Origin of the sequence: Halomonas ventosae (assembly GCF_004363555.1) — a bacterium.
In the GTDB taxonomy this organism is placed as follows: Bacteria; Pseudomonadota; Gammaproteobacteria; order Pseudomonadales; family Halomonadaceae; genus Halomonas; species Halomonas ventosae.
This window is the reverse complement of the sequence record NZ_SNZJ01000013.1, coordinates 1-54,722: the sequence shown is the minus strand read 5'-3', so window position 1 is coordinate 54,722 and position 54,722 is coordinate 1. Positions and strand designations below refer to the sequence as shown.

54 protein-coding genes (1 of these 54 running past the window's edge) are annotated in these 54,722 nt (G+C 69.0%); 32 read left to right on the top strand and 22 right to left on the bottom strand.

Annotation, left to right across the window (positions count from 1 at the left end):
- From DFP85_RS12025 to DFP85_RS12005, 5 genes are all read left to right on the top strand, one after another.
- Positions 1–1,195 carry the 3' portion of an NAD-dependent succinate-semialdehyde dehydrogenase gene (locus DFP85_RS12025; RefSeq protein ID WP_133636505.1) on the top strand. It extends 287 nt beyond the left edge of the window, so only the last 1,195 of its 1,482 coding nucleotides appear in the window; the start codon falls outside the window, past its left edge; it ends in the stop codon at positions 1,193–1,195.
- Positions 1,196–1,300: 105 nt separating this feature from the next.
- A complete protein-coding gene (locus DFP85_RS12020; protein ID WP_133636504.1) occupies positions 1,301–2,728 on the top strand; it encodes an aspartate aminotransferase family protein in 1,428 nt (475 codons plus the stop codon).
- Positions 2,729–2,821: 93 nt separating this feature from the next.
- Positions 2,822–3,814: a hydroxyectoine utilization dehydratase EutB gene (gene eutB / locus DFP85_RS12015; RefSeq protein WP_133636503.1), complete on the top strand. Its 993-nt coding sequence runs from the start codon at positions 2,822–2,824 to the stop codon at positions 3,812–3,814.
- A 132-nt stretch (positions 3,815–3,946) separates the two neighbouring features.
- Positions 3,947–4,894 carry a cyclodeaminase gene (locus DFP85_RS12010; protein ID WP_133636502.1) on the top strand — a complete coding sequence of 316 codons (948 nt, stop codon included), beginning with the start codon at positions 3,947–3,949 and terminating at the stop codon, positions 4,892–4,894.
- An 81-nt stretch (positions 4,895–4,975) separates the two neighbouring features.
- Positions 4,976–5,659 carry a haloacid dehalogenase type II gene (locus tag DFP85_RS12005; RefSeq protein ID WP_133636501.1) on the top strand — a complete coding sequence of 228 codons (684 nt, stop codon included), beginning with the start codon at positions 4,976–4,978 and terminating at the stop codon, positions 5,657–5,659.
- Positions 5,660–5,739: 80 nt separating this feature from the next.
- Here DFP85_RS12005 and DFP85_RS12000 read toward each other — a convergent pair whose 3' ends face one another.
- The 3 genes from DFP85_RS12000 to DFP85_RS11990 form a co-directional block, all read right to left on the bottom strand.
- Positions 5,740–6,699 (bottom strand): sulfurtransferase, encoded by a 960-nt coding sequence (locus DFP85_RS12000; protein WP_133636500.1) that lies wholly within the window; start codon positions 6,697–6,699, stop codon positions 5,740–5,742.
- Between the two features lie 152 nt (positions 6,700–6,851).
- Positions 6,852–7,421, bottom strand: a complete 570-nt coding sequence (locus DFP85_RS11995) for a carboxymuconolactone decarboxylase family protein (RefSeq protein ID WP_133636499.1) — start codon at positions 7,419–7,421, stop codon at positions 6,852–6,854.
- A gap of 85 nt (positions 7,422–7,506) precedes the next feature.
- On the bottom strand, positions 7,507–8,097 hold the full coding sequence (locus DFP85_RS11990) for a TetR/AcrR family transcriptional regulator (protein ID WP_133636498.1): 591 nt from the start codon (positions 8,095–8,097) through the stop codon (positions 7,507–7,509).
- A gap of 157 nt (positions 8,098–8,254) precedes the next feature.
- On the opposite strand from DFP85_RS11990, the gene DFP85_RS11985 reads away from it, so the two are divergent.
- The 4 genes from DFP85_RS11985 to DFP85_RS11970 all read left to right on the top strand — a co-directional run bounded on the left by DFP85_RS11985 (position 8,255) and on the right by DFP85_RS11970 (position 12,265).
- Positions 8,255–10,651 carry a PqqD family peptide modification chaperone gene (locus tag DFP85_RS11985; protein ID WP_133636497.1) on the top strand — a complete coding sequence of 799 codons (2,397 nt, stop codon included), beginning with the start codon at positions 8,255–8,257 and terminating at the stop codon, positions 10,649–10,651.
- 123 nt (positions 10,652–10,774) lie between these two features.
- Positions 10,775–11,080: a hypothetical protein gene (locus DFP85_RS18930; protein WP_166644638.1), complete on the top strand. Its 306-nt coding sequence runs from the start codon at positions 10,775–10,777 to the stop codon at positions 11,078–11,080.
- 124 nt (positions 11,081–11,204) lie between these two features.
- Positions 11,205–11,780 carry a DinB family protein gene (locus DFP85_RS11975; protein ID WP_133636496.1) on the top strand — a complete coding sequence of 192 codons (576 nt, stop codon included), beginning with the start codon at positions 11,205–11,207 and terminating at the stop codon, positions 11,778–11,780.
- Complete coding sequence (locus tag DFP85_RS11970) at positions 11,780–12,265, top strand: DUF302 domain-containing protein (RefSeq protein WP_133636495.1); 486 nt, start codon at positions 11,780–11,782, stop codon at positions 12,263–12,265. Before DFP85_RS11975 ends, DFP85_RS11970 begins: the two co-directional genes overlap by 1 nt.
- 56 nt (positions 12,266–12,321) lie before the next feature.
- Here the strand turns inward: DFP85_RS11970 and DFP85_RS11965 are convergent, their stop codons facing one another.
- Complete coding sequence (locus tag DFP85_RS11965; protein WP_243737286.1) at positions 12,322–12,909, bottom strand: DUF3047 domain-containing protein; 588 nt, start codon at positions 12,907–12,909, stop codon at positions 12,322–12,324.
- 216 nt (positions 12,910–13,125) lie between these two features.
- On the opposite strand from DFP85_RS11965, the gene DFP85_RS11960 reads away from it, so the two are divergent.
- Together DFP85_RS11960 and DFP85_RS11955 are read left to right on the top strand one after the other, a co-directional pair.
- Positions 13,126–13,359, top strand: coding sequence for a hypothetical protein (locus tag DFP85_RS11960; protein WP_133636493.1), 234 nt, complete (start codon positions 13,126–13,128; stop codon positions 13,357–13,359).
- 138 nt (positions 13,360–13,497) lie between these two features.
- Positions 13,498–13,956 carry a DUF302 domain-containing protein gene (locus tag DFP85_RS11955; protein ID WP_243737285.1) on the top strand — a complete coding sequence of 153 codons (459 nt, stop codon included), beginning with the start codon at positions 13,498–13,500 and terminating at the stop codon, positions 13,954–13,956.
- Positions 13,957–13,986: 30 nt separating this feature from the next.
- Here the strand turns inward: DFP85_RS11955 and DFP85_RS11950 are convergent, their stop codons facing one another.
- The 8 genes from DFP85_RS11950 to DFP85_RS11915 all read right to left on the bottom strand — a co-directional run bounded on the left by DFP85_RS11950 (position 13,987) and on the right by DFP85_RS11915 (position 21,348).
- Entirely contained in the window at positions 13,987–14,190 is a 204-nt protein-coding gene (locus DFP85_RS11950) for a zf-HC2 domain-containing protein (RefSeq protein ID WP_133636492.1), read from the bottom strand.
- The gene (locus DFP85_RS11945; RefSeq protein ID WP_133636491.1) at positions 14,187–14,765 is read right to left on the bottom strand and encodes a sigma-70 family RNA polymerase sigma factor; all 579 of its coding nucleotides are present in this window, start codon (positions 14,763–14,765) and stop codon (positions 14,187–14,189) included. The genes DFP85_RS11950 and DFP85_RS11945 overlap by 4 nt, the downstream gene beginning before the upstream one ends.
- 378 nt (positions 14,766–15,143) lie before the next feature.
- Entirely contained in the window at positions 15,144–15,785 is a 642-nt protein-coding gene (locus DFP85_RS11940; RefSeq protein WP_133636490.1) for a TIGR04282 family arsenosugar biosynthesis glycosyltransferase, read from the bottom strand.
- A complete protein-coding gene (locus DFP85_RS11935; protein WP_133636489.1) occupies positions 15,775–16,467 on the bottom strand; it encodes a TIGR04283 family arsenosugar biosynthesis glycosyltransferase in 693 nt (230 codons plus the stop codon). The genes DFP85_RS11940 and DFP85_RS11935 overlap by 11 nt, the downstream gene beginning before the upstream one ends.
- 126 nt (positions 16,468–16,593) lie before the next feature.
- A complete protein-coding gene (locus DFP85_RS11930) occupies positions 16,594–17,229 on the bottom strand; it encodes an ATP-binding cassette domain-containing protein (protein WP_208108501.1) in 636 nt (211 codons plus the stop codon).
- Entirely contained in the window at positions 17,226–18,905 is a 1,680-nt protein-coding gene (locus DFP85_RS11925) for an ABC transporter permease (RefSeq protein ID WP_133636552.1), read from the bottom strand. The genes DFP85_RS11930 and DFP85_RS11925 overlap by 4 nt, the downstream gene beginning before the upstream one ends.
- 49 nt (positions 18,906–18,954) lie before the next feature.
- Positions 18,955–20,187, bottom strand: coding sequence for an ABC transporter substrate-binding protein (locus DFP85_RS11920; protein WP_133636487.1), 1,233 nt, complete (start codon positions 20,185–20,187; stop codon positions 18,955–18,957).
- Between the two features lie 72 nt (positions 20,188–20,259).
- Complete coding sequence (locus tag DFP85_RS11915; protein WP_133636486.1) at positions 20,260–21,348, bottom strand: aminoglycoside phosphotransferase family protein; 1,089 nt, start codon at positions 21,346–21,348, stop codon at positions 20,260–20,262.
- A 220-nt stretch (positions 21,349–21,568) separates the two neighbouring features.
- Between DFP85_RS11915 and DFP85_RS11910 the strand changes: the two genes are divergently transcribed.
- The 6 genes from DFP85_RS11910 to DFP85_RS11885 all read left to right on the top strand — a co-directional run bounded on the left by DFP85_RS11910 (position 21,569) and on the right by DFP85_RS11885 (position 28,372).
- Positions 21,569–22,252 (top strand): hypothetical protein, encoded by a 684-nt coding sequence (locus DFP85_RS11910; protein WP_133636485.1) that lies wholly within the window; start codon positions 21,569–21,571, stop codon positions 22,250–22,252.
- A 259-nt stretch (positions 22,253–22,511) separates the two neighbouring features.
- Positions 22,512–23,999, top strand: a complete 1,488-nt coding sequence (locus tag DFP85_RS11905; protein ID WP_243737284.1) for an NfeD family protein — start codon at positions 22,512–22,514, stop codon at positions 23,997–23,999.
- A gap of 64 nt (positions 24,000–24,063) precedes the next feature.
- A complete protein-coding gene (locus tag DFP85_RS11900) occupies positions 24,064–24,861 on the top strand; it encodes a slipin family protein (RefSeq protein ID WP_133636483.1) in 798 nt (265 codons plus the stop codon).
- A gap of 420 nt (positions 24,862–25,281) precedes the next feature.
- Entirely contained in the window at positions 25,282–26,772 is a 1,491-nt protein-coding gene (locus tag DFP85_RS11895) for a SulP family inorganic anion transporter (protein ID WP_133636482.1), read from the top strand.
- A gap of 64 nt (positions 26,773–26,836) precedes the next feature.
- A complete protein-coding gene (locus DFP85_RS11890) occupies positions 26,837–27,691 on the top strand; it encodes a universal stress protein (RefSeq protein ID WP_133636481.1) in 855 nt (284 codons plus the stop codon).
- 318 nt (positions 27,692–28,009) lie between these two features.
- On the top strand, positions 28,010–28,372 hold the full coding sequence (locus DFP85_RS11885; protein ID WP_133636480.1) for a RidA family protein: 363 nt from the start codon (positions 28,010–28,012) through the stop codon (positions 28,370–28,372).
- Between the two features lie 33 nt (positions 28,373–28,405).
- On the opposite strand, the gene DFP85_RS11880 is transcribed toward DFP85_RS11885, so the two are convergent.
- From DFP85_RS11880 to DFP85_RS11865, 4 genes are all read right to left on the bottom strand, one after another.
- On the bottom strand, positions 28,406–29,929 hold the full coding sequence (locus tag DFP85_RS11880) for an ABC transporter permease family protein (protein ID WP_133636479.1): 1,524 nt from the start codon (positions 29,927–29,929) through the stop codon (positions 28,406–28,408).
- Positions 29,926–30,639: an ATP-binding cassette domain-containing protein gene (locus tag DFP85_RS11875; RefSeq protein WP_133636478.1), complete on the bottom strand. Its 714-nt coding sequence runs from the start codon at positions 30,637–30,639 to the stop codon at positions 29,926–29,928. Before DFP85_RS11875 ends, DFP85_RS11880 begins: the two co-directional genes overlap by 4 nt.
- A complete protein-coding gene (locus DFP85_RS11870; RefSeq protein WP_133636477.1) occupies positions 30,639–31,493 on the bottom strand; it encodes a putative selenate ABC transporter substrate-binding protein in 855 nt (284 codons plus the stop codon). The genes DFP85_RS11875 and DFP85_RS11870 overlap by 1 nt, the downstream gene beginning before the upstream one ends.
- 73 nt (positions 31,494–31,566) lie before the next feature.
- Positions 31,567–32,439 carry a MurR/RpiR family transcriptional regulator gene (locus tag DFP85_RS11865; protein ID WP_133636476.1) on the bottom strand — a complete coding sequence of 291 codons (873 nt, stop codon included), beginning with the start codon at positions 32,437–32,439 and terminating at the stop codon, positions 31,567–31,569.
- 229 nt (positions 32,440–32,668) lie between these two features.
- Here DFP85_RS11865 and zwf point away from each other — a divergent pair, with 229 nt between their 5' ends.
- The 3 genes from zwf (at position 32,669) to DFP85_RS11850 (ending at position 35,630) form a co-directional block, all read left to right on the top strand.
- On the top strand, positions 32,669–34,180 hold the full coding sequence (gene zwf, locus DFP85_RS11860; RefSeq protein ID WP_133636475.1) for a glucose-6-phosphate dehydrogenase: 1,512 nt from the start codon (positions 32,669–32,671) through the stop codon (positions 34,178–34,180).
- A gap of 93 nt (positions 34,181–34,273) precedes the next feature.
- Positions 34,274–34,951: a 6-phosphogluconolactonase gene (pgl, locus tag DFP85_RS11855; protein ID WP_133636474.1), complete on the top strand. Its 678-nt coding sequence runs from the start codon at positions 34,274–34,276 to the stop codon at positions 34,949–34,951.
- A gap of 16 nt (positions 34,952–34,967) precedes the next feature.
- Positions 34,968–35,630, top strand: a complete 663-nt coding sequence (locus DFP85_RS11850; RefSeq protein ID WP_133636473.1) for a bifunctional 4-hydroxy-2-oxoglutarate aldolase/2-dehydro-3-deoxy-phosphogluconate aldolase — start codon at positions 34,968–34,970, stop codon at positions 35,628–35,630.
- 162 nt (positions 35,631–35,792) lie between these two features.
- On the opposite strand, the gene DFP85_RS11845 is transcribed toward DFP85_RS11850, so the two are convergent.
- The 5 genes from DFP85_RS11845 to DFP85_RS11825 form a co-directional block, all read right to left on the bottom strand.
- On the bottom strand, positions 35,793–36,776 hold the full coding sequence (locus DFP85_RS11845; protein ID WP_133636472.1) for a carbohydrate kinase family protein: 984 nt from the start codon (positions 36,774–36,776) through the stop codon (positions 35,793–35,795).
- A complete protein-coding gene (locus tag DFP85_RS11840) occupies positions 36,773–37,660 on the bottom strand; it encodes a D-hexose-6-phosphate mutarotase (RefSeq protein ID WP_133636471.1) in 888 nt (295 codons plus the stop codon). The genes DFP85_RS11845 and DFP85_RS11840 overlap by 4 nt, the downstream gene beginning before the upstream one ends.
- Positions 37,661–37,703: 43 nt before the next feature.
- Positions 37,704–38,672, bottom strand: a complete 969-nt coding sequence (glk, locus tag DFP85_RS11835) for a glucokinase (RefSeq protein ID WP_133636470.1) — start codon at positions 38,670–38,672, stop codon at positions 37,704–37,706.
- Positions 38,673–40,559 (bottom strand): phosphogluconate dehydratase, encoded by a 1,887-nt coding sequence (edd, locus tag DFP85_RS11830; RefSeq protein ID WP_133636469.1) that lies wholly within the window; start codon positions 40,557–40,559, stop codon positions 38,673–38,675.
- A gap of 133 nt (positions 40,560–40,692) precedes the next feature.
- On the bottom strand, positions 40,693–42,087 hold the full coding sequence (locus tag DFP85_RS11825; protein ID WP_133636468.1) for a coniferyl aldehyde dehydrogenase: 1,395 nt from the start codon (positions 42,085–42,087) through the stop codon (positions 40,693–40,695).
- Between the two features lie 108 nt (positions 42,088–42,195).
- Here DFP85_RS11825 and DFP85_RS11820 point away from each other — a divergent pair, with 108 nt between their 5' ends.
- From DFP85_RS11820 to lpxL, 12 genes are all read left to right on the top strand, one after another.
- On the top strand, positions 42,196–43,332 hold the full coding sequence (locus tag DFP85_RS11820) for a GNAT family N-acetyltransferase (protein ID WP_133636467.1): 1,137 nt from the start codon (positions 42,196–42,198) through the stop codon (positions 43,330–43,332).
- Positions 43,333–43,450: 118 nt separating this feature from the next.
- Complete coding sequence (ftsB, locus tag DFP85_RS11815) at positions 43,451–43,801, top strand: cell division protein FtsB (RefSeq protein WP_133636466.1); 351 nt, start codon at positions 43,451–43,453, stop codon at positions 43,799–43,801.
- Entirely contained in the window at positions 43,798–44,553 is a 756-nt protein-coding gene (gene ispD / locus DFP85_RS11810; RefSeq protein WP_133636465.1) for a 2-C-methyl-D-erythritol 4-phosphate cytidylyltransferase, read from the top strand. Before ftsB ends, ispD begins: the two co-directional genes overlap by 4 nt.
- A gap of 22 nt (positions 44,554–44,575) precedes the next feature.
- The gene (ispF, locus tag DFP85_RS11805; RefSeq protein ID WP_133636551.1) at positions 44,576–45,070 is read left to right on the top strand and encodes a 2-C-methyl-D-erythritol 2,4-cyclodiphosphate synthase; all 495 of its coding nucleotides are present in this window, start codon (positions 44,576–44,578) and stop codon (positions 45,068–45,070) included.
- Complete coding sequence (gene truD, locus DFP85_RS11800) at positions 45,063–46,178, top strand: tRNA pseudouridine(13) synthase TruD (RefSeq protein WP_243737283.1); 1,116 nt, start codon at positions 45,063–45,065, stop codon at positions 46,176–46,178. Before ispF ends, truD begins: the two co-directional genes overlap by 8 nt.
- Complete coding sequence (surE, locus tag DFP85_RS11795; protein WP_133636464.1) at positions 46,178–46,924, top strand: 5'/3'-nucleotidase SurE; 747 nt, start codon at positions 46,178–46,180, stop codon at positions 46,922–46,924. Before truD ends, surE begins: the two co-directional genes overlap by 1 nt.
- Positions 46,911–47,579 (top strand): protein-L-isoaspartate(D-aspartate) O-methyltransferase, encoded by a 669-nt coding sequence (locus tag DFP85_RS11790; RefSeq protein WP_133636463.1) that lies wholly within the window; start codon positions 46,911–46,913, stop codon positions 47,577–47,579. The genes surE and DFP85_RS11790 overlap by 14 nt, the downstream gene beginning before the upstream one ends.
- Before the next feature lie 10 nt (positions 47,580–47,589).
- A complete protein-coding gene (locus DFP85_RS11785) occupies positions 47,590–48,564 on the top strand; it encodes a DUF368 domain-containing protein (RefSeq protein WP_133636549.1) in 975 nt (324 codons plus the stop codon).
- Positions 48,557–49,756 carry a peptidoglycan DD-metalloendopeptidase family protein gene (locus tag DFP85_RS11780; protein WP_133636462.1) on the top strand — a complete coding sequence of 400 codons (1,200 nt, stop codon included), beginning with the start codon at positions 48,557–48,559 and terminating at the stop codon, positions 49,754–49,756. The genes DFP85_RS11785 and DFP85_RS11780 overlap by 8 nt, the downstream gene beginning before the upstream one ends.
- 117 nt (positions 49,757–49,873) lie before the next feature.
- The gene (gene rpoS, locus DFP85_RS11775) at positions 49,874–50,890 is read left to right on the top strand and encodes an RNA polymerase sigma factor RpoS (RefSeq protein ID WP_133636461.1); all 1,017 of its coding nucleotides are present in this window, start codon (positions 49,874–49,876) and stop codon (positions 50,888–50,890) included.
- Positions 50,891–51,088: 198 nt separating this feature from the next.
- Positions 51,089–52,192 carry an alanine racemase gene (gene alr / locus DFP85_RS11770; protein ID WP_133636460.1) on the top strand — a complete coding sequence of 368 codons (1,104 nt, stop codon included), beginning with the start codon at positions 51,089–51,091 and terminating at the stop codon, positions 52,190–52,192.
- Positions 52,193–52,214: 22 nt separating this feature from the next.
- Positions 52,215–53,132 carry an LpxL/LpxP family Kdo(2)-lipid IV(A) lauroyl/palmitoleoyl acyltransferase gene (gene lpxL / locus DFP85_RS11765; RefSeq protein ID WP_133636459.1) on the top strand — a complete coding sequence of 306 codons (918 nt, stop codon included), beginning with the start codon at positions 52,215–52,217 and terminating at the stop codon, positions 53,130–53,132.
- A 16-nt stretch (positions 53,133–53,148) separates the two neighbouring features.
- On the opposite strand, the gene DFP85_RS11760 is transcribed toward lpxL, so the two are convergent.
- Positions 53,149–54,486: a DUF2254 domain-containing protein gene (locus DFP85_RS11760; protein WP_133636458.1), complete on the bottom strand. Its 1,338-nt coding sequence runs from the start codon at positions 54,484–54,486 to the stop codon at positions 53,149–53,151.
- Positions 54,487–54,722 lie beyond the last annotated feature (236 nt).

Sequence of the window (54,722 nt, the reverse complement as noted above, 5' to 3'; positions counted from 1 at the left end):
CCTCATGACCCTGGAGCAGGGCAAGCCGCTGCCCGACGCCCGTGGCGAGGTGGAGTACGGCGCCAGCTTCGTGCGCTGGTTCGCCGAGGAGGGCAAGCGCACCTTCGGCGAGACCATTCCCAGCCATATCCCCAACGCGGCATTGGGTACCATCAAGGAGCCGGTGGGCATCGCCGCGCTGATCACCCCGTGGAACTTCCCCCTGGCGATGATCACCCGCAAGGCCGCCGCCGCCATGGCTGCCGGCTGCACGGTGATCGTCAAGCCGGCCGGCGAGACGCCGTTCTCGGCGCTGGCGCTCGCCGAGCTCGCCGAGCGCGCCGGCATCCCGGCCGGGGTCTTCAACGTCGTGCTGGGCGAGCCCGCCGAGGTGTCGAAGATCCTGTGCGCCGAGGACCGGGTCAAGGCGCTCTCCTTCACCGGTTCCACCCGGGTCGGCCGGCTGCTGCTGGAGCAATGCGCCAACACGGTCAAGCGCGTCTCACTGGAACTCGGTGGCAACGCGCCCTTTATCGTGGGGCCGGACATGGATCCCAAGGAAGCGGCCTTCGCCGCGGTGGCGGCCAAGTTCCAGACCGCCGGTCAGGACTGCCTCGCCGCGGACCGTATCCTGGTCCACGAGTCGATCCATGACGAGTTCGTCGAGCACTTCGCCGAGCGCATGGCGGCGCTGACCGTGGGCAACGGCCTGGAGAGCGAGATCGACCTGGGGCCGCTGATCCATCGCCAGGCGGTGGAGAAGGCCGCGGCCATCGTCGATGACGCCATTTCCAAGGGCGCCACCCTGGTGGCCGGCGACCAGAGCCAGGCGCCGGGCGAGAACTTCTTCATGCCGGTGCTGCTCACGGACGTGACCCACGACATGAAGATCTGGCACGAGGAGAGCTTCGCCCCGGTGGCCGGCATCACCGCCTACGCCGACGATGACCAGGTCATCGAGATGGCCAACGACACCGAGTACGGCCTGGCGGCCTATATCTACACCCACGACATCCGCCGCATCTGGAAGATCATGCGTGCCCTGGAGTTCGGCATGGTCTCGGTGAACTCGGTGAAGATGACCGGCCCGCCCGTGCCCTTTGGCGGCGTCAAGCACTCCGGCCTCGGCCGCGAGGGCGGGGTGACCGGTATCGACGAGTATCTCGAGACCAAGTACTACTGCCTGGGTGCCCTCGGCTCCGTATCGGGTAGTTGAGCTTGCTGCGCTCGCAGAGCTCTCAAGATTAGTGGTCTTGCTTAATTGATTTGAACCTTCTCCCCGGCGGTATGCCGGGGAGCACGAGAGAAGAGAGAACACGAGATGAACCAGCAGCACCAGGACCTGATCGACCGCGACCGCAAGGTGACCTTCCACGCCTCCACCCACCTGCGCGACTTCGCCCACGGCGATGCGCCGGGCCGCGTGATCACCGGCGGCAAGGGGATCCATGTCGTCGACAAGGATGGCCGCGAGTTCATCGACGGCTTCGCCGGCCTCTACTGCGTCAACATCGGCTACGGCCGCACCGAGGTGGCCGAGGCCATCTACGAGCAGGCCCTGAAGATGTCCTACTACCATACCTATGTGGGGCACTCCAACGAGCCGCAGATCGCGCTCTCCGAGAAGATCCTCGAGCTCGCCGGTCCCGGCATGTCCAAGGTCTACTACGGCATGTCCGGCAGTGATGCCAACGAGACCCAGCTCAAGATCGTGCGCTACTACAACAACGTGCGCGGCCTGCCGCAGAAGAAGAAGGTCATCTCGCGGATGCGTGGCTACCACGGCTCCGGCATCGCCTCCGGCTCGTTGACCGGGCTGAAGGCGTTCCACGACCACTTCGACCTGCCCATCGATACCATCCGCCACACCGAGGCGCCGTTCTACTACCAGCGCGCCGCGGAACTGGAGGGAATGAGCGAGCGCGAGTTCTCGAAGCACTGCGCCGCGAAGCTCGAGGAGATGATCCTCGCCGAGGGGCCGGAGACCGTGGCCGCCTTCATCGGCGAGCCGGTGCTCGGCACCGGCGGCATCGTGCCGCCGCCGGAGGGCTACTGGGCCGAGATCCAGGCGGTGCTCGCCAAGTACGACGTGCTGCTGATCGCCGACGAGGTGGTCTGCGGCTTCGGGCGCATCGGCGCCGACTTCGGCAGCCACTTCTATGGCATCAAGCCCGACCTGATCACCGTGGCCAAGGGCCTGACCAGCGCCTATCAGCCGCTCTCCGGCGTGATCGTCGGCGACCGCGTGTGGCAGGTGCTGGAGCAGGGCACCGGCGAGTATGGCCCGATCGGCCACGGCTGGACCTACTCCGGTCATGCCCTGGGCTGTGCCGCGGGCCTGGCCAACCTGGCGATCATCGAGCGCGAGGGGCTGACCCGCAATGCCGCCGAGACCGGCGCCTACCTGCAGCAGCGGATGCAGGCCGCCTTCGGCGACCACCCCATCGTCGGTAATGTGCGCGGCGTGGGCATGCTGGCGGCCCTGGAGTTCGCCGCCGACCCGAGTCGCCGCGCGGCCTTCGACCCGGCACTGAAGGTCGGCCCGCGCATCGCCGCCGCGGCCATGCAGGAGAACCTGATCGCCCGTGCCATGCCCCAGGGGGATATCCTGGGCTTCGCGCCACCGCTGACCACCAGCCGCGAGGAGGTCGACGAGATCGTCGCCCGGGCCCGCCGCGCCGTGGACGCGGTGCTCGACGAGTTGGTCCGCGAGGGAGCTGTCAAGGCGGTGGCGGACACGGTGGCCTGACGCCCCGGTCCGACCCTGGTCCTTCGGGAGGCCGTAACCCCTGAGCGTCGCCGCGGGCCATCCCGCGGCGACGCCGTTGGCGTGGAGGAGAGGATGCACGATCACGGTGTCTCCCTGGAGGCGCTCTACCAGGCACGCCGGCGCATCGCCGACGAGGTGGTGCGCACGCCACTGGTGCGCTCGGCGGCCCTCTCGGCGCGCTTCGATGCCGACATCCTGCTCAAGCTCGAGACCTGCCAGCCCACCGGCGCCTTCAAGCTGCGTGGCGCGGTCAACATGCTCGCCGCCTTGATCGAGGGCCGCGGCCGCGAGGCACTGGCGGCCGGGGTGGTGACGGCGTCCACCGGCAACCACGGCCGGGCGGTGGCGCACGCCGCCGCCCGGCTGGGCGTGCCGGCGGTGATCTGCCTGTCGCGGCTGGTGCCGGCCAACAAGGTGGCCGCCATCGAGGCGCTGGGCGCCGAGGCGAGGCGCGTCGGCGCCAGCCAGGACGAGGCGTTTTCCGAGGTCGAGCGACTGGTGAGCGAGCGCGGCATGACCCTGATCCCGCCCTTCGACGACCCGCGGGTCGTGGCCGGGCAGGGCACCATCGGCCTCGAACTCATGGAGGACTGTCCGGGCCTGGACCGGGTCATCGTCGGGCTCTCCGGCGGCGGCCTGCTGGGTGGCATCGGCGCGGCCGTGAAGGCGATTCGGCCCGCCTGCCGGGTCACCGGGGTGAGCCTGTCCCTTGGCGCGGCCATGTGGGAGAGCCTCAAGGCAGGCCATCCCGTGGCGGTGGAGGAGGTCGAGAGCCTGGGCGACTCCCTGGGCGGCGGCATCGGGCGCGACAACCGCTGCACCCTCCGTCTGGTGCGCGAGGTGATGGACGACCATCTCCAGGTCTCCGAGCGCGCCATCGCCGCGGCCATGGTCGAACTCCTCGAGGAGGAGAAGCGCCTGGTGGAGGGCGCCGCCGCCGTGGGGCTGGCGGCCATCGCGGAGCATGGCCTGGACGTGCGCGGCCAGCGCGTGGCGCTGATTCTCTCCGGCAACGCGGTCTCGCTCTCGACCCTTGATCGGGCGCGCGCCCTGGCGGGACGATAACGGGCAAGTAAAAAGTAGAAAGTAGGAAGGGATAGAACACCCTGCGCCACTTGCCACTTGCCACTTGCCACTTGCCACTTGCCACTTGCCACTTGCCACTTGCCACTTGCCACCCGCTCCTGGAGGTTCCCCATGCAGCTCTACCATCGCGAGGCCATCGAAGGGGCCGTCGGCATCGACCCGGCGGCACTTTCCGCCGTGGAGGCGGGGTTCGCCGCCCTGGGGCGTGGCGAGGTCGTGCAGCCGCCCATCCTCTCCATGGCCATCGAGGAGGCCAATGGCGAGGTGGACGTCAAGACGGCCCATGTCCGCGGCGCCGAGCGCTTCGCCATCAAGGTCAGCTCCGGCTTCTTCGACAATCCGGCGCTGGGGTTGCCGAGCCTCAACGGCCTGATGCTGGTGTTCTCGGCCAGGACCGGGCAGGTGGAGGCCGTGCTCTTCGACGAGGGGTATCTCACCCAGGTGCGCACGGCACTGGCCGGCGCCATCGCCGCCAGGCACCTGTCGCGGGAGACCAGCCGCCGGGTGACGGTACTCGGCGCCGGCGAGCAGGCCGAGCGCCAAGTGCAGGCGCTGCGCCTGGTGCGCGACCTCGATACCCTGGACGTCTGGGCACGCCGTCGCGAAGCGGCGGAGGCCTACGCCGAGCGGATGCGCGCCACGGGACTGACGGTGAACGTCCACGACGACATCGCCGAGGCCTGTGCCGCGGCGGACATCATCGTCAGCGCCACCCCGTCACGCACGCCGCTGCTGCATGCCCGGGACCTGCCCGCGGGCGTGCATGTCACCGCCATGGGCTCGGACAGCCCGGAGAAGCGCGAACTGGATGCCTCGGTGCTGACCCGCGCCGACGCCTTCGTCTGCGATACCCGTGCCCAGAGCGAGGGCAACGGTGAGCTCAAGGTCTTCGAGGGCGGGGAAGTGCCCTTCAAGGTCCACGAACTGGGCCGGGTGATCGCCGAGGGACAGCGCCTGCGCCTGACGGACGACACGCTGACGGTGTGCGACCTCACCGGCACCGGTGTGCAGGATACCGCCATCGCCGACTTCGCCCTGTCGAGGCTCCTCTCCGGCTGAGGCCTTCCGCCGCAGGTCGACTTGTCGCGGCGGGGCGCTTGGCGCAGGCTGGGAACTCTCACAAATGGAAGGAGCAAGGGGATGGCCAAGGTACTCGCCTTCGATGTCTACGGAACCCTGATCGACACCCATGGCGTGGTCGCCGAGCTCGAGCAGCGCCTCGCCGGGCAGGACCGTTCGGACCTGGCCCCGGAGTTCTCGCGGCGCTGGCGCGACAAGCAGCTGGAGTACAGCTTCCGTCGCGGCCTGATGGGGGCCTACGCGGACTTCTCCCACTGCACCCGCGAGGCGCTGGAGTTCACCGACCGTGCCCTGCAGACGCGCTTCTCGGAGACCGACAAGGACCACCTGATGGGCGTCTACGCCCGGCTGCCGGCCTTTCCCGAGGCCTCGGCCGCCCTGGAGCGCCTCGCCGAGGCGGGGGTGCGCTGCGTGGCCTTCTCCAACGGCAGCCGTGAGGCGGTCGAGGGGCTGCTGACCCAGGCCGGGATCCGCGAGCGCTTCGAGACGGTGGTCAGCGTCGACGAGGTCAAGCGCTTCAAGCCCGACCCGGCGGTCTATGCCCATCTGCGCTATCGGCTGGAGAGCGAGCCCGGCGACACCTGGCTGATCTCCAGCAACCCCTTCGACGTCATCGGCGCCCGCCATGCCGGCCTGCATGCCGCCTGGGTGCGCCGTATTCCCGATGCGCCCTTCGATCCCTGGGGAATCGAGCCGGACATCACGGTCGCCGACCTCGATGCCCTGGCCGAGCGACTCGGCTAGAGCCACCGGCAGGATGGCAAGCGCCCCGCGGCCGGTGATCGACCGCGGGGCGGTTTGTGGGGGACCTTCAGGCGGCGAGGCTACTCGGCCAGCTCGCCGACGCTGACGGTGCCCCGCTCGGCCAGATGGACGGGACGGTCGTCGTCCCGGGTCCAGGCGGCCATGGAGCCATCGTACATGGTGGTGTTCTTGAGCCCACCGATCTCGCTAAGCTGGAACCAGCCGCTGGCGGCCCAGTGGCCGGTATTGCAGAAGGCCACGGCGGGCGCCTCCTGGTCGAGCCCGAGCTCGTCGATGCGGGCCTTCAGCGAGTCCGGCTGCAGGTAGTAGGCCCCGTCGCGCGCCTCGAGGCTGCCATCGTGGGGCAGGTTCACCGAGCCGGGGATGGTTCCCGGCACGCGAGCGGCGGGTGACTGGGTCTCGCCTCTGTAGAAGGCCGGCGGACGGGCATCCACCAGCGTCGTCTCGTCGGCCTCGCGGGCCGCTTCCACCTCCTCGGTGGTGGCCAGCAGCTGTTCCTGCATCGTGGCCGAGAAGTCGGCCGCATCGGGGTCGCTCGCCGTGCCGCTGGCGGTCTCGAAGCCCTGCTGCTCCCAGCCGGCGAAGCCGCCGTTGAGGATCGTCACCTCGTCATGGCCGAGGGCCTTGAAGGTCCAGTAGACGCGGGCGGCACTGCCGAAGTCGGTGGGCCCGGTGCCGGCCGGGACCACGACCACCGTATCGTCGTTGTCGATGCCCAGGTCGCCGATGAGTGCCTCGAGGTCATCCACCGCGGGCATCAGGCCGGCGACCCCGTCGCGCTCCTCGCGCCAGCCGGCCTCGGTGTAGCTGCTGTAGCGGCTGCCGGGGATGCGCGCCGCCTCGAAGCTCTCCCGGTCGCCGCCGTCATCGATGGCGGAGCGCACGTCCAGCACGACCAGGTCGTCGCTGCCAAGCTTGCTATCGAGCCAGGCGGCGTCGACCAGCGGAGCGGGGTGCAGAGCATGGGCCGGGCCGGCCAGGGCCAGGGTGCCGGCGGCCACTAGCAGGGTACGTTTCATGGGGCGTCCTCCATCATCAGGGATGACACGATGCTAGGCGTGCCCTCCCGGCAGGGCAATCTGGCGGCAAGAATGCTTTCTGACCACATTATTCCATTATAGAATAAAAAACGGCGCCATTATCTCCGGCGCCGATGCGAGGGGGAATACGCTCAGCCCTTCCAGGCATGGCCGGCGAAGGCCTCGTCGAGTTCGGGATGATTGACGTGGTTGGAATAGTTGGAGAGCGTCTTGACCGCCAGGGCCAGCACGATCTGCAGCACCTGCTGCTCCTCGAAGCCGGCATCCAGAAACGCCTTGACGTCCGCTTCGCCGGGCATGCCCCGGGTCTCGAACATCACCTTGGTGAACTCGGCGAGGGCCGCCAGGCGCGCGTCGGGAATCGGCTGGTCGTCGCGGATCGCCTCCAGCACGTCGGCCGGGACCTGGGACATCTTCTCACCCAGCATGCTGTGGGCGGACATGCAGTAGCCGCAGCCGTTGAGGCGGCTGATGGTCAGGAAGACCACCTCCTGCTCGGGCGGCGCGAAGCCGGAGTCCTCGCGGAACAGCTCGTAGCCGTGCAGGTAGGTGTCCAGTACGCCCGGTGCCTTGGCCATGCCCGCGTACATGTTGGGCACGAAGCCCAGCTTGGCGTTGGCCTGCTCGAGCAGCGGCCTCGCCTTGGCATCGGCGTTGTCGAGGGTCTGGGGCGGGAGTTGCATCCGATAGTCGGCGGACATGGGGTGTGCCTCCTTTGTCGTCTGGGTACTGCCGTGGTGCCATTTATGTATCGATCGTTCCAAAAATGGCGAGAAAAAGGCGTCGTCAACGCCGCAGGCCGTCCAGGAGCAGCTCTACCGCCTGGCCGGCCTGCTCGGCGTCCGCGCCGCTCTTCAAGAGGGTCCTGAGACCGGCCATGCCCATCGTCAGGTAGCTGGCCAGGGCGGCGGCATCCCGGTCCGGGGCGATGTCGTCCTCCGCCTGGGCCCGCGTCACCGCCTGCCGGAACAGGGCCGCGATCGCGGCGATGCTCTGGCGGGCATGCTGCGAGGGCAGGCCATCCTGCTGGCCGAGTTCGCTGGCGGAATTGAAGATCAGGCACCCCAGGGCGGCGCGGTCGCTGCCGGCTTCCTGTGCCGTCTCGCGGAACAGCGTCTCGAGGAAGGCCATGGCCGAGGGTGCTGCCTCCAGTCGACGCTCCAGACGGCCCAGCAGGGACTCCCGATAGCGTCTCAGGGCTTCGAGGAAGAGCTGCTCCTTGTTGCCGAAGGCCTGGTAGAGGCTGCTGCGCGAGAGGCGCATGGCCTCGAGCAGGTCCCGGGTCGAGGCGCTCTCGTAGCCTCGTGCCCAGAAGACCTGCATGGCGGCGTTGGCAGCCTCGTCCGGGCTGTATGCGATGGGGCGTCCTCGTGTCATGCCGGTCAATTTAGTACCGATCGTTCCATAATTCAAGGCGCGACAGATCGGGTTCCGATTGCTATCGCTGTAAGGAGCGTGTCGCGGCGTCGACAGAGCAACCAGATACCATGATCGACATCATGACGATCACCATGGCCGACAGGAGATCCCGAGCATGACGGAGCAGCATTCGCCGACAAGGCGCTTCTGGCTGGGCGGCAAGCGGGCCGCCGAGCAGGACCGGTTCTTCCGCGAGGCCCTGGAGCCATTGGGCTGGCAGCTCGGCGACGAGCATGACTGGGACGCCGGCTGGATCACCGGCATGCCGGATGCCGCGCAGTTCCGGCGGGTCTCGCCGAGGCGCAAGATGAACCACTTCCCGGGCAATGCGGCGCTCACCGTCAAGAGCCGGCTCCATGACAGCCTTGCCACCCTTCGCGAGCGCATCCGGGAGAGCCATGGGGCCGACCACGAGCTTGCCCGGCGGCTGGCGTTCTTTCCCCGAGCCTACGTGATGCCCGGTGACTACCACGCGCTGCAGGAGGCCGCCCAGGCCGACCCTGGCCAGCGCTGGATCCTCAAGCCCACCAATGCCTCCAAGGGCAAGGGAGTGCGGGTGCTCAGGGATGTCGCCGAGGCGCCCCTCGCGCAGGACTGGCTGGTCCAGGAGTATCTGGCCAATCCCCATACCATCCGCGGCCACAAGTATGTCCTGCGGCTCTATGTGCTGTTCACCTCGCTTGCGCCGCTGCGCGTCTACCTCTACCGCCAGGGCTTCGCCAAGCTGGCCTCCGAGCCCTGGGATCCCGAGGATGCCGACAATCCCTACAGCCAGCTGACCAACCCGGACATCAACGCCCTGAACAGCCGCGCTGAGTTGCCGGTGGAGTTCATCGACCTGGAGCGATACCGGGCCTGGTTGAGAGATCAGGGACACGACGACGAGGCCCTCTTCGCGCGCATCGAGGACCTGGTGGCCCTGACCACGATCTCCGCAGTGGATGCCATGAGACACCGCACGGCCGAGGCCGGTGCCGACCCGCGCGGCTGCTACGAGCTGCTGGGGCTCGACTGCCTGGTGGACGACACCCTCAAGCCGTGGATCCTGGAGTGCAACCTCAGCCCGTCGCTGGGCATCTGTGCCGCCCCGGAGACGGGAGGGCGCGTCGAGGAGGCCGTCAAGGGCGGGTTGGTGCAGGACATGGTCGCGCTGGTCGATCTCCCCGGACAGGCCCTGTCCGAGGCCGGCACCAGCGCTCAGGAGCCGGACGCCACCGCGCAGCTGGTCGCCGAGGCCCAGGCCGAACAGGCCCGTGCCGGCGGCTTCCTGCGGCTGCTGCCGGCCGCCGACCCCGAGCGCTACCTGCCCTATTTCACGCTACCCACCCCGGCCGACCTGCGGCTGGCCGAGGCCCTGACGGGGCGCACCCTGCCGCCCCTGCGACTGCAGCGGCGCCACGTGGCGGAGCTGGTCGACGAGGAGCGCCTCGCCCTCTATGACACGCGTAGCGGTCACTACTACCGGCCCAACGACACGGCGGCCCTGACCTGGCTGCTGGCGACCGAGGGGCTGGACCCCGATGCCATCGCCGATGAGCTGGCGCGGGCCACCAGCGAGGCGGGCGCACCGGAAGAGAGCTCGGCGCTGCGGCGCGATGTGTGGAACACCCTGCATGACTGGTGCCGTGCCGGCCTGCTCCGCCAGCAGGGCGTCGCACCGGCAGCGTCGCAGGAAGCGCGCGAGATTCCTGAACGGACGATGCCAGTGCCGTCGTCGGGGCGGGCCATGAGGCTCAGCCTGGACGGCCGTCACCGGGCCCTGGACGTGGGCAGCGGCCCCGCCATGGCGCGGTTGACGACATGGTTCGGCGAGCGGCTCTCGCCGCTGGACGCCGAGGCGGCGAGTCGGCTGCCGCGGCTGGCGGTACTGCGCGATGCCGTCGGCTATGCCCTGGCCACCGATGACCAACTGCTGGCATCACGGTTGACGCTGGCACAACTGGGCCCGGTATTGACGGCGCACCTGGTTCGCCAGGCCGCGATGCCTGAGCATCCGGTGATCGACGCGGCCCTGCTGCTCACGCCACAGGGTAACGGGGTGCTCTGCCTGCTCCCCGACGAGGAGGAGAGCCGCCTCATGCTGCAGCGGCTGGTGGAAGCCTCGGGTGGCGTGCTGACCCGCGGCGTACGGCTGGACCTCTCCGATCCGAGCATCGCCGAACCCCTGGACTTCCCGTTGCCGGGTGTCGCCGGCGTGACCCCGAGCGGGTTGCCCTACAGCGTGGCCCTTCGTGGCGTGCTGCTGCCGGCCGAGGCGTCTGCCGACCAGGCCCTCGCCCCGGTCGCCATGCTGGAGGCGCTTGGCGCCCTGCTGCCGAACTGCCTGACCGTGGATGGCCAGGCGCTGGATGCCCAGAGCGTGACGGTGCTGGGCGACTGGCTCTCCACCCTGGCCGTGTGCGCGTTGAGGTCAGGGCCAGGGGCGCCGGATGTCGCGTCACTGGCCAAATGGCTGGTCACCCGGATAGACATCGCCCCTTCGGTCAACCCTCCCGCCATGGCGAGGGGGTGACAGGGGCATGAGCAACCGGTGATGCCTCCGGCATCGCCGTTGAAGAAGCCGGCCACGGGCCGGCGTCACGGCAAGACGACATGCCTGGCATGTCGCCCACCCTGTATCAAGGAGGTCATGATCATGACACTGCAAGATGAGAAGCGCCGTAGCCTGCTGAGTCGCCTCAGCCGTCAGCTGGGCTACACGGCACCGGCACTCGCCCTGGTCGCCAGCGGAGCGGCCTTCCAGGCCGTGGCTGGCGAGACATCCCCCGAGCTGAGCTATACCAATGGCCAGGAGGCTCCCCTGATGCTTGCCGAGGCCCACGCCGAGGGTGGCGCCGAGGCCGAAGGTCAGGCCGAGGGCGAAGCGGAACGCGAAGCAAAAGGCGAGGGCGAAGCAGAAGGCGAGGGCGAAGCAGAAGGCGAGGGCGAAGGGGAGGGGTGAGCCCTTCCTTCCCCCTCAGCGGGAGACCAGGTCCGTCACCACGGTGGCGGCCTGGCCTCTTCCCTCTGTCGCTTCACGGCGATCCCCTGACGTAACCCAAAGTGGAACTCACAGGACACCCGTCATGACATCATGTCACTCCCGGCCGTCTCCCGACACGGCGCATCTCGTCGAGGAGAACCTGCTGACCCTTGCCCAGCTGAGGCGCATGGTCGTGGCCCTCGCCCCTGAGCGTTATCGACAGGCGTTCGGCGAGCACGGACGCCACACCCTGGGCAAGCATGTGCGTCACATCATCGATCATTACGATGCCCTCCTCGACGGCCTCGATCGAGGAGAGGAGGTCATCGACTACGAACAGCGCCGACGCGACGAGGCCCTCGAGCAATGGCCGCAGCAAGCCGCAAGCCATCTGGCCGGCATCGAATCAAGGCTGTCGGCGCTGGACGGCGAGCCGTGGTCGGCCGCGCTGACCCTGGCCTATCCCCTGGACGACGAGAGGCTCTCCCTGACGTCGAGCCTGAATCGCGAACTTGCCTTCCTCACCAGCCACAGCATTCACCACATGGCGATCATCGCCCTCCTGGCCGAGCAGTCGGGTATCCACCTGCCCGAGTCGTTCGGGGTGCATCCCTCCACGCTTCGCCACTGGCAGCGGGCACCCGAGGAGCAGGCGCCACTCTCGCGGAGGAGTGCCTGATGAAGCGCGTGATACTGGCGAGCTGGCTGCTGGTGCTGATCGTGGCGGCCCCCGTGAGCGCCGAACCCCGTTGGCCCGACCAGGGCTGGCAGGTCACGCCCACCTCGCTTGCCTACGACGAACTGCTTGAGGACCTGCGGGAGGCTGTCGAGGCCGAGGGCATGTTCGTGGTCACCGAGGCGGGGCCCACCGAGGCCGCCGCGAACCGCGGGGTCACCATCCCCGGCAACCGGGTCGTCGGCGTGTTTCGCAACGACTATGCGGTTCGGATCCTGCGGCTGAGCGTCCCGGCGATGATCGAGGCCCCCATGCGCTTCTATGTCACCGAAAACGACGACGGCAGCGCCACGCTCTCCTGGAAGACGCCGACTCATCTTCTCGAACCCTACGTGGACGCGGCCGGAGAGGAACTGGAAACGGTGGGCCGCGAACTCGACACCCTCTTCGCTGCCATTGCCAAGCGTGCCACCGAGGAATCGGGGTAGTGACCCGGCGCTACGCTGATCGGCTCATTACCTGAGAAGTCCTACTCCAGGCGTTTTCAGGGACAGTCGGGCGGTTCGGGACTCGCGGAAAATGCCAGATGCGTGAACCAGGCCGTGGCATCCACCCCGGCATTGTCGCCGTCGCTCATCAGGGCGAGGCCATCGATGTGGTCCGGGCGTTTCCCGAAGAGTCGCTGATAGTCCTCGCGGACATCCCGCACCTCCGCCACCCATTCGCCCACGCGCGTCTCACCACTCTGCAGGGCCAGCAGCTGGGCGCGTGAGGTAAAGGCATTGGGCCAGTCCGTGCCGGCAGGCTGACTCGAGGCCCACACATAGTTCACCGACTCGACCTGCCAGGGCAGCAGCCCCGTCTTGCGGGCCACATAGACCCTGGCCGGGTAATCGTCGCCCGACTTTCGTGTCTCGTCGAGACCCTCATGAATGCGCGATACCTGCCAGCACCAGTGCAGGTAGGGCATTTCGCGAAGGTCGATCTTGCGCTCCAGATATTTCGCCGAGGCCTGTTGCCGGGCGCTGGCCTGGAGGAGTCGCGTGCCATCCCGTTCGATGAACCGGTACTCGGTCTCGCCCTCGAAGCTGCGTGTTGGCCAGGAAAGGATATCATCCGGTGAGAACGTCAAGTCATCTGCTGCGATGACAGATCCTGACGCCAGGGTCATCAGCGCCATCAGGCTCCAGGGGGAAAGGGGTCGCATCATCGGGTAGATCACTCCATTAATTGCGAAGGTGAGACTCATTTTTCGCCGAGTAGTTCGTAAGGAAAATGGCCCTGGATGTATCAAGACTCAAGGCCTGATTGAAGGTCTTATATCAGCCGATAGCCACGAGGTGTGGCCATGAAGATTCGAACCGTAACACTGGCCATGATGACCCTGATTCTGAGTGCAGGATCTTTGATGGCGATGGATTCCGAGTATCAGGAGAAGCGTCGTCAGGCGCTGCAAGAGAAAAGTGCAAGCGCGTCCATTCAGGCTGATAACTCCATCGAAAAGCGGCGCAGCAGAGAGGTGAGCCAACAGGGAGAAAGGCGGCATCGCGAGGTCGATGACGAAGAGAAACTGACACGATAAGTCCTGCGCTACTGGTGGAACTGATCCTTTGCCAACAAACGACCTACCCCGGACCTGATCCTTCAGGCCCGGGCTTCTTGCCTTGTGCGGGGGGCTTGGCCATCCTGACAGGACATTTACTGAAAGTGAGGAGATACCATGCGCAAGACGCTGGTCTGGACGGCCATGGCCATGTTCGTGGCTATGCCGCTGGCGGTACAGGCGGAAGAGCACGGGGTGATGCACCTGCAGTCGAGCGATGATATCGATCGCGTCGAGGAGCGGCTTCGTGAGGCCATCGAGGACAAGGGACTGACCCTGATGACCGTTGTCGATCACACCGCCAATGCGGAGGGCGTGGGGCTCTCGTTGCCGGCGACTCGTACCTTCATCTTCGGTAATCCGCAGGTGGGTACGCCGATGATGCAGTGCCAGGGAAGCATGGCGCTGGACCTGCCCCAGAAGATGGTGGTGCGGGAGACGGACGAAGGCGTCAGGCTGGAGTGGAATTCGCCACACTACCTGGCCGAGCGCCACTCCCTGGAGGAGTGCGACCTGCCTCTGGACAAGGTCGCCGGTGTACTGGAGGGCGTGGCAAGCACTGCCGCAGGCCAGTGAGATCAATAGCCGTGAACGATCGACGGGCCTTCAGTGCCCGTCATCGTCCTGCTCGGAGTCATGCTCCGGGCCGAATCGCCTGCCGGCCTCATGAAGCAGCGTGAACTGTCTGTCGCACTCCCGGCAGGCGCCGCACATGGAGAGATGCAACCTCAGGGAAACCCTTTCCTGGAAGGTAAGAGGGCGGTCCTGCTTGAGTGACATCAGGCGGGTCGCTTCCTTGCACATCATCATATCGTTTCCTCCTTCAGCCAGCCCTTCTCGATGCAGGCCCTGAGTCGCAGCCGGGCGCGATGCAGTATCACCCAGCAGTTGTTCTCCTTTATGTCCAGCTCCTTGCAGATATCGTCGGTGGAGAGCCCCATCAGCTCGCGCAGGGAAAATACCCTGGCAGCGTTTTCCGGCAGGGCGATCATGCAGGCATCGAAGACCTGCCAGAAGTGCTCGGTCTCGAAAGCTGCCTCGGGCTCCCCCCAGCTGGAAGGGCGGGTACTCTGCTGCCAGCGGCCGTTCTGCTGGAATTGCCGGTCGATGGCGTCGTCATCGTCCTCATCCTCGAGGGGCTGCCAGCGTCCATGGCGTTTCTGCATGCGCATGGCGTCGAGGATCTTGTACTTGAGGATGCCGAAGACCCAGGTCTCGTAACCGGATCGTCTGGCGAAGCTTTCATTCTTTTCGATGGCGGACATCATTGCCTCCTGTACGACATCCTCGGCCTGGCTTCGATCACGCAGGTGCATGAGGGCGAAGGAGATCAGGCGTGGCCTGACAGCCGTGAGTCGCTGTAGCCTGTCTTCATTCTCGTTCATCGATGCGTCCTTCCTTCCCTGTCCTGATGGCTGGTCCGGATTCATGCAAAGTCTAGCAGCTGGTGTCAGCCAGGAGTCAGGTGCTCCCGAGTGAGTCGTGCAGGCCAGGCTATCCTTACAGGGTTCGCAAGGTTTCCGGGAGGAAGGCTGGCATCACTTTCGCCAGCCTTTCTGCGGATTATCCTTGTGAATCTTTTGGGTTCATGATGCAAGGTTTTCAGGATGAGGTTGACAATAAAGGCCCTGTATTCCTTGAATGATTGATGTGCTTTATTGCCTGTATCAGGAGTAGTTCTGCCATTGATGTGGAGGGCGACATGTTGATATTCAGGCTGATTACCACACCTATGTGATGATGCCTCGCGTGCCCGGTCATCGTTAACGGCCTCCCGGCACCGTGATCAGGTCGGAATGCTTCGCCAGCCGATCCAGGTCCTCGGGCCTGTCCACATCCCAGAGTCGGGCGGGGCAGGCCAGCCGCCAGCCCAGCTCGTCGACGCGATCGCCCGTCTGTGCCATGACGCGGTTCGTGCCCCAGTCGATGGCCGCGAAGAGGCGGCGGTCGGCTTGTCGGACCCCGACCAGTGCATAGCCGCCATCCTCCACCGGCAGGAAGACGGCATCGGCGTCCGTCAGGGCAGCCTGGCAGTGCATGAGCAGCGCAGGGGTGAGCGCCGGGCAGTCGCTGCCGATCAGCACTCCCGGCGTGTCCATGGCCAGCAGGGCCTGGTACATGCGCTCTCCCAGGTCGCCCTCTGGCTGGGGGCGAAGCCTGATGCCATGCCGGTCGGCCAGTTCCTGGAACAGTGGATGGTCATGATCCAGTGCCGTCCACAGGGTGATGCGCTGCGGCGAGGTCGCCGCGAGGGCCGTCGCCACCGCATGGCGCAGCAGTCGCTCGTGAAGCCGGCAGGCCGCCTCGGCACCCAGGGCCGGCATCAGGCGCGTCTTCACCTGCCCGGGAATCGGTGCCTTGGCGAGAATCGCCAGGGGAAAGGCCCCGTGAGCGTCAGCGGACATGGCGATACTCCCGGGCCAGGACATCCGCCGACGCGCCGCGCCAGTAGCGCCAGCGCAATCGCCACATCAGGCGGATGGTGGTCCAGGCGCCCTGTCGGTCCCAGCGCCTGCCACTGCTGGTCACCTTCTCCGTCAAACAGGCCGGTGGCGATTGCCGCTTGAGTCGCCGCGACATCTCGATGTCCTCCATCAGCGGCTGGTCCGGAAAGCCGCCCGCGGCGTCGAAGGCCTCCCGGGTCATGAACAGCCCCTGGTCGCCGGTGGCGATGCCCGTCAGTCGCGAGCGCAGGTTCATGGCGCCAGCGATGACCGGCAGCAGCGGATGACGCCCCTCCAGACGGACATCGAAGCGCCCCCAGCAGTGTTCACTCGAGAGGGCCGAAGCAATCAACCGATCAGCGTCTCGCGGGAGTCGCGTATCGGCGTGCAGGAACAGCAAGTGTCGTCCGCGGGCCATACCCGCCCCGGCGTTCATCTGACGGGCCCGGCCGGGCTCGCTGACGATCGCCGTTGATGCCAGGGGGCGAGCCCGGGCCAGCGTATCATCGAGGCTGCCCCCGTCCACGACCAGTATCTCGACGCCGTCGGCTTCCCATGGCGTCAGACCGGTCAGCAACTTCTCGATGGTGGCCGCTTCATCCAGGGTCGGGATGATGATGCTGAGCCTCGGCGTTTGCGGCATGCCGACGGTCCTCCTGATGCCGGATCGATGCAGTGACATCTGGATCGTGACGCTTCTCGTGGCCTTACAGGGGGATGCCACGACTGTAAGGCTTTCCGCACCGAGGCGACATGGTCAGGCCTGATGTCAGTGGGACAGTTCGATCACTCGCCCACCGGCATCCTCGGCGTCCTCGGCGTCGTGGGTCACCAGCAGGCTGGGGAGGCCGGCCTCGCGCAGGCGGTCGAACACCAGCCGGCGCATCTCGTGACGCAGGTGGGTGTCGAGCTTCGAGAAGGGTTCGTCGAGTAGGACCGCACAGGGGGCCGACAGCAGCAGGCGCATCAGCGCCACCCGGGCCTTCTGGCCGCCGGAGAGGGTGGCCGGGTCCCGGTCGCCGAAGCCGGCGAGGCCGATGGTTGCCAGGGCCTGCTCGACCCGTGCGGCCTTGTCGGCGCTGGCCCCGGGCATGCCGAAGCGCAGGTTGCCACCCACCGAGAGGTGGGGGAAGAGCAGCGGGTCCTGGAACAGCAGGCCGATGCCGCGGCGCTCGGCCGGCAGGCCGCCGATGTCGTGGCCGTCGAGCAGTACCTGGCCGCTGGCCCGGAACTCGGGGGCCAGGAAGCCGGCGAGATAGGCGAGCAGGGTCGACTTGCCCGAGCCGGAGGGCCCCATGACGGTGAGGACCTCACCGGGGCCGATCCCGGCCTCGAGCTCCACCAGGACCTGGTCGCCCAGCCGGATGCAGATGTCATGAAGTTCGAGTCGATGGGTGGCGTTCATGGGGCTCCCTGCATGCCGCGTCGCCGCGACCATAGCAACCTGGGCAGGCCGACGGCGAGGATGAAACCCGCCAGTGGCAGGCAGGCCTGGACCAACGCCCAGACACCGATCACCCGGCGATTGGCACCGGCGGCCAGCGAGACGGCCTCGGTGGTGACGGTGGTCAGGCGTCCTCCCCCCAGCAGCTGGGTGGGCAGGTACTGGCCGATGCTGACTGCCAGCCCCACGGCCAGGGCGGTGAGGATCGGCGCCAGCAGCATCGGCAGGCGTACTCGCCAGAAGGTTCCGTTGCACGAGGCGCCCAGCGTCAGCGCCAGCTGCGACCAGCGCGGGTCGAAGCGCCGGTAGGCCTCGGAGAGCGAGAGGAAGACGTAGGGCAGCACGAACAGCAGGTGGCCGAAGGCGACCAGCGCATGGGTCGGTCGGGTGCCGAGCTGCTCCATCACCACCGCCAGGCCGAACAGGAAGGCGATCTGCGGGACGATCAGCGGCAGGTAGAGCAGCCACAGGGCCCGCGAGGGGTGTCGGCCACTGCGCTGCTCGTTTTCCAGTGCCGCCAGGGCCAGGACCATGGCGAGCAGCGTCGCGCAAAGGGCGATCAGCGCCGTCGAGGCGACCGGCCCGGCAAGCGAGGGCAGGACCCGGGCCCAGTGGGCGGCGGTGAAACTTCCCGGCAGGGCGTCCGGGAAGCGCCAGAAGCCGGCCACGGAGTGGATCGCCAGGCCGGCGATGCCGACGAAGGCGATCACCGTGGCCAGCAGGATCCACAGCTTGCCGGCGACATGCAGGCCGGCCTCGCCCCGACGCCGTCCGCCGCGTTCGATCCAGAGGCCCATCAGCCGGCTGGCGACACGCTCCAGTCCCCACCAGATAGCCAGCGCCGCGGCGGTGACGCCGAGCTGCAGGATCGCCCCGGCCGAGGCCAGGAAGCGTTTGTCGAGGTCGGGGTCGCTGAACCAGCCTAGGATCGACACGGCAAGCGTGGGCGGCAGGGTGGGGCCGAGGATCATCGCCACATCCACCACCGAGGAGGCGTAGGCGACCACCGCGTAGACCGGCAGGCGGATCAGCGGATAGAGCGACGGCGCGACCACCTTCCACCAGGCCAGGGTCGGGCGGTAGCCCAGCGAGCGCGCCATGGCGACGCGCCGTTCGGGGTCAAGCTGGGGCAGGGCCGCCAGGCTCATCAGCAGCAGGAAGGGAATCTCCTTGATCACCAGCCCCGCGATCAGCGAGAGCCCCCAGGGATCCTGGACGATCAGCAGGTCCGGTGGACGCTCCCAGCCGGTCAGCCCTGGCGAGGCGAGTCGCGCGACCAGCCCAGAGGGGGCTATCAGGAAGGCCAGGCCGAAGGCCGCGGCGGCATGGGGAATGGAAAGCAGCGGCGAGACCAGCCGCCGGATCCAGCGGTCGAGCCGGCTGCCGGTGGTGGCGGCCAGGTAGAGCAAGACCACCGCCAGCGAGATGGCGGTAGCGAGCAATCCGCTGGCGAGGCTGATGGCGGCCGAGCGCCAGATGCCGGGTTCGGCGAACAGGGCCCGCCAGGGGGCGAGCGTCAGGCTATCCCCGCCCAGGGCCGGCAGGTAGCCGAAGGCCGGCAGCAGGGCCATGCCCAGGCCGGCAAGGATCGGGGCGACCAGCAGCGCGACGAGCAGCACGGGCGCCAGGCGCAGCATCATCGAGCGGGCCTCGTCGCGGGAGCGGTCGGGTCGCGGTGCCTCGCCATCAGTTGCCGATATAGCGGGCCTGCCAGGCATCCTGCAGGGCCGTCATCCAGCTGGGGTGCGGCTCGGGCAGGGTCTGCTGCAGGGCGTCTGGGGGTAGCATCGCCGGGTTGCTCTCGTCCAGGGCGAACAGGGCCCGGGTGTCGTCATCGAGGCGGGCCACATCGAGCACGGTGTGATCCCCCCAGACGGCGAGGTCCTGCTTGTGTGCCTGGGCCTCCGGCGAGAGCAGGAAGTCGGCGACCACCATGGCGCCGGCCTTGTGGGGCGAGTTGTAGGGAATGGCCACGAAGTGCACGTTGCCCAGGGTGCCGCCCTGGGGCACATAGCTGCGGGTGCTTTCCGGCAGTTCGAAGTCGGCGACCGCCGCCGCCGGCTCCGAGGGCGTGAAGGTGAAGGCTAGCGCCAGTTCGCCGTTGCCCATCAGGCTGCGCATCTCGGGCCCGGTCGCGGGGAACTGCCGACCACTGCGCCACAGGTGGGGGTGGAGCGCATCCAGGTAGTCCCACAGCGGGGCAGTGACGGCCGCGAAGTCGCTCTCCTCGACCGGCGCATAGAGTGCCTCGTCCTCATCGGTCAGCGCGATCAGGGCCTGCTTGAGGAAGGTGCTGCCGGTGAAGTCGGGGATCCTCGGGTAGGTGAAGCGCCCGGGGTTGGCCTCGGCCCATTCCAGCAGGGCCGGAATATCCTGCGGGGGCGCCGCGACCTCGTCGCTGTCCTCGCGGAGCTCATGGCTATCATAGTAGAAGGTGATCTGTGCCCGGCCCCAGGGGGACTCGTACCCCTCCGTGGGCAGGGTGAAGTCGGTGACCACTTCGGGGTTGTGCTCGGGGTAGGTGAGCGCGAAGTTCGGCAGTGCCTCGGCGAAGGGACCGAACAGCAGGTCGTTGGCCTTCATGGTGGCGAAGTTCTCGCCATTGATCCAGACCAGGTCGACATTGCCGTCGTCATGGTTGCCGGCCTGCTTCTCCGCCAGCACCCGGGAAACCGCCTCGGCGGTGTTGCCGACCTTGACGTGGGTGAGTTCGATATCGAACTGCGCCTCGACCCGTCCGGCGACCCAGTCGATATAGTCGTTGGTGCGCTGCTCACCGGCCCAGGCATACCAGTAGACCGTCTGGCCGCGCGCCTCGTCGAGCACGGCCTCCCAGTTAGTTGGATCGGGGGCCGCGGCGGCGGGGCCGGAAAGCAGCAGGGCGACGGGCGCGGCGGCAGCCAACAGGCGAATCGGCATCTAGGGTTCCTCTGGGTGATTGGCTGTGTCGGGGTGAAGTGCGCTTGGTGGTGCGCTATCGGGCTGTCGCCCTCAGTCGTTTAGCGCCTGCACGAGGGTGCGAAATTCCCGCTGTACATGCTCGATCACGGCCACCGAAAGGTAGTGGTCGACCCGGTCGCGAACGTGGGCAATCAGGGCATCGTCGCTCAGCTCGGCGGACCAGTCCTCGCCGCGGGCCTGGGCGTCCCGGGAGCGAAGGTTACTGGCTCGCCACTTCGCGCACCAGGTCAGCGACCAGAGCCACATGGCCCGCCGGCTCGCCAGCAGGGTGTCGGTGTCGCCATCGAAGCCCGTGGCGGCGATCCAGTGACGATAGAAGGCGGCCACCTCGGTGGGGCGCAGTTCGGTGCGACTCTGCAGGTCCCAGGTGGTGGAGGTGTAGAGGCTGGCGTGGGCCAGGTCGAAGCCCACCAGGCCGTAGCGGCACTTCTCCAGGTCCACCAGCACCGCGCGTCCTGACTCGGTGATCAGGAAGTTGCCGGGATGGGCATCGAAGCTGATCAATCGCGGCTCGGCGCCAGGCCCGGGAGGCAGGCGTTCCGGCAGGGCGGCCAGCTCGGCCTCGATCAGCGCTCGGACGTCCGCCTCCAGCCCGGCCTGGTCGAGGAAGCGCGCCTGGTCCCTGATCTCCTCGAGCATCGCCGTCCAGGGGTCGGCGGGTGACCGCAATGGCGGGCGCGCCTCGGCATCGGGCACATCCAGCGCATGGAAGCTGGCCAGCGCCTCGGCGATGTCGGGCAGGTCATCCGGGAGCTTCGCCGGGCGCCCCCGGATGGCACTGACCAGCAGCCCGCCGCGCGGCAGCGACGGGCCGGGCGGGAGGATGCCGTGCAGGGAGGGGGCATGGCCGCCCTGGCTGGCGCGCTCGAAGCAGGCCGCCTGGTAGGCGAGGTTGGCGGCGGGGTCGAGTCGCATCTGGCTCTGCTTGGGTAATCGCGCCACCCAGTCGATCTGTTCCCGCTTGAGCCACACATGGTGATGGGCCAGGCCCGTATCGGCCATCGGGTGCATGGCCTGAATGTCCGCGTCATGACCGGTGTGGCGCAGGGCGAGGGCCAGGGGATGGCAGAGATCCGGTCGGGCCTGTGGCGACGCGGGGCGAACGGCGATATCCGGCATGACGCTCCTCGGGTGATGTGGTTGCAGTCGATGATGGAGGGTCGTGCGATGCAAGGCGTTCCTTACAGGCGGGGTGATGGTGAGCTCCCCGATGGCCTGTTGCATCTCGGCGGTCTGTAAGCCTGGGGCACCGTCATCGACATAGGGGAACCGTTGTTGCGACACGGGGGAGCGAAGGCTCCGGAACTCTCCTGGATGGACACACGCGAAGGTGAACAATATGTCACAGCACGACGATAAACGCCGCAAGCTCCTGGGCCGCCTGAATCGGCAACTGGCCTACACGGCCCCGCTGCTCGCCCTGGTGGCGGGGGGTGCCGTCCTTCACGCCTCCGCAGGCGATGACGCGGCCGTGGCCGACCTTGCCTCGCCCTCCAGTTCGTCCCTGATGATGGCCAGCAACCACGCAGAGGGGGCCGCCGAGGCGCAGGGCGAAGCCGAGGCCGACGCCCAGGGCGAGGCCGAGGCAGAAGGTCAAGCGGAAGGCGAGGCAGAAGGCGAAGCCGAGGGCGGCGACAGCGCCGCGGTGGCAAGGCCCGAGGGGTATTCGCCGGCCTATAGCGAGACCGGCGACAATCCCCAGGAGATGCTGGCCCGCGGCGAGGAACTCTATTACGACACCTCCTTGAGCAGCAATGGCCTTGCCTGCGCGAGCTGCCACGGCAGTGACGGTCAGGACATGGGCTATAGCGAGACGTTCGAACGGCCCTTCCCCCATCGGGTGGCGATGGCCGCCAACCAGTTCGGGATGTCGGAAGTGCACGCCGACGAGATGGTGCAGATCTGCATGGTGGCGCCGATGGCGGCCGAGCCGCTCGAGTGGGGCAGCGAGGAACTGACCTCCCTGGCGGCCTACATGGTGGAGGTGCAGAAGCGCGTCGCCGGAGAGCCGCATGACCTCTGAGTCCGGCCTGCGGCGCTGAAGGCGCTCTCCTCTTCTCTCTTCCATTAGCCCCCTGCCATCCTCCGGGCCCGCCGGCTGGCGGGCCCGGCGGCCTGCAAGGAGGGCATCTCCTTCCCTTCGAGGCAGGCAGGCTGTTGCCGCCCATGGGCCCACTGCCTACGCTGATATCGGCAATGACTGAACCACTGTTCCCCGACGAGGTTCTCAAGGACAGGCACTGAAGGGCGGGCACGAGATGACGAATCCAGATCGCAGGGGCATGGCCGGTCGCATCCTGATGCTGGCAAGCCTGCTGTGTCTGGCGCTCGGCGCGCTGCTGGCCTGGCAGGTCCAGGCACAGCAGGACGAGCGTACCGCCCTGGTGATGACGGTCGACGATGCCATCGGGCCGGCCATCAGCGACTATTTCCTGCGTGGCCTGGAGCTCGCCGAGGAGCGTGATGCCGAGCTGGTGGTGGTGGAGATGGACACCCCCGGCGGGCTCGATGCCTCGATGCGCTCGATGATCCGCGCCATGCTCACCTCCAGCGTGCCGGTGGCCATCTATGTCTCGCCGGCGGGGGCCCGGGCGGCCAGCGCGGGGACCTATCTGCTCTATGCCAGCCATGTGGCGGCCATGGCGCCAGCCACCCACCTCGGCTCGGCGACCCCGGTGCAGATCGGCGGCGGTGGCCTGCCGGGACTCGGCGATGACGACGATGGGGGAGAGGGCGGCGCCCGGGCACAGGAGGCCGAGGAGAGCGACGCGCCGGCAACCGGGAGCGAGGATGATTCCGGCAACGGGGCCGATGCCGATGACGCAGCGGCCGGCGGCGAAGGAGAGGCCAGCGAGGAGGGCGGCGACGACCGACGGCGTGGCGAGACGGCCATGGAGCGCAAGGTGCTGGAGGACGCGGTGGCCTATATCCGCTCGCTCGCCGAACGCCATGGCCGTAATGCCGACTGGGCGGAGCAGGCCGTGCGCGAGGCGGTCAACCTCACTGCCCGGGAGGCCCTGGAGCAGAACGTCACCGACGTGGTGGCCACCGACCTGGGCGACCTGCTGACCCAGATCGACGGGCGCACGGTGGTGATGGAGGACGGCGAGCGCACCCTGGCCACGGCCGATCTGGTCGTCGAGCGCTTCGATCCGGACTGGCGCACCAGGCTGCTGGCCGTGATCACCAATCCCAACGTCGCCTACTTCCTGATGATCATCGGCTTCTATGGGCTGATCTTCGAGCTGTCCAACCCGGGCAGCCTGGTGCCGGGGACCATCGGCATCATCTCGCTGCTGCTGGCACTGTTTGCCTTCCAGGTGCTGCCGGTCAACTACGCCGGCCTGGCGCTGATCCTGGTGGGGCTGGGGCTGATCGTGGGCGAGGCACTGATGCCCAGTTTCGGCATTCTCGGGATAGGCGGCATCGTCGCCTTCGTGATCGGATCGGTGATGCTGATGGACGCGGACAACCTGAATATCTCGCTGCCGATGATCGGCGGCATTGCCCTGCTGGCGGCGGGCCTGATGCTGTGGGTGATGACCCGCTTTATCGGGCTGCGGCGACGTACGCCGCGTACCGGCCAGGAGGAGCTCGTCGGAAGCGAAGCCAGTGCGCTCGAGGATTTCGCGGGACAGGGCCATGTGCGGCTGATGGGGGAGCGCTGGAATGCCCGAAGTACCCGGCCGCTGAGCCGGGGGCAGGCGGTGCGCGTGACGGCCGTCGATGGCCTGACCCTGGAGGTGGAGCCGCTCGACGCCGCGTCCTGAGGCCCCGGCACGTTTCCCGGCGCCGGCGCCTGCCGTCGCCGGACACATCGAAGGAGAGCAAGCCATGTTGATTTCCTATCTCGTTCCGGTCGTCCTGCTGATCATGTTGCTGGCGGCCTCGATCCGCATCCTGCCCGAGTACAAGCGAGGGGTGGTGTTTTTCCTCGGCCGCTTCCAGGCGGTCAAGGGGCCGGGCCTTTTGATCATCATTCCCGGCATCCAGAAGATGGAGGTGGTCGATCTGCGGGTGATCACCATGGACGTCCCGGAACAGGACGTCATCTCCCAGGACAACGTCACCGTCAAGGTCAATGCGGTGCTCTACTTCCGGGTGGTGGACCCGGAGAAGGCGATCATCCAGGTGGAGAACTTCGTCAATGCCACCAGCCAGCTGGCCCAGACCACGCTGCGCTCGGTGCTCGGCAAGCATGACCTCGACGAGATGCTCTCCGAGCGCGACAAGCTCAATGACGACATCCAGGAGATCATCGACAGCTCCGCCGAGAGCTGGGGCATCAAGGTGGCCAACGTGGAGATCAAGCACGTCGACCTCGACGAGAGCATGATCCGTGCCATCGCCCGCCAGGCCGAGGCCGAGCGCGAGCGGCGCGCCAAGGTGATCCATGCCGAGGGCGAGCTGCAGGCCTCCAGGAAGCTGGTGGAGGCGGCCAACGTGATGGCCGAGAACTCCGCCGCGCTGCAGCTGCGCTACCTGCAGACCATGAGCGACATGAGCAACAAGAACGCCTCCACCATCGTCTTCCCGCTGCCCATGGACATCATGGAGGCCTTCAAGCACATGAAGGCCTCGCCCGCCGCCCAGGCACGCACCGGCGGTACCGCGCCGGATGACGCCTCCTGATCCCGTCCTGCCACGGCCAGCCGGTCGTGGCACCCCTTGCCCTGGCGGTCGGATGCAGCGCCATGGCATCTCTGCTAGACTCCCGCGCTCTTGTCGGGTGCATCGATGCGACTTTCGTCCGATGACGCCCCACCGATGCCGAGCAAGGGAAACGACAGCACGTGATGACTCCCCTGGCAGGGCTGGCCACGCCGCCCTAGCGCACCCTCCCTAATCTCCCGGCGATGCCACCGTCACCGGTGCGTCATCGCTCGACATCACGCTGATGTCGCGGGCGCCCCTGCGCGCCATCCGGCGGCTTGCGCCTTCTCCTGAATCTGCCAACGGCGACAGCGCCCCACCGGGGTGCGGGGAAGGGCATGCGCACGACAGGATCCCGACGCCTCACGGCCCATCCATCCCCCCTGACTGGACCGCAGCATGTACGAGAAAATGAAACTGAGTTGGTTCTCCAACCTCAAGGGCGACACGCTCTCGGGCATCGTCGTCGCCCTGGCATTGATCCCCGAGGCCATCGCCTTCTCCATCATCGCCGGGGTCGACCCCAAGGTGGGCCTCTACGCGTCGTTTGCCATCTGCGTGATCATCGCATTCGCCGGCGGGCGCTCTGGCATGATCTCGGCGGCCACCGGGGCCATGGCGCTGCTGATGGTCACCCTGGTCAAGGAGCACGGCCTGCAGTACCTGCTGGCCGCCACCCTGCTGACCGGCGTCTTCCAGATTCTCGCGGGCTATCTCAGGCTCGCCGAGCTGATGCGTTTCGTGTCGCGCTCGGTGGTCACCGGTTTCGTCAATGCCCTGGCAATCCTGATCTTCATGGCCCAGCTGCCCGAGCTCACCGGCGTGACCTGGCACGTCTACGCCATGACGGCGGCCGGCCTGGCGATCATCTACGGCTTCCCCTACCTGCCGGTGGTGGGCAAGCTGCTGCCGTCGCCGCTGGTCTGCATCCTGGCGCTCACCGCGGTCTACATGCTGACCGGCATGGAGATCCGCAGCGTCGGTGACATGGGCGAGCTGCCGGACAGCCTGCCGGTCTTCCTGTGGCCCGAGGTCCCGCTCAACCTCGAGACGCTGATGATCATCCTGCCCTACTCGCTGATGCTGGCCGTGGTGGGCCTGCTGGAGTCGATGATGACCGCCACCATCGTCGACGACCTGACCGACACCAAGAGCGACAAGAACCGCGAGTGCAAGGGCCAGGGCATCGCCAACATCGGCGCCGGTCTGATCGGCGGCATGGCGGGCTGCGCGATGATTGGCCAGTCGGTGATCAACATCAAGTCCGGCGGTCGCCGTCGGCTGTCGACCCTGATCGCCGGCGTGGCGCTGCTGCTGATGGTGGTGTTCCTCTCCGACTGGGTCTCCCAGATCCCCATGGCGGCCCTGGTGGCGGTGATGATCATGGTCTCCATCGGTACCTTCAGCTGGGAGTCGATCCGCGACCTGAAGAAGCACCCGATGAGCACCAACATGGTGATGGTGGCCACCGTGGTGGTGACCGTGGGCACCCACAACCTGGCCATCGGCGTCTTCGTCGGGGTGCTGCTCGCCGCCATGAACTTCGCCAACAAGGTAGGCAATATCCTCTACATCGGCAGCGAGGAGGCCGACGAGGGCAGGGCGCGTGTCTACACGGTGGTGGGCCAGGTGTTCTTCGCCTCCTCCGAGCGCTTCGGCGAGGCCTTCGACTTCAAGGAGACGGTGGAGAAGGTCACCATCGACCTCTCACGCGCCCACTTCTGGGACATCACCGCCGTCCAGGCGCTGGATCGTATCGTGATCAAGTTCCGTCGTGAGGGCACCGAGGTGGAGATGATCGGCCTCAACGAGGCGAGCGCCACCATCGTCGACCGCTACGCGGTGCATGACGATCCCGAGGCCGTCGAGAAGCTGATGGGCGGCCATTGACCCGTCGGACGGATGATGTAGAAGGTGAAGAGATGACCATACACGCCAGCTTCAGGACAAGACGATGACAGAACAGGTGATGGCCGCCATCGACGGCTCGAAGTTCTCGGAAGGAGTGTGCGACTACGCCGCCTGGGCCAGCCTGGCACTGGATGCCCCCCTGACCTTCCTGCACGTGGTGGACAACCACCCCCAGACCGCCGAGGCGGACCTCTCAGGCAATATCGGGCTCGGGGCCAGGGAGCACCTGCTCGAGGAGCTCTCCCACCTGGACGAGCAGCGGGCCAAGGTGGCGCAGGAGCAGGGCCGGCTGATGCTCAAGGCGGCCAGGGAGCGGGCCGTCGAGGACGGCGTGAATGATCCCGCCGGCCGCCAGCGCAACGGTACCCTGGTGGAGACCCTCGAGGAGTTGCAGGACGAGATACGCCTGCTGGTGGTGGGCAAGCGTGGCGAAGCGGCCCACAAGGCGAGCGACCACCTGGGCTCCAACCTCGAGCGGGTGGTGCGCACCCTGCACCGGCCGATCCTGATGGTGCCCGACACCTACCGGAAGCCCGAGAAGGTGATGCTGGCCTTCGACGGCAGCAAGACCACCCGCAAGGGCGTGGAGATGCTGGCCAAGAGCCCGCTGTTCAACGACGTCCCGGTGCACGTGGTGATCGTCGGCGCCGAGACCGGCGACAACCGCTCCCAGCTCGACTGGGCGCTCAAGACCCTGCGTGACGCCGGTCACGAGGCCGAGGGCGCCATCCGCGCCGGTGAGGTGGAGGCCACCCTGCGCGGCTATCAGGAGGAGCAGGGCATCGACCTGCTGGTGATGGGTGCCTATGGCCACTCGCGCATCCGCCACCTGCTGGTGGGCAGCACCACCACCACCATGCTGCGCAAGGCCAACGGCCCCGTGTTGCTGCTGCGCTGATCGCGATCGCCTGTGTCACGCGACGCCGGCCCCCGGGCCGGCGTCGTCGCGTCAGGCTCCCCGGGCCTCGGGGCTCGCCAGCACGCCCTGGGCCAGCGCCCAGCCGATACCCGGCAGCACGCGATGATCCCGCAGCAGGGTGCGGTACCCATGGTGACCTCCGGTGCGTATTGGGTGGCAAGACGGGAGTGCGGCGGCAGGACCGCGGTGGCAAGATGGAGCCATGGCGGCCCTGCCGGTGAAGGCGATCCCCTGGTGCTGAAATGCATCGATTGCGCCGAGTGACGCGGCGCTGACCCGACCAATGGAGAGACCACGATGAGCATCGAGCGACACGACACCAAGGCGCGCATGAGCCGCGCGGTGATCCACAACGGCATGGCCTGGCTGTGCGGCCAGGTGGCCGGCCCCGAGGCACGCCACGGCGACATCACCGAGCAGACCGAGAGCATGCTCGAACGCCTCGATGGCCTGCTCGCCGAGATCGGCTCCGACCGGGAGCATCTGCTCTCGGCGACCATCTACCTCAAGGAGGGCCACGACTTCGCCGCCATGAATGCCGTCTGGGATGCCTGGGTGCCCACCGGCCATGCGCCGGCCCGCACCTGCGTCTGCGCGCCCATGCCCGCCGACGAGCTGAAGGTGGAGATCACCGTCACCGCCCTGGTGCCGGGCCGCTAGCCGGCAGGGCGACGTAATGCCCCCTGCCAGCGCCTAGCGCTGGCAGGGGTCGTCGATGATGGCGGTCTCCCGCGGCCGCAGGCGTCGCGAGAGGGCGTCCACGGCGATGTTGAGGGCCGCGGTGACCAGCAGCAGGAAGAAGGCCACGTCGAACAGCAGGTACTCGAAGTTCGCATCGATGTAGTAGCCCAGGGTGGCCACCCCCAGCATGCCCAGGATGGCCGTCTCGCGCAGGATCACCTCGGCACGGTAGTAGAGCAGGGCCAGCATGCCCGGATAGAGCCGCGGCAGCAGCTCGTAGGCCAGCCGCCCCGTGGCGTTCACCCCCGGCATGCCGGGGGTGATGGCATCCGCATGCCGTGCCACCAGGAAGGCGATCAGCGCGCCGTTGTGCAGCGCCAGCGCCAGCCAGGCGGGCAGCAGCGAGGGTCCCAGCAGCAGCAGGAAGAAGAAGGCCAGCATCAGCTCCGGCGTCGAGCGCAGGAAGACCAGCAGCCCCCGTCCGGCCAGCCGGGTCGCCGGGTTGCCGAAGTGGCGGCAGGCCAGCGGCCACAGCGCCAGGGCGACCAGCAAGGCCCCCACGCTGCCGAGCAGGCCGAGCAGCAGGGTGTTGCCGATGGCCGGGCCCAGGTCGGGGATGCGGGCCAGCCACTCGACCAGACCGCGCCAGTCGCCCTCGAGCAGCGCCGGTGGCCAGATGTCCTGGCTGACGAAGCGCCACAGGAGGCCGCCCTCCAGCGCCGGCCAGGGGCCCAGCAGCAAGGCGCCACCGAGCGCCAGCAGCGGCATCAGCCGTCGGTGGCCCCACCAGGGCAGGCTGGCGATCAGCAGGTAGAAGAGCCACAGCAGCGCCCCGGCCTCGTGGTAACGCCCCTCGCGAAAGGCGGTCTCGAGCTGGAAGCCCAGGGTCGGCAGGCCGACGAAGCCCAGCAGCACGCTGGCGCGCAGCGCGCACTCGAAGCGGTAGCGCGTGTAGGCGGCGAGCCGGGTCCAGGCCAGCGGCAGTTCGGCATAGACGAAGCGCGACAATCGCCCGACCCCGGGCGGCAGGGCGTCGCGCGGCGCACCGGGTATCTGCTCCAGGATCTCGGCATAGACCTTGGCGAAGATGCCGGCATAGGGAATCGCCAGGGCCAACAGGGCTGTGGCGGTGGAGAGGCCGAACACCTGCAGGAAGAGCAGTGCCCAGAACAGCTCGTGGATCGCCCGCACGAAGGCGCAGCCGGCGCGCACCAGCCGCGAACGGGCGAACAGCAGGGCCAGCGGGAAGCCCAGCACAATCCCGCCGAGCGTCCCCCAAAGGGCCACGGCCACGGTAAGGCCAAGCGCCTCCAGCGGTGACTCCAGCGCCCCCCAGGCGGGCCAGGCCAGCCCCCGGGCCATGCGCCCGAGCTCCGCCCAGGGGTCGCGGGTCAGCACCGCCAGGTCGGCGAAGGGCACCAGCACCACCGCCAGCGCCACCAGGGTCAGGCTGTGGCGCGCCAGGCGCACGCCGGGGCTCTGGCCTCCCAGCCAGCCCGGCCGGGGCACCCGGGTGCGAGACTGGGCCTGGGTCATGGCCGGCCCCGGGAGGCGGCTTCTCCCGTCTGGCCATCGGCGTCGGGATAGAGGCCGTCCAGGTCCGCCAGGCCCAGTTCGCGAGCCGGCGCATCGATCACCAGCCGGCCGTCACGCAGGCCCCATACCCGGTCGAAGTGGCTGAGCGCCAGCTCCCGCTGGTGGAGGGCGATCACCGAGGTGGCGTGGCGTTGGCCGATCAGCGCCAGCAGGCGCAATGCCTGGTGGGGGTCGACGCTGGCCACCGGCTCGTCACCGAGGAATAGCGCCCGCTGCTGGTAGAGGGCTCGGGCGATGGCGACCCGCTGGCGCTGGCCCCCGGAGAGCTGGGCGACGGGACGGCGCATCAGCCCGTCCAGGCCCAGCTCGTCGCAGAGCTCGGCGACCTCGCACCAGGGGCCGGCCAGCGGCCGCACCAGGTTCCACAGGTTGGCCAGCGCCGAGTGCTCGGCCAGCCGCCCCATGTAGACGTTGTGATAGACCGCTAGCTGGGGCACCAGGCCATGCTGCTGGGGGCACCAGGCGGCGCTGTCGCCCAATTGCCGGCGCAGGGCGCCGAGCAGGGTGGACTTGCCGGCCCCGCTCTGGCCGAGCAGGGCGACCCGTTCGCCGCGCTGCAGGTCGAGGTGCAGTCCCGGCAGCACCACCCGGTCGCCATGGCCCAGGTCGGCGCCGTTCAGCGAGACCAGGGTGTCGCGGGACTCGCCCATCAGCGCAGCAGGCCGAGCTCTTCGGCGACGTCCTCGATGGGGGCGTAGAGGGCGTTGTCGGCGGGGATGAAGCCCTCGCGGGGGAAGCTCGCCAGCAGCTCGGGGTCGTCCATCTCGAGCAGGGCCGCGCGGACCTTCTCGGTGAAGCCCTCGCCGAAGCGTTCATCGACGTCGCCGCGCAGGGTCCAGTTGTAGTCCGGGTAGGGCGGGGTGGCCCAGATCACCTCGACCTTGTCGGTGTCCACCCGGCCGTCCGCCACCGCGGCCTCCCAGACGCTGAAGTTCACCGCCCCCAGGTCCCAGGTGCCGGCTTCCACCAGGGCGATGGTGCGCGAATGGTCCCCGGAGAAGCCGACCCGCGAGAAGAGCTCGTCGGGTGCCTCGCCGAAGCGCTGGCGCAGGAAGTGCTCGGGCATCAGGCGCCCCGAGGTGGAGGTCCGCGAGCCGAAGGTCAGGCTCATGTCCTCGATGGCGTCGGACAGTTCCTCGGCCCGCTCGAGGCCGGTGGAGCGGTGGGCGATCAGGTAGCTCTTGAACTCGGCATCCTCGCTGCCCTGGGCCACCGCGACGGAGCCCGGTACCAGGCGACGCGCCTGTACCCCGGAGAGGCCGCCGAACCAGGCCAGCTGGACCTGGTCGTTGCGAAAGGCGGTGACCGTGGCGCCATAGGACTTCACCGGCACGTACTCCACCTCGACGTCGAGGCGCTCCTCAAGGTAGTCGGCGACCTTCGAGAAGCGCTCGACCAGCCGCGACTGGTCCTCGTCGGGAATGGCGGTGAAGCGGAAGGTATCGGCGGCGACACCCTGGGCGAACAGGGCGAGGACAGTGGTGGAAGCGGCAAGCCAGCGCATCTCGGTCTCCGTGGTGGGCGATAGGCTGGCCATTGTTGTGGCTCGGCGCCGGCCTGGCAAGTCGGAAGGCGTCTCAGGACTGGTCGTCGCGCCCGCCGGCGGGGTAGCGTGTCGGCTGCAGGCTGTCCTTGATCTTCTTGAGGTGGGGCAGGAAGTCCTCGCCGCGACGCAGGGTCACCCCGGTGGCCAGGACATCGATCAGCGCGAGCTGGATCATCCGCGAGGTCATCGGCATGTAGTAGTCGGTGTCCTCCGGGGTGGCGACCTCCAGGGTCTCGGTGCACTCGGCAGCCAGCGGCGAGTCGGGAGCGGTGATGCCGAGCACCACGGCGCCGTTCTCCCGCGCCAGTCGCGCGATGTCCACCAGGTCACGGGTGCGCCCGGTCCAGGAGAGCACCACCACCACGTCGCCGGTGTGGCAGGCCGCCGCCACCATGCGCTGCATCAGCACGTCCACATAGGCGGTGACCGGCAGGTTGAAGCGGAAGAACTTGTGCTGGGCATCCTGGGCCACTGCCCCGGAGGCCCCCAGGCCGAAGAAGTGCAGCTGCCTGGCCTGGATCAGGTAGTCGACCACGCGCTCGATGCGCTCCGGGGTCACCTCGCGGCGGGCCAGGTCCAGGGCGGCGATGGTGGCCCCGAAGATCTTGTTGGTGTACTCGGCGGCGGAGTCGCCGGGTTCCACCGCCTGGCTGACGTAGGGGGTGCCGCCGGCCAGGCTCTGGGCCAGCTTGATCTTGAAGTCCGGGTAGCCCTTGGCCTCGAAGCTGCGGCAGAAGCGGTTGACCGTGGGCTCGCTGACCGAGGCCAGCTGGGCCAGGGTGGCGATGCTCATGCTGGTGGCCGAGGCCGGGTCGGCCAGGATGACGTCGGCCACCTTGCGTTCGGAACGGTTGAGCTCGTCGAGCTGCCGGCGGATGCGGTCGAGCAGATCGTGTCGGACCATGGGCGATGAAGTCTCCGTGACGACGGGGCGCCATCGACGGCGCGGGGAGTGAAACACGGGTGATGTGGTGATTTAACTACATTATGCTGGCTATGCTGGGGAGTGCGCAAAGGCGGTAGCCGGGGACGCGGCAACGGCCAGCGAAGAATGTTGTAAACTTACATAAATAGTTTGCAAGCCTCGGCCTGCATGCGCTACTTTTTAGGTAAGTTAACCAGATGGGGCGGACATGAGACAACGCAAACGAGCCGACGAGGCCAGGCCCACCGACGTCGGCAGCACGGAAATCGACCTGGCGCTGTTCGGTGCCCTGGGCGACCTGGCCCAGCGCAAGCTCTATCCGGCGCTCTACCAGCTCGACCGCGAGGGCCTGCTGGACGCCAGCACCCGCCTGCTGGGCCTGGCGCGCCAGGAGCTCGACCGCGAGGCCTTCAAGGCCCGGGTCGAGACGGCGCTCAAGACCCACGTCAAGGCCGAGGAGCTCGACAAGTCCGTGCTCAGGCGCTTCCTGGCCCGCCTGGACTTCCTGCAGCTCGACTTCACCCGTCCCGAGGGCTACGCCGGCATCCGCGAGTGGCGACAGCAGGGCCTGCTGCGCCCCATGGTGGTCTACCTCTCGGTGGGCGCCAAGATCTACGGCGACATCTGCCGCCACCTCGAGGCCAGCGGCAGCCTCGACGAGCAGAGCCGGGTGGTGGTCGAGAAGCCCATCGGCTTCGACCTCGACTCCTCCGCCGAGATCAACGATGCCATCGGTGCGGTCTTCCCCGAGTCACGGGTCTATCGCATCGACCACTACCTGGGCAAGGAGACGGTGCAGAACCTCATCGCGCTGCGCTTCGCCAACCCGCTGTTCGGCACCCAGTGGAACCAGAACCATATCTCCCACGTGGAGATCACCGTGGCCGAGAAGGTCGGCATCGAGGGGCGCTGGGGCTACTTCGACGAGGCCGGGCAGCTGCGCGACATGGTGCAGAACCACCTGCTGCAGCTGGTCTGCCTGATCGCCATGGACCCGCCGGCCAACCTGGATGCCGACGCCATCCGCGACGAGAAGGTCAAGGTGCTCAAGGCGCTCAAGCCCTTCACCGACGACATGCTGGGCCGCGACGTGGTCCGAGGCCAGTACATGGCCGGCACCACGGATGGCCAGGCCGTGCCGGGCTACCTGGAGGAGGAGGGGGCCAACACCGAGAGCCACACCGAGACCTTCGTGGCCATGAAGACCGGCGTGGCCAACTGGCGCTGGGCCGGCGTGCCCTTCTACCTGCGCACCGGCAAGCGCATGCCGGAGAAGCTCTCGCAGATCATCATCCATTTCCGTCAGCAGCCGCACTACATCTTCGACCCCGACCAGCGTGGGCTCGCCGCCAACAAGCTGGTGATCCGCCTGCAGCCGGAGGAGGGCATCGCCCTGGAAGTGCTGACCAAGGACAGCGGCCTGGACAAGGGCATGCGCCTGCGCCGCGGCCCGCTGCACCTGGACTTCAACAGCGCCTTCCCCAAGACCCGCATCCCGGATGCCTACGAGCGGCTGCTGCTCGAGGTCATGAAGGGGCAGCAGTACCTCTTCGTGCGCCGCGACGAGGTCGAGCATGCCTGGCAATGGTGCGACAGCCTGGTCGCCGCCTGGGCCGACCGCGACGAGCCGCCCCGGCGCTATCCGGCCGGCTCCTGGGGGCCTGTGGCCTCCATCGCCATGATCACCCAGGATGGGCGGAGCTGGTATGAAGACTACTGAGGCACGGCGAGCGGCCCCCGGGGCCCGGTGGCGGCTCTCTCGCGACCGCCATGATCACCCAGGGCAGCCGCCGCTGGTATGAGGACTACTGAGATGACCGACACGACACCCACGCCCCGCGAACAGCTCTCCCGGCAACTGGTCGAGGCCGTGGCCGAGGCGCTGCGCGCCGACCTGGCCCGTCAGGAGAACGCCCTGCTGGTGGTCTCGGGGGGCTCCACACCGGTGCCCTTCTTCGCGGCCCTGGCGGCCTGCGAGCTGCCCTGGGAGCGCGTCCAGGTGACCCTGGCCGACGAGCGCTGGGTGGCCGAGGACGCCGAGGACAGCAATGCCCGCCTGGTACGCGCCCACCTGCTGCAGGGGCCGGCCGCCGCCGCCACCTTCGTGCCGTTGACCACCGCCGATGCCACGCCCGAGCAGGGTGCTGCGGCGGTGGCCGAGCGGGTCACCGGGCTGGCCTGGCCGGCCAGCGTGGTGATCCTCGGCATGGGTGGCGACGGCCACACCGCCTCGCTGTTCCCCGACAGCCAGGAACTGTCCCTGGCGCTTTCCACCGAGGCCCCGGCGGTGGCGGTGCGCACGCCGAGCCAGCCCCAGCCGCGCATCACCCTCAGCGCCGACCGCCTGCATCAGGCCCGCCGTCATGTGCTGCACATCACCGGCGGCGACAAGCGCGCCGTACTGGCCCGGGCGCTGTCCGGCGACGACGTCCGCGAACTGCCGATTCGCGCCTTCCTGGCCTGTCCGCTGGCCACCTACTGGGCCCCTTGAGCTTCTGGAGACCGACATGACCATCGAAAAGCAGCTGCCCTCGACCCGCACCACCGAACTGGACAGCATCTGCCTCAAGGCCGAGGTGATCCCGGTGCTGGCCATCCAGCGCATCGAGGATGCCGTGCCCCTGGCCCGCGCCCTCTTCGAGGGCGGCCTCACCGTGCTCGAGATCACCCTGCGCACCGACTGTGCCCTGGAGGCGATCAAGCGCATCAATGAGGCGCTGCCCCAGGCCAGCATCGGTGTGGGCACGGTGCTGACACCGGCCCAGTATCGCCAGGCCGAGGAGGTGGGGGCCGACTTCGTGGTGACCCCCGGCACCACCGAGGCGCTCTACCGCTACGGGGTCACCAGCCCGGTGCCGATGCTGCCGGGGGTGGCGACCGTCTCCGAGCTGATGACCGGCTGGCAGTACGGCTATCGCCGCTTCAAGTTCTTCCCTGCCGAGGCCAGCGGCGGCGTCAAGGCCCTCAAGGCCTTCGCCGGCCCGATCCCCGAGGCGCGCTTCTGTCCCACCGGCGGGATCGGCATCAACAATGCCGAGGACTACCTGGCGCTCAAGAACGTGATGTGCGTGGGCGGCTCCTGGCTCACGCCGAAGTCGCTGATCGATGCCGAGGACTGGGACGCCATCCGCTCGCTGGCCCGCGAGGCGGCGGAGCGCTTCCACCACTGACCGCTTTGCCCGCGTCGGCAACCCTGTGCTCTCTCGACAGCTGGTAGCTGTCCCTTGCCCCGGCCCCGCCGGGGCTTTTTTGGCTCAGGGCCCTGGGTGAACACGCGAAGACCCCGGGCCGGCAAGGCCGGCCCGGGGTGCAAGGAGGCGAGTCGAATAAGCTCAGGTGCGCAGGCGTGCCAGGTCGTCGCGATCCGGCAGGGCGGCGTAGGCGCCGGGGCGCGTCACGGCATGGGCGCCGCAGCGACTGGCGATCTCCACGGCGCGGCGCAGGAAGGCCGTGTCCCGGTGCCAGTCGCCGTCGAGGCCCTTGTCGGCGGTGAACTCGGCGAGCTCGGCGAGCAGGCCGCCGATGAAGGCGTCGCCGCCCGCCGTGGTGTCCACCGCCTCGACCCGGGGCGGTGTGACTCGCTCGTCCAGCCCGACCCCCTTCAGCATCACCTCGCCCGGACCGTCGGTGATCACCGCGACCTTGACCCCGGCGGCGAAGCGTTCGGCCAGCCAGCCCTCCCGGGGGTGGTCGGCACGCAGGTCGTCGAGCTCGTCCGTCGAGAGCTTGAGCAGGTCGGCGGCGTCGAGCAGCCGGGTGACCAGGCTGATGTCAGCGGCCCCGCCTTCCCAGAGGTTGTGGCGCAGGTTGGCATCCAGGCTCACCAGGCAGCCGGCGCGGCGGGCCATCTCGGCCATGGCCAGGGTGGTCTCGGCGATCTCCGGCTCGGTCAGGCTGTTGCTGCAGAAGTGCACGATGGCCGGGTCGGCGAAGACGCCGGCGGGCAGGTGCTCCAGCCGATAGAGGAGGTCCGCGGCGGGCGGGCGATAGAAGTCGAAGGTGCGCTCGCCCTCGGCATCGCGGGAGACGAAGGCCAGCGCCGTGCGTGCCTCGCGGGTGCGCACCACGCCGGAGGTGTCCACGCCATGGGCAGCCAGCTCGGCGGCCAGGAAGTCCCCGAAATGGTCCTCGCCGAGCATGCCGAGGAAGCGGCTGGGCACGCCCAGGCGGGCGCAGGCCACGGCCACGTTGGCGGGGGCGCCGCCGGCATAGGGCGTGAAGGTCTCCGGGGCATCCGCAGCGACGCCCGGCGTGTCGCCGAGGCGGCTGGAAAGCAGGTCGACGAGGGCCTCGCCGAAGCTGATCACGGGGGTCATGGGGTCGCTCCCTCCTCACGGCTCAGGGTGGTGCCCAGCAGGTGCTGGGCGCCGGGGACCAGCCACACCGGGTCGAGCCGGGTATTGGCCGACTCGATGCACAGGAAGTGGCGGGCGGCCTCGCTCGAGGTGTCCCCGGGGGGCGCATCGCCGGGATGCCAGACCACGGCGGAATCGCTGCCCTGGCGGGCGATCCTCAGGCGGCGGGTGCCGTCGTCGAGGCACAGCTCGGCATTGCTGCGGTAGATGCGGTCCAGCGCGCCGCGCACGCCCAGCTCGCCCTGCTGGTCGCGCTCGGCGAAGTCGGCCAGCTTGTCCAGGTAGGTGGCGCCGGCCAGACCCTCGACGCGGCAGGCGAAGGCATCGGCGACCGCCAGGTAGCTGTGCAGGGCCCCGGTGATCTTCACCGGCGTCTCCCCGACATGCTCGGTGATCAGCTCCACGTGCAGGCGCCGGGCATTGGCCTGGATGACCGCGCGTGGCACCAGCTGGCCATGCAGGCGCTCCTCGGGGGAGAGGTGCAGCTCCACGCCCTCCTCGTGCTCGTCCACGGCATCCAGCCGCCATGGGGCCTTGCGCGCCGGGCCATGCATGGGGCCGGAGCGGTCCGGGGACTCGTCGGCGGTGTTCTCGTCGGCGAACCAGGGCCAGCACAGCGGGATGCCGCCGCGGATCGCCCCCGGCAGGGCCTGGGGCGTGGGCGTTACCCACAGCCAGTCGCCGTCAGCTCCCGCGGGGCGAAAATGCAGGACCTGCGCCCCCTGCAGCGAGACCGCCAGCTCTCCCCAGGCTTCATTGGCCAGCCACACCTCGCGGCCGGCCCACTCGGCACGGCGCTGGCCGCGGGTCTCGTCGATCAGGGTTCGCAGACTCTGTGGAATCATCATTTGGCCTCTTGCGTCGAGTTATTCGACCTCTTCGGTCGATTCATTCGACCTCTTCATTGTGCAGGGCCTCGGCGGCACCCAGCAGGCCCGTCCAGGGCGCGGTGACCACCTGGACCGGGATGGCCCGGGTATAGGCGCTCATGCGTCCCTTGGCGTTGAACGCCTCAAGGAAGCGGCTCTCCGGCAGCCACTTGAGCAGCCGCGGGAGGATGCCGCCGCATAGCGCGACCCCGCCGCGGGCCCCCATGGTCAGGGCGGCATCGCCGCAGACGTCGCCGAGGATCTTCAGGAACCGCAGCAGGGTATCACGGGCCACGCCGTCGCCGCCCGCCGCCGCCCGGGTGACCTCGGCGGGGCTGGCATGGCGCGGCGGGGCGCCCTTGAGCGAGCAGTGGGCCAGGTAGAGGTCGAGCAGCCCCTGGCCACAGAGGATGCGTTCCACCGAGACGCGGCCGTAGCGGTTGCGGAAGTGGCGCAACAGGTTCTGCTCGCGCTCGTCGGTGGGCGCGAAGGTCACGTGGCCGCCCTCGGTGGCCAGCGGGATCCAGGCGTGTCGCCCGGGAAAGAGCCCGGCCACGCCCAGCCCGGTCCCCGGGCCGATCACCAGCCGGGCGGCGTGGGGGACCGCCTCGCCGCGTTGCACGTCCACCAGGTCGCCGTCGGCCACGTGAGGGACGCCCAGCGCCTGGGCGGTGAAGTCGTTGATGACCTTGAAGAGGTCGAGCCCCAGCGTCTGCTGGACCGCCTCCCGGGAGAAGGTCCAGTGGTTGTTGGTCATGCTCACCCGGTCGCCGCGGATCGGGCAGGCGAAGGCCAGGCAGGCCTCGCGGGGCGCGTGCTCGTCCACCGCCCCGACCCGGGCCAGGTAGTCGCGCACCGCCTCGACCAGGCCCGGGTAGTCGGCGCAGGGCAGGGTCAGGATGTCGTGGGGCGCGAAGGCGCCCGGGGTCACCAGGGCGAAGCGGGCGTTGGTGCCCCCGATGTCGCCGATCAGGGCCGGGCGCGTCATTCAGGCGTCCTCGTCGTGGATCTGGCCCTCCTGGCGCGCCAGGTCGTCGGCCTCGAAGCCGCCGAACACCCCGGCCCCGTCCTCGCCGCGCATGGCCAGGTGGCGGAAGCCGCCGAACAGCTCGCGTCCCAGGCCCACGTGATAGTGGTCCAGATCGCCGACCCGCAGCTCGCGCTCGGCCCACTCATGGGCATCGATCTTGACCTCGAGGCTGCCGCTGTCGGCATCCAGGCGCACGATGTCGCCGTTGCGCAGCTTGGCGAGCGGTCCGCCGTCCAGCGCCTCGGGGCTGATATGGATGGCCGCCGGGACCTTGCCGGAGGCGCCGGACATGCGCCCGTCGGTGACCAGCGCCACCTTGTAGCCCCGATCCTGCAGCACGCCGAGGTAGGGCGTCAGCTTGTGCAGCTCGGGCATGCCGTTGGCCTTGGGGCCCTGGAAGCGCACCACGGCGATCACGTCGCGGTCCAGGTCGCCGGCCTCGAAGGCGCCCTTGAGGTCGTTCTGGTCCTCGAAGATGCGGATTGGCGCCTCGACCACGCGGTGCTCGGGCTTCACCGCCGAGACCTTGATCACCCCGCGGCCCAGGTTGCCGTCGAGCACGGTGAGCCCGCCGGTAGGCGCGAAGGGCGCCGCCACGCCGCGCAGCACCTCCTCGTCGAGGCTCTTCTCGGGGCCTTCGCGCCACGTCAGCTTGCCCTCCTCCAGGAAAGGCTCCCGGGTGTAGGCGGTCAGGTCGGTGCCGAACACCGTGGGGATGTCCCCATGGATCAGGCCCGCCGCGAGCAGCTCGCGGAACAGGTAGCTCATGCCGCCGGCGGCCTGGAAGTGGTTGATGTCGGCCTGGCCGTTGGGATAGACCTGCATCAGGCTCGGTGTGACCGCAGAGAGGTCGGTGAAGTCCTCCCAGGTGATGGTCAGGCCGGCAGCGGCGGCCATGGCCACCAGGTGCAGGGTGTGGTTGGTGGAGCCGCCGGAGGCGAGCAGGCCGACGATGGCATTGACGATGGCGCGCTCGTCGATCTGCTTGTAGAAGGGGCGGTAGTCGCCGCCGGCCTCGGTATTGCGCACCGCCTGCTCGGTGGCGTAGCGGGTCAGCGCCTCGCGCATCTCGGTGCCGGGGTTGACGAAGGAGGTGCCCGGCAGGTGCAGGCCCATCATCTCCATCATCAGCTGGTTGGAGTTGGCGGTGCCGTAGAAGGTGCAGGTGCCGGGGCTGTGGTAGGACTGCGATTCGGCCTCGAGCAGGTCCTCGCGGCTCGCCTTGCCCTCGGCGAAGAGCTGGCGGATGCGCGCCTTCTCCTTGTTGGGCAGGCCGCTGGGCATCGGGCCCGCCGGCACGAACATGGCCGGCAGGTGGCCGAAGCGCGCCGCGGCGATGAACAGCCCCGGGACGATCTTGTCGCAGACGCCGAGGTAGAGCGCGGCGTCGAACATGTTGTGGGAGAGGCCCACGGCGGTGGCCATGGCGATGACATCGCGGGAGAACAGCGACAGCTCCATGCCCGGCTGGCCCTGGGTGACGCCGTCGCACATGGCCGGCACGCCGCCGGCGAACTGGGCGGTGGAGCCCATGGCGCGGGCGGCGGCCTTGATGGTCTCGGGGAAGGTCTCCAGCGGCTGGTGGGCCGAGAGCATGTCGTTGTAGGCGGAGATGATGCCGAGGTTGGCCGAATTCATCAGCTTCAGCGAATTCTTGTCCGTCTCGCCGCAGGCCGCGAAGCCGTGGGCCAGGTTGCCGCAGGAGAGCTCGCCCCGGTGCACGCCGCGGCGGTGCTGGTCGGCCATGCGGCTCTCGTAGAGGGCGCGGCGCTCACTGGAGCGTTCCCGGATGCGGCGGGTGACGTCGGCAACGGTGGGGTTGAGGGCGGGGGTCGTGCTGGCCATGGGTCACCTCGGAATCGAGTGTCGGGTGGCTTGTAAACTTACCAATAAAGTGTCCGGTTATTCGGCCATGCTACCCGGTAGCTGGCAATATTTGTAGTTTTATTACCGCTATTTTTGGAGCCGAGCGCCCGGCTCACAGGCCCAGCAGGCGCAGCCTCCAGCGACGCCAGGGCGGGTCGAGCAGCCCCACGGCGTTGCGGCGTGCCTGCAGGAAGACGCTGCGCTGGTGGGTGAAGCGCAGAAAGCCGGTCTCGCCCTGGTAGGCCCCCATGCCGCTCTCGCCGATGCCGCCGAAGGGCAAGGCAGGCACCACGTAGTGCCACAGGGTGTCGTTGAAGACCATGCCGCCCGAGCGGGTCTGCTCCAGCAGGCGTCGGCGGCGGGTGGGGTCGTCGGTGAAGGCGTAGAGCGCCAGGGGACGAGGCCCCTCGGCGACCCGGGCCAGGGCGGCGTCGAAGTCGCGCACGCCGATCACCGGTAGCCAGGGGCCGAAGACCTCCTCCCGCATGATCGAAAGGCTCGCGGTGGGGTCGACCACCAGGGTGGGCGGCAGCTTGGTGCCGTGGCTGAGTGTCAGGCGCTCGCCGAGCTCGATCACCCGGCAGCCGTGGTCGCGGGCCTCGTCGAGCAGGTGCTCGAGGCGGCTGCGGGAGGCGTCGCCGGGCACCGCCGAGTAGTCGTCGCTGGCGGTGCCCTGCGGATAGAACTCCTTGACCACCGCGCGGATCGCCTCGATGAAGGCCGGCAGGCGTGCCGCATCGACCAGCACATGGTCCGGGGCGATGCAGGTCCGGCCGGCGTTGAGCCACTTGCCGAAGGCGATGCGCCGGGCGGCATGCGCCAGGTCGGCATCCTCGGCGACGATGGCCGGGGCCTTGCCGCCGAGCTCCAGGGTGACCGGCGTCAGGTTGGCCGCCGCGGCACGGGCCACCTCGCGTCCCACCCCAGGGCTGCCGGTGAACAGCAGGTGATCGAAGGGCAGGGCGGCGAAGGCCCGGGCGGTGTCGGCCTCGCCGGTGACCACGTGCAGCTCCTCGGGCGCGAAGTACCGCTCGACCAGCCGGGCCAGCAGGGCGCTGGTGGTGGGGGTTTGCTCGCTGGGCTTGATCATCACCCGGTTGCCGGCGGCCAGCGCATCCACCGCCGGCATCAGCGCCAGGCTCCAGGGGTAGTTGGCCGGGGCGATGATGCCCACGACCCCCAGCGGCTGGCGGTGGATGCGCGCCTTGCCCGGCAGCAGGCGCCAGGGCACCGCGGCGCGGCGGGGCGCCATCCAGCGTTTCAGGTGGCGCCGGGTGTGGCGGATGGCCATCAGCAGCGGGACGACCTCCGCCAGGCGCGTCTCGGCCTCGGCGCGGTGGCCGAAGTCCTGGCGGATCGCCTGGCTGATTTCGTCGCGATGGTGGCGGGTCATGCTCGCCAGGCGGGCGAGGCGGTCGCGGCGGGTCGCCGCCGAGGGGAAGGGCTCGGCGGCGAAGGCGTGGCGCTGCTGGTCCAGGCGCGCCTGCAGGGCGCGGGCGTCGGCCATGCGCGTCTCCCTGGTCAGTGGTGGCATCGGCGGAAGGGTCTGCGCACAATGTAGGCGCAATGCCGGTGGCTTGTCAGCCGCCGCCCCCCTCTTTCCCCGGGAGACCCCATGTCGGAGCTGGTCCTGAGCGAAGTGTCCGCCATCGAGGCGGTGCCGGCCGCGGCCTGGAATGCGCTGGTCGGCGACGACCACCCCTTCCTGCGCCACGAGTTCCTGCATGCCCTGGAGGCCAGCGGGGCGGTGAGCCCCGCCACCGGCTGGGTGCCCCGCCACCTGACCCTCTGGCAGGGCGAGGCGCTGGTCGGCGTCCTGCCGCACTACCACAAGCACCACTCCTTCGGCGAATACGTCTTCGACTGGGGCTGGGCCGAAGCCTGGGAGCGCGCCGGGGGCGACTACTACCCCAAGGGGCTCTCGGCGATCCCCTGCACCCCGGCCCCCGGGCCGCGCCTGGCCCTGGCGCCGCACCTCGACCCCCTGGCCGCCCGCCGGGTGCTGGCCCGGGCCTGGGAGGAAAGCGAGCTTTCGAGCTGGCACCTGCTGTTCGCCGAGCCGGCCGAGGTCGAGGCCTGGCAGGCGGCCTGTCCGTCCCTGCTGGCACGCCAGGGCGTGCAGTTCCAGTGGCGCGATCGCGGCTATGGCGACTTCGAGGGCTTCCTGGCCGCCCTGACCGCGAAGCGGCGCAAGGCGATCCGCCGCGAGCGGCGCCTGGTGGCCGATCAGGGCCTGACCCTGCATCGCCTGGAGGGCGAGGCCATCGACGCGGCGGCGATGGCCCACTTCTTCCGCTGCTACGAGATCACCTACCTGGAGCGCGGTCGCCACGGCTACCTCGGCCTCGACTTCTTCGAGCGCCTGCGCCGCACCCTGCCCGAGGCACTGCTGCTGATCCAGGCCCGTCGCGATGGTATCCCGGTGGCCGCCGCGCTCTGCCTGCAGGGCACCCGGACCCTCTACGGGCGCTACTGGGGCAGCGAGGTGCTGGCCGATTGCCTGCACTTCGAGGCCTGCTACTACCAGGGCATCGAGCACTGCCTGGCGCGCGGGCTGACCCTCTTCGATCCCGGGACCCAGGGCGAGCACAAGCTCTCCCGGGGCTTCGCCCCGTGCCGGCTCACCTCGCTGCACCATATCGCCGACCCGCGCCTGCGCGACGCCGTGGCGCGCTTCTGCGCCGAGGAGCGGGCCCATGTCGAGGCCTACTGCCGGGCGGCGGAGGCGGCGCTGCCCTTCCGGGAGGGCTGACGGGGGCGCCGGCCCGGGTTACCGCCTGGCGCCGAGACCAATGCCGTCGAGGTCCTGCCGGCGGGCGGCGAAACTGGCATAATGCCCGCCATCGACAACCTCGAGACGGACTCCCTGCATGCTCAAGTGGCTGGCCATCGTGCTCATCATCCTGCTCGCGCTGCTGCAGTACCGGCTGTGGCTCGGCGAAGGCGGCATGCGCGAGCTCGCCGAGGTGCGCCAGCGCGTGGCCGTGCTGGAGGAGGAGAATCAGCCGCTGCGCGACCGCAATGCGCGCCTGGCCGCCGAGGTGGTGGACCTCAAGACCGGCCTCGACGCCATCGAGGAGCGGGCCCGCAGCGATATCGGCATGGTGCGCACCGACGAGCAGTTCTTCTGGGTGCCCGGCGTCGCGGTGGAGACCACCGGCCTCGAGGTCAATGCCGGCCTGCTGGGTACGCCGGCATCCGGCGCGGAGGGAGGCCAGTGAGCGGCCGCCTGTGGCTGGTGGTGCCCGCCGCGGGGCAGGGGCGACGCATGGGCGCCGACCGCCCCAAGCAGTACCTGCCGCTTGCCGGCCGGCCGGTGCTGGCTCGCACCCTGGCGCGCCTCCACGCGGCCTTCCCCGAGGCCCGGCTCTGCCTCTGCCTGGACGCCGACGATGGCCACTTCGACCCGGCCTGGGTGCCCTTCGCCGACTGGCGGCGGGCGCCGGGCGGGGCCGAGCGGGTCGACTCGGTGGTCAACGCCCTGGAGGCCATCGCCCCGGAGGCCGAAGAGGACGACCTGGTGCTGGTCCATGACGTCGCCCGGCCCTGCGTCACCGTCGACGACCTGAGGCGCCTGCTGGCGGCCATCGCCGACGACCCCGTGGGCGGGCTGCTGGCGGCCCCGGTGGCCGATACCATGAAGCGCGACGACGGCGCCGGGCGGGTGCGGGCCACCGAGCCCCGCGAGGGGCTCTGGCATGCCTATACGCCCCAGGGCTTCCGCCATGGGCTGCTGCGCCGCGCCCTGAAGGATGCGCTGGCGCGGGGTGTGGCCGTCACCGACGAGGCCTCGGCGGTGGAGGCGGCAGGCCTCTCGCCGCGGCTGGTCGGCGGACGTCGTGACAACCTCAAGATCACCCATCCCGAGGACCTGGCCCTGGCCGAACTGGTGCTGTCGGCCCAGGCGCTGGCCGCCCAGACGTCCTCGGCGACCCACCCCGAGGCGTCCCCGCACGGGACGAAGGGAGCATGAAAGGGAGCATGAAACGCGCATGATGCGAATCGGCCACGGCTTCGATGTCCACCGCTTCGGCGAGGGCGACCACCTGATGGTCGGCGGCGTCGCCATTCCCTTCGACCGCGGCTTCATCGCCCACTCCGACGGCGATGTGCTGCTGCACGCGGTCTGCGACGCCCTGCTGGGTGCCTGCGCGCTTGGCGACATCGGCCGCCACTTTCCCGACACCGACCCGACCTGGGCCGGCGCCGACAGCCGTGCCCTGCTGCGCCATGTCGCCGGGCTTGTGGATGAGGCCGGCTACCGGGTCGGCAATCTGGACGCCACGCTGATCGCCCAGGCGCCGAAGATGGCGCCGCATATCGACACCATGGCCGGGCATATTGCCGAGGACCTGGGCGTCGCCCGGGGCGCGGTCAACGTCAAGGCCACCACCACCGAACGGCTCGGCTTCACCGGCCGCGGGGAGGGCATCGCCGCCGAGGCGGTGGCGCTGCTGGTGCGCCGCGACGGGGAGGCGGCCGGTGAGTGAGGTCGGCTCCCCCGGCGTCCAGGATACCATCGACTGGCCGCCGTCCTGGCCACGGGTGCTGGAGGGCGAGTTCGGTGCGCCGTCATCCGGCGACTATCGCGCCGTGCCCGAGGACTTCCGGGTCGAGGAGGTCCTCGACTTCGCCCCGGAAGGGGAGGGCGAGCACCTCTGGCTGTTCATCGAGAAGCGTGACCTGACCACCGCGATGGTCGCCCGCGAGCTGGCCCGGCTCTGCGAGGTCTCGCCGCGGGAGGTCGGCTATTCGGGAATGAAGGACCGCATCGCCGTGACCCGCCAATGGCTTTCCGTGCAGCTGCCCGGCCGCGAGGCCCCCGAGGGGCTCGCGGCGCGACTCGCCGAACGGGGCATCCGGGTCCTCGACCAGGCCCGCCATCCGCGCAAGCTCAAGCGCGGCGTGCACCGGGCCAACCGCTTCCGCCTGCGGATCACCGGGGCCGCCGTGGCCGACCCGGCGCTCGAGGCGCGCTGGCAGCGTCTGTGCGACGCGGGCGTTGCCAACTATTTCGGCCCCCAGCGTTTCGGCCCTCACGGCCGCAACCTGCAGCGCGCCCGGGCCGTGCTGGCCCGCGGCTGGCGCAAGCGCGATGACCGCGAGGGCATGCTGCTCTCGGCGGCCCGTAGCTTCCTGTTCAACGAGTTGCTGGCCGCCCGGGTGCGCGACCACAGCTGGGCCACACCGCTGCCCGGCGAGGTGGTCATGCTCGACGGCAGCGCCAGCCAGTTCGACGTCGCGCCCGACGACGCCGCCGAGCTCGCCGGGCTCATCGAGCGGGCCCGGCGCCTCGACCTGCACCCCGCCGGGGTGCTGTGGGGCGTCGGCGAGTCGCGCGCCACCGGCGCGGCCCGGGCCCACGAGGCCGCCCTGGCCGCGCGCTACCCGGGCCTGTGCGGCGGGCTGGAGCGCGCCGGCGTCCGCCTGGCCCGCCGGGCACTGCGGCTGCGCCTGGGCGAGCCGCGACTGATGCGGGGCGACGAGGAGCTCTGGCTGGCCTTCAGCCTGCCGCGGGGGGCCTTCGCTACCGCCGTGCTGCGCGAACTGATCTCCCATCCCTCTCTGGGGGCCCCTTCCCCCGACAGGAGCCTGTGATGCGTCGACTGCTGCTCTCCAATGACGACGGGGTGCATGCCCCGGGACTGCGCGCCCTCCATGATGCCCTGCTCCCCCATGCCCGGCTGCGTGTCGTCGCGCCGGACCGCGACAAGAGCGGGGCCAGCAACTCCCTCACCCTGAGCCGGCCGCTGGCGCTCGCCTCGCTCGACAACGGCTTCTACAGCGTCGACGGTACCCCCGCGGACAGCGTCTACCTGGGGGTCAACGGCGTCTGGGACGAGCGGCCGGACCTGGTGATCTCGGGCATCAACCACGGTGGCAACCTCGGCGACGACGTGCTCTACTCCGGCACCGTGGCCGCCGCCATGGAGGGGCGCAACCTGGGCATGGCGGCCATCGCCATGTCGCTGGTGGGCTCGCGCCACTTCGAGACCGCGGGGCGGGTGGCGGCGAGCCTGGTCGGGGCGGCCGAGCAGCTCTCGCTGCCGCCGCGCAGCCTGCTCAACGTCAATGTGCCGGACCTGCCGTGGAGTGAGATCCAGGGCTTTCGGGTCACCCGGCTGGGCTATCGCGGCCCGGCGGCCCGCCCCCTGGAGGTGCGGGACCCGAGGGGCCGGCTGCGCTACTGGATCGCCGCCGTGGGCGAGAACGCCGACGATGGCCCGGACACCGACTTCGCCGCCATCGAGGCCGGCTATGTTTCCATCACGCCGCTGCAGACCGACCTGACCCGGCATGCGGCGCGCGACGACGTGCAGGACTGGCTGGATGCACTCACCTGATCTGCTGCGCGGTGTCGGCATGACATCGCAGCGAACCCGGGACCGCATGGTCGGCCGTCTGGCCGACCAGGGGATCCGCGACCCGCGGGTGCTGGAGGTGATGGCCCGGGAGCCGCGCCATCTCTTCCTGGACGAGGCCCTGGCGCATCGTGCCTACGAGGACACCTCGCTGCCCATCGGCCATGGCCAGACCCTCTCCCAGCCGTGGATGGTGGCGCGCATGACCGAGCTGGTGATCCAGGAGGCGCCGTCCCGGGTGCTGGAGGTGGGGACCGGCTCCGGCTACCAGACCCTGGTGCTGTCGCGCCTGGTGAAGGAACTCTGGTCGGTGGAACGGATCAATGCCCTGCACCGTCGTGCCGGCGGCCGCCTGCGCCTGCTCGAGGTCCGCAATACCCGGCTGCGCCTCGCCGACGGGGGACATGGCTGGCCGGAGGAGGCGCCCTTCGAGGTGATCCTGCTCACCGCCTGTGCCAGCGAGCTGCCGGCGCCGCTGCTCGCCCAGCTCGGCGAAGGGGGGGTGCTGATCACGCCCCTGGCCGAGCCGGATGGCCGCCAATGGCTGACCCGTGTGCGCCGCAGCGACGAGGGCTTCGAGACACAGCGGCTGGAGGCGGTGCGCTTCGTGCCGCTGCTGGAAGGCGTCATTCGATGAAAGGAGTCCGCTGTTGAAGCGTCATCTCGGTATCTTCCTCAGGGGCGCCGGCATGGGGGCCGCCGATGCGGTGCCAGGCGTCTCCGGCGGCACCATCGCCTTCGTCACCGGCATCTACGAGGAGCTGATCCACAGCATCAAGCAGTTTGGTCCCAGCGCCTTCGTCGCCTGGCGACGCGGCGGCCTGCCGCTGCTGGCGGCACACCTCAACCTGGCCTTCGTGCTCCCGCTGCTGGCCGGCATCGCCATCAGCCTGGTCAGTGTGGCCCACCTCGTCGTCTGGCTGATGGACGATTTCCCCCAGCTGCTCAACGGCTTCTTCTTCGGCCTGGTGGCGGCATCGGCGGTGGTCGTCAGCCGCCACCCGGCCGACTGGAAGTGGTGGCACCTGCTGCCGCTGGCCGGTGGCCTGCTGCTCGCCCACGGCCTGCCGTCGCTGATGCCGCTGGTCACCCGGCTCGGCAGTCCCGACCTGGTGCTGGTGGTGGGCGGGGCCATCGCCATCAGTGCCCTGCTGCTGCCCGGCGTGTCGGGCAGCTTCCTGCTGCTGACCATGGGCCTCTACGGCACGGTGATGCAGGGCATCCGCAGCTTCGACCTGGGGTTGATCGGGCTGTTCGGGGCGGGCTGCCTGGTCGGGCTGTTCGGCTTCTCGCGGCTGCTCTCCTGGCTGCTGCGCCACCACCATACCGCGACCCTGCAGCTGCTGGTCGGCTTCATCATCGGCTCGCTGCCGGTACTCTGGCCGTGGCGCGAGCTGGTACGCTACCAGCTGGGTGCCGAGGGCCAGATGATCCCCCTCGACTACCGTTACCTGACCCCGGCCGACTTCGCCGAGCTGACCGGCGACCCTGCCCGGCTGCCGGCGGTGGTGGCCCTGATGCTGGCCGGCGCGGCCCTGGTGCTACTGATCGCCCGAGCCAACCGGCCTGCCACATCCGGTTCCCGACAAGGTGCTGACAAGGAGGAAGGCTCCGATGCATAAGGTATTTCTGATTTCCGGCCTGGCCCTGGCGCTGGCCGGCTGTGCCGCCCAGCAGGGCGAGAGTGGCCCGGTGCAGGTCCGCGACCTGTCGGCCAGCCGGGCTGACTCGACGCCCGGAGAATACACCGTGGAAGCCGGCGACACGCTCTACGGCATCGCCTGGCGCCATGACATGGACTACCGCGACCTGGCGCGTCTCAACCGCATCTCTCCCCCCTACCGCATCGAGCCCGGCCAGCAGCTGGTGCTGGGCGGCGAGGGGCGCGCCACCGCGGCTTCCGGCCAGGACGGCGGCGAAGGCGCGTCCGGCGGCCGTGGGGTCGTGGCCACGGGCCTCGGCGGCGAGGCGTCCGGCAGTGACGAGGAGCTCGACTGGCTGATGCCCGACGAGAGCGCCATCGAGCGCAACCGTCGCCTCTCGGCCGAGCGCCAGGCGGCGGACGACGCGTCCCAGGGGCCCAGCCAGGTGGCCATGGAGAGCGCCGATGCCGTCTCGGGCGCCGACCAGGGACCGGGCCCGGTCTACAGCTACGACAGCCCGGGAGCGGATGGCAGCCTGAGCGAGCGTGACCTCGCCGAACGGCGGGAACTGGCCGCGCGCGCGGAGGCGGAAGACGCGCAGCAGCAGGCCGCCGGTGCGGCAGAGGCGGAGAGCGTTCCCGAACCGAGCGACGCGCCCGACGCAGCGGCCGAGGACGAGGCCACCCAGGTCGCCCGAGCGTCCACCGAGACGGACGACGCCGGCGCCGATGCCGGGACCTCGGTCGCCGGCGAGCCGGCCTCCGAGCAGCGTGCCGGACGCAGCTATACCCCGGTGGATGAAGTGCCCTGGCAGTGGCCGGTGGCGGGCGACGTGGTCGGCCAGTTCGGCCAGGGGGGAAGCATCACCGCCGGCATTGATATCGCCGGTCAAAAGGGGCAACCTGTGAAGGCAGCCGGCCCGGGAATTGTGGTCTATGCGGGCAGCGGCGTCAGGGGCTACGGCAACCTGATCCTGCTCAAGCACAACGACCAGTTCCTGAGTGCCTATGCCCACAACGACACCCTGAACGTCAAGGAGAACGATGTGGTCGAGGCCGGCGAGGTCATCGCCACCATGGGCGACAGCGATGCCGAGGACGTCAGGCTGCATTTCGAGGTGCGCAAGGACGGCCAGCCTCAGGACCCCCTCGAGTTCCTGCCGGCCCGCTGACCCCGACGGTCGGCGCGCATCGGATCCATGACGGGGTGCCGCACAATAATAACTTCGCGCGTCGATCGTCCGGCCATGGACCCACGACGCCCGGTCGCAACCATGGGGTAGCAATCGATGAGCATGCTTGAACGGGACCTTCAGGATGTGAATCTGGCCTCCGCCGACGAGGCGGACGATGACGCTGTCGAGGCTGAGGATGAGCTGGAGCGGGAGGAGATCGAGGACGAGGAGGAGGCGGTGGTCGGCGACGAGGAGGCCTTCGAGAAGGCTCTGAGTCGCGAGGATCGCCATCACCGTCACAGCCTCGATGCCACCCAGATCTATCTCAACGAGATCGGCTTCTCGCCGCTGCTGACGCCGGAGGAAGAGGTCTACTTCGGCCGCCTGGCGCGCAAGGGGGATCCCCTGGGCCGCTCGCGGATGATCGAGTCGAACCTGCGCCTGGTGGTGAAGATCGCCCGGCGCTATCTCAACCGAGGCCTTACCCTGCTCGACCTGATCGAGGAGGGCAACCTGGGCCTGATCCGCGCAGTGGAGAAGTTCGACCCCGAGCGGGGCTTCCGCTTCTCCACCTACGCTACCTGGTGGATCCGCCAGACCATCGAGCGGGCGCTGATGAACCAGACTCGCACCATCCGCCTGCCGATCCATGTGGTCAAGGAACTCAACATCTACCTGCGGGCGGCCCGCGAGCTGACCCAGAAGCTGGACCACGAGGCCACCGCCGAGGAGGTCGCCGACTACCTCGACAAGCCGGTGGAGACGGTCAAGAAGATGATGGGTCTCAACGAGCGGGTCTCTTCCGTCGACTACCCGATGGGCAGCGAGAGCGACAAGCCGCTGATCGAGACCCTGGCCGACGACAACGACCAGGGCCCGGAATCCACCCTGGTGGACGGCGACGTGCGCCAGCATGTCGACGAGTGGCTGGCCGAGCTCACCGAGAAGCAGATGGAGGTGGTGGTGCGCCGCTTCGGCCTGCGTGGCCACGAGGCCGCGACCCTCGAGCAGGTCGGTGAGGAGATCGGGCTGACGCGCGAGCGGGTCCGCCAGATCCAGGTGGAGGCGCTCAAGAAGCTGCGCCGCATGCTCGACAAGCAGGGCCTCTCGCTGGATGCCATCTTCGAGTGATGCCGTGTGCCGGAGGAGGCGCCTCCGGCACCGTCATGTCATTCCCTCATGACGGGCAGATGATCGCCCCGTCAACATGCCCCTTTATCTGGCGTTTATCCCGCCACAAGCACTCTTGCTAGTTGGTCGTGCCGTGAAATCGGCTCCTCTTTGGGGGATAATCGTTGCGTTTCCCATCGACGCTCCAGGACCCCGACCATGGCCCGGCCGCTGATCGCCGACATCGACCTCGACGCCCTGCGTCACAACTATCGCCTGGCCCGTGACCAGGCCCCCCACAGCCGCGCCGTCGCCGTGATCAAGGCGGATGCCTATGGTCATGGCGCCGTGGCCTGTGCCCGGGCACTCGAGGGGCTGGCGCCGGCCTTTGCCGTGGCCTGCCTCGAGGAGGCGCAGATCCTGCGCGAGGGGGGCATCACGGCGCCCATCGTGCTGCTCGAGGGCATCTTCGAGGCCGCCGAGCTCGAGCGGGTCGAGGCGCTGGGGCTGTGGATCGCGGTGCACACCGACTGGCAACTGGAGGCGCTGCTCGCCTATCGCCCCGCGCGACCCATCCCGGTGTGGGTCAAGGTGGACTCGGGCATGCACCGGCTGGGCTTCCCGCCGGAACAGGCCGAGGCGGTCTGGGCGCGTCTCGTCGCGGCGCCCGACCGCGCCTGCGACCTGCACCTGATGAGCCACTTCGCCACCGCCGACGCCCTGGAACCCGGCTACTTCCGTCGCCAGCTCGAGCTGCTCGACGACCTGGCGATCCGGCTCGAGGCCCCCACCTGTCTCGCCAACTCCCCCGCCACCCTGGCCTGGCCCGAGGCGCATGGCGCCTGGAACCGTCCGGGGGTGATGCTCTACGGCAGCGACCCGCTGGAAGCCTCCAACGAGGCGAGCCGTCGCCTGGCGCCGGTGATGACCCTGCGCTCCGCGATCATCGCCGTGCGCGAACTCGCCCCGGGCGAGCCGGTGGGCTATGCGGGGCGCTGGAGGGCGCCACGCCCCTCGCGGATCGGCGTGGTCGCCTGTGGCTACGGCGACGGCTATGACCGGCACGCGGTCGACGGCACCCCGGTGCTGGTCGATGGGCAGCGCACGGCCATCGCCGGCAAGGTCTCCATGGACATGCTGACGGTGGACCTCACCGACCTTCCCGAGGCCGGCATCGGCAGTGAGGTAGTGCTCTGGGGACGCGCCGCGAACGGTGCGCTGCTGTCGGTGGATGAGGTGGCCCGCCATTGCGACACCATCAGCTACACCCTGCTTACCGGGGTGCTGCCGAGGGTGCCCAGGCGGTATCATGGGGCGGACTGATCGCCGCACCACGGGAAGCCGCATGTCCAGGGACGACACCCCGCAGACCCCCTTCGCCCATCCGCGCTACTGGCCGACCTGGCTGGCCATCGTCGCCATGCATGTCGTGGCCTGGCTGCCCTGGCGGCTGAAGCTGTGGGTCGGCCGGGGGATCGGCCTTGCCGCCTGGCGCCTCGCCAGGCGTCGACGCCATATCACCGAGACCAATATCCGCCTCTGCTTTCCCGACCTCGACGAGCCCCGGCAACGCCGGCTGGTCAGGGAGACCTTTATTGCCAATGGCATCGGCATCGTCGAGACGGCCACCGGCTGGTGCCGCGATCCCGAGCACCTGCGCCACCGCGTCACCTTCCTGGGGCAGCAGCACCGGGCCCGGTTGCAGGCCGAGGGGAGGGGGGCGCTGATCCTCGGCATTCACTTCTCCACCCTGGACCTGGGGGCCGCCCTGCATGCGCTCTACTTCCGCGCCGACGCCGTACAGCGGCCCCATGACAACCCGCTCTTCGACCGCTTCATGTCCCGCGCCCGGACCCCCTACTTCGATGCGGTCCTCGACCGTCACGACCTGCGCGGCGTGGTGCGTCGTATCAAGGCCGGGCACGGCGTCTGGTACTCCCCGGACCAGGACTTCGGCCGCGATGCCAGCGTCTTCGCCCCCTTCTTCGGCATCCCGGCCGCCACGGTGCGGATGACCGCGCGCATCGCGCGCATGACCGGTGCCCCGGTGATCCCGCTGATCTTCCACCGCAACCCGGATGACCGCACCTACACCCTGGAGTACCTGCCGCCGCTGGAGGGCTTCCCCAGCGGCGACGAGGTGGCCGATGCCACCCGCATCAACGCGGTGATCGAGGCGGCGATCCGCCGTCACCCGGAGCAGTACCTGTGGCTGCACCGGCGCTTCAAGACCCGCCCGCCAGGCGAGCCCAAGCTCTACTGACGCCGGCAGGCGGTGATCAGGCCTCCTGACGGTCAGGGAGCGCAGCCGGGAGCGATAGCTGATGAATGCCGTCGTCCAGGCGCGCCGAGACGAAGCGCCGGTCCAGCGGGTGGCTCGCCGCCTGGGACAGCGTCTCCACCACCCGGTCGGCATGGGCCTGGAGGGTCTCGAGATCCTTCTGCTCGGCGAACAGCGAGAGGGTCTTCAGGGCCTTGAGCACCCCGAGGCCGATGCTCAGGTCGTCCCTGCCGTAATGCAGGATGGGCTGGAAGAGCCGGTAGAGCAGGCTCTCGAAGTCCTCTACCTGCCAGGTCACCCGGCAGTGCCCGTCCTGGTCGAAGAGCGCATCGCAGGGCCGCCACTCCAGGCGCCGGCGCAGCAGGTCGGTCAGGCGATGCAGGCAGAGGCGGGCGGTCCCGGGGTCGTTGATGCCCGGCGAGAGCGCCTTCAGGGCGACCTCCATCAACTGGGTCATGCCGAACACATGGTGCTCGGTGATCGACTCTCCCTCCACGTAGGTCAGGGTGGCCCGGACCTCGTCGCACCAGCTCGCCTCGGGGGCCGCCGCGGCCTCCAGCGAGAGGATCGGCAGCCCCTCCACCACGTAGTCCCCGAAGCGGAAGTGAAGGTGCACGACGCCGTCGACACGGCGCGCCAGTTCGGCCAGGGCGGTGAGATCGGCGTTCTGCAGGTAGCCGGCGCGGCGGGCATGCACGGCATGCTGGCGATGGCCCGACGACGGGGCGACGGCCAGGATGCGCCACTCCTTGCCCTGCTGGCGGGACTGCAGCGCCTGCAGGGAGGCGAGCGTCGACTGGTGCAGGTCGGCGGCCACGGCGTCGACCTGGATCGACTGAGAGGCGTTGTGGATGAAGTAGACGAACAGCGCCAGGCAGTGGATCACCATGGCGCAGGCCAGGTAGATCGCCAGCGACCGCCAGGTAGCCTGGCCCTCGGCAACATCCGGGACCATCAGCAGCATCAGGGTGAAGAGGATGGTGCCCAGGTAGTGGCCCAGCACCCACTGGTGGGGGCGCTCCGAGATCAGGCCGAACACCAGCTTGTGGGAGAACTGCCCGCCGGCCTGCGAGAGCACCGACATGACCATGGAGAAGCTGAACACCATCAGCGAGATCATGCCGCCGAGCAGCGCGGCGAGCAGGGCGCGGGTCTCTTCCGGCGCCTCCAGGCCCAGCATCGTGAGCAGGGCCGGCAGCCGGTCGTCGGAGATTGGCAGCAGCAGCGCGACGAGGCTCAGCAGGGCATAGGCCAATGCCAGCAGGGAGGGCAGGTAGGCGATGCTCTGCCGGAAGGCCTTGAGCAGGTGGATGGGCCAGGACAGCAGGACGCTCATGGGTGACTCCTCGCGGCAGGAATCCCCCTTATGGCGCGTCTCGTCGTTCGGGGCAACCCCGCGCTATCCCCGGGAGCTGGAAGAGCGGCGCCTCGCGCCTGGAAGCGGGAAGCCAGAAGAGAAAAGACCCCACGAACCTTTTGAACTGCACCCCGAAAGTTGGACACCCTATCCAACCTTCGGGGTGTTTTTATGAGCAATCGGTACGACGAGTGGTTCAAGCTGCAGGTGGCACA

What these genes read in the sequence shown, in the direction of transcription:
- DFP85_RS12020 (WP_133636504.1), top strand. Translation starts at nt 1,301, where the DNA reads ATGAACCAGCAGCACCAGGACCTGATCGACCGCGACCGCAAGGTGACC.
- eutB (WP_133636503.1), top strand. Translation starts at nt 2,822, where the DNA reads ATGCACGATCACGGTGTCTCCCTGGAGGCGCTCTACCAGGCACGCCGG.
- DFP85_RS12010 (WP_133636502.1), top strand. Translation starts at nt 3,947, where the DNA reads ATGCAGCTCTACCATCGCGAGGCCATCGAAGGGGCCGTCGGCATCGAC.
- DFP85_RS12005 (WP_133636501.1), top strand. Translation starts at nt 4,976, where the DNA reads ATGGCCAAGGTACTCGCCTTCGATGTCTACGGAACCCTGATCGACACC.
- DFP85_RS12000 (WP_133636500.1), bottom strand. Translation starts at nt 6,699, where the DNA reads ATGAAACGTACCCTGCTAGTGGCCGCCGGCACCCTGGCCCTGGCCGGC.
- DFP85_RS11995 (WP_133636499.1), bottom strand. Translation starts at nt 7,421, where the DNA reads ATGTCCGCCGACTATCGGATGCAACTCCCGCCCCAGACCCTCGACAAC.
- DFP85_RS11990 (WP_133636498.1), bottom strand. Translation starts at nt 8,097, where the DNA reads ATGACACGAGGACGCCCCATCGCATACAGCCCGGACGAGGCTGCCAAC.
- DFP85_RS11985 (WP_133636497.1), top strand. Translation starts at nt 8,255, where the DNA reads ATGACGGAGCAGCATTCGCCGACAAGGCGCTTCTGGCTGGGCGGCAAG.
- DFP85_RS18930 (WP_166644638.1), top strand. Translation starts at nt 10,775, where the DNA reads ATGACACTGCAAGATGAGAAGCGCCGTAGCCTGCTGAGTCGCCTCAGC.
- DFP85_RS11975 (WP_133636496.1), top strand. Translation starts at nt 11,205, where the DNA reads ATGACATCATGTCACTCCCGGCCGTCTCCCGACACGGCGCATCTCGTC.
- DFP85_RS11970 (WP_133636495.1), top strand. Translation starts at nt 11,780, where the DNA reads ATGAAGCGCGTGATACTGGCGAGCTGGCTGCTGGTGCTGATCGTGGCG.
- DFP85_RS11960 (WP_133636493.1), top strand. Translation starts at nt 13,126, where the DNA reads ATGAAGATTCGAACCGTAACACTGGCCATGATGACCCTGATTCTGAGT.
- DFP85_RS11955 (WP_243737285.1), top strand. Translation starts at nt 13,498, where the DNA reads ATGCGCAAGACGCTGGTCTGGACGGCCATGGCCATGTTCGTGGCTATG.
- DFP85_RS11950 (WP_133636492.1), bottom strand. Translation starts at nt 14,190, where the DNA reads ATGATGATGTGCAAGGAAGCGACCCGCCTGATGTCACTCAAGCAGGAC.
- DFP85_RS11945 (WP_133636491.1), bottom strand. Translation starts at nt 14,765, where the DNA reads ATGAACGAGAATGAAGACAGGCTACAGCGACTCACGGCTGTCAGGCCA.
- DFP85_RS11940 (WP_133636490.1), bottom strand. Translation starts at nt 15,785, where the DNA reads ATGTCCGCTGACGCTCACGGGGCCTTTCCCCTGGCGATTCTCGCCAAG.
- DFP85_RS11935 (WP_133636489.1), bottom strand. Translation starts at nt 16,467, where the DNA reads ATGCCGCAAACGCCGAGGCTCAGCATCATCATCCCGACCCTGGATGAA.
- DFP85_RS11930 (WP_208108501.1), bottom strand. Translation starts at nt 17,229, where the DNA reads ATGAACGCCACCCATCGACTCGAACTTCATGACATCTGCATCCGGCTG.
- DFP85_RS11925 (WP_133636552.1), bottom strand. Translation starts at nt 18,905, where the DNA reads ATGCTGCGCCTGGCGCCCGTGCTGCTCGTCGCGCTGCTGGTCGCCCCG.
- DFP85_RS11920 (WP_133636487.1), bottom strand. Translation starts at nt 20,187, where the DNA reads ATGCCGATTCGCCTGTTGGCTGCCGCCGCGCCCGTCGCCCTGCTGCTT.
- DFP85_RS11915 (WP_133636486.1), bottom strand. Translation starts at nt 21,348, where the DNA reads ATGCCGGATATCGCCGTTCGCCCCGCGTCGCCACAGGCCCGACCGGAT.
- DFP85_RS11910 (WP_133636485.1), top strand. Translation starts at nt 21,569, where the DNA reads ATGTCACAGCACGACGATAAACGCCGCAAGCTCCTGGGCCGCCTGAAT.
- DFP85_RS11905 (WP_243737284.1), top strand. Translation starts at nt 22,512, where the DNA reads ATGGCCGGTCGCATCCTGATGCTGGCAAGCCTGCTGTGTCTGGCGCTC.
- DFP85_RS11900 (WP_133636483.1), top strand. Translation starts at nt 24,064, where the DNA reads ATGTTGATTTCCTATCTCGTTCCGGTCGTCCTGCTGATCATGTTGCTG.
- DFP85_RS11895 (WP_133636482.1), top strand. Translation starts at nt 25,282, where the DNA reads ATGTACGAGAAAATGAAACTGAGTTGGTTCTCCAACCTCAAGGGCGAC.
- DFP85_RS11890 (WP_133636481.1), top strand. Translation starts at nt 26,837, where the DNA reads ATGACAGAACAGGTGATGGCCGCCATCGACGGCTCGAAGTTCTCGGAA.
- DFP85_RS11885 (WP_133636480.1), top strand. Translation starts at nt 28,010, where the DNA reads ATGAGCATCGAGCGACACGACACCAAGGCGCGCATGAGCCGCGCGGTG.
- DFP85_RS11880 (WP_133636479.1), bottom strand. Translation starts at nt 29,929, where the DNA reads ATGACCCAGGCCCAGTCTCGCACCCGGGTGCCCCGGCCGGGCTGGCTG.
- DFP85_RS11875 (WP_133636478.1), bottom strand. Translation starts at nt 30,639, where the DNA reads ATGGGCGAGTCCCGCGACACCCTGGTCTCGCTGAACGGCGCCGACCTG.
- DFP85_RS11870 (WP_133636477.1), bottom strand. Translation starts at nt 31,493, where the DNA reads ATGCGCTGGCTTGCCGCTTCCACCACTGTCCTCGCCCTGTTCGCCCAG.
- DFP85_RS11865 (WP_133636476.1), bottom strand. Translation starts at nt 32,439, where the DNA reads ATGGTCCGACACGATCTGCTCGACCGCATCCGCCGGCAGCTCGACGAG.
- zwf (WP_133636475.1), top strand. Translation starts at nt 32,669, where the DNA reads ATGAGACAACGCAAACGAGCCGACGAGGCCAGGCCCACCGACGTCGGC.
- pgl (WP_133636474.1), top strand. Translation starts at nt 34,274, where the DNA reads ATGACCGACACGACACCCACGCCCCGCGAACAGCTCTCCCGGCAACTG.
- DFP85_RS11850 (WP_133636473.1), top strand. Translation starts at nt 34,968, where the DNA reads ATGACCATCGAAAAGCAGCTGCCCTCGACCCGCACCACCGAACTGGAC.
- DFP85_RS11845 (WP_133636472.1), bottom strand. Translation starts at nt 36,776, where the DNA reads ATGACCCCCGTGATCAGCTTCGGCGAGGCCCTCGTCGACCTGCTTTCC.
- DFP85_RS11840 (WP_133636471.1), bottom strand. Translation starts at nt 37,660, where the DNA reads ATGATTCCACAGAGTCTGCGAACCCTGATCGACGAGACCCGCGGCCAG.
- glk (WP_133636470.1), bottom strand. Translation starts at nt 38,672, where the DNA reads ATGACGCGCCCGGCCCTGATCGGCGACATCGGGGGCACCAACGCCCGC.
- edd (WP_133636469.1), bottom strand. Translation starts at nt 40,559, where the DNA reads ATGGCCAGCACGACCCCCGCCCTCAACCCCACCGTTGCCGACGTCACC.
- DFP85_RS11825 (WP_133636468.1), bottom strand. Translation starts at nt 42,087, where the DNA reads ATGGCCGACGCCCGCGCCCTGCAGGCGCGCCTGGACCAGCAGCGCCAC.
- DFP85_RS11820 (WP_133636467.1), top strand. Translation starts at nt 42,196, where the DNA reads ATGTCGGAGCTGGTCCTGAGCGAAGTGTCCGCCATCGAGGCGGTGCCG.
- ftsB (WP_133636466.1), top strand. Translation starts at nt 43,451, where the DNA reads ATGCTCAAGTGGCTGGCCATCGTGCTCATCATCCTGCTCGCGCTGCTG.
- ispF (WP_133636551.1), top strand. Translation starts at nt 44,576, where the DNA reads ATGCGAATCGGCCACGGCTTCGATGTCCACCGCTTCGGCGAGGGCGAC.
- surE (WP_133636464.1), top strand. Translation starts at nt 46,178, where the DNA reads ATGCGTCGACTGCTGCTCTCCAATGACGACGGGGTGCATGCCCCGGGA.
- DFP85_RS11790 (WP_133636463.1), top strand. Translation starts at nt 46,911, where the DNA reads ATGCACTCACCTGATCTGCTGCGCGGTGTCGGCATGACATCGCAGCGA.
- DFP85_RS11780 (WP_133636462.1), top strand. Translation starts at nt 48,557, where the DNA reads ATGCATAAGGTATTTCTGATTTCCGGCCTGGCCCTGGCGCTGGCCGGC.
- rpoS (WP_133636461.1), top strand. Translation starts at nt 49,874, where the DNA reads ATGAGCATGCTTGAACGGGACCTTCAGGATGTGAATCTGGCCTCCGCC.
- alr (WP_133636460.1), top strand. Translation starts at nt 51,089, where the DNA reads ATGGCCCGGCCGCTGATCGCCGACATCGACCTCGACGCCCTGCGTCAC.
- lpxL (WP_133636459.1), top strand. Translation starts at nt 52,215, where the DNA reads ATGTCCAGGGACGACACCCCGCAGACCCCCTTCGCCCATCCGCGCTAC.
- DFP85_RS11760 (WP_133636458.1), bottom strand. Translation starts at nt 54,486, where the DNA reads ATGAGCGTCCTGCTGTCCTGGCCCATCCACCTGCTCAAGGCCTTCCGG.